Here is a 57377-nt window from a genome sequence, read left to right as displayed (position 1 = left end):
TTGCCGGCCGCGTTGAGCTCCGAGAACCAGTCGATGCCCGGCTGGAAGTCGTCGAGCGTGCCGTCCGACTGCACGGTCGCGAGGCCGACGGCCGCGAACGCGGCACCGGCCTGCGTCGGGTCGCCGTTGATGGCGACCGAGCCCTTGTAGGCCTCGCCGAGCAGGTCGTCGAGCGACTCGGGAGCGTCGAAGCGCGCCGAGTCGTACCCGACCGACATGTATCCGCCGTAGTCGCCGACGAACAGGCCGGTCGACTCCTTGAGCGCCTCGGGGATGTCGTCCCAGGTCTCGACCTGGTACGGAGCGAACCAGTCGGTGTTCTGCAGCGCGACGGTGAGGCCGAGGTCGAAGACGTCGGGCGCCGTGTCGAGGCCTTCGTTCGTCTCGGCGGCCTGGATCTCCTCGGCGGACGACACGTCGGGCGACTGCTCGTTGATCGTGATCTCGGGGTAGCGCTCGGCGAAGAGGTCGAGGATCTCGCCGTAGTTCGCCCAGTCGCGCGGGAGCGCGATGACGTTCAGCTGGCCTTCGGCCTTGGCGGCCTCCTCGAGGTCCGAGAACGTGCCGAAGTCGGTCAGGCTCGTGGCGGTCGAGGCGTCGACGCCGGAGTAGGACGAGCCGTTCGACGAGGCGTCGGCCGAGCCGGCGCAGCCGGCGAGGGCGAGCGCCGCGATCGTGAGTGCCGCCGTGGTCGCCCCCAGGCGACGCGGGGTGGGACGGGACATGTGTGTTCCTCTCGGGTGTTTCCGTGCACGCCGAAGCGTGTTCGGGATTCGGGGACGAGAGGACGATATGGGGGCGCAGTGACGCGGCGAGGCGTCCCGGATGAACGTCCGGTGAGCGTCCGGTTGCGACCGTGGCGGGCGGACGGATGCGGCAACACGAAGCGGTCAGGCACGCCGAAGCATGCCTGACCGCTGAAGCCGTGAAAGGGTGCGCTCAGGGCGCGAGGCGCGTCGGCCCGCGGAACAGGTAGGTGACCTCGCGGATCGAGTCCTGCCCCAGCAGCAGCATGAGCACGCGCGCGAGGCCCATGCCGAACCCGCCGTGGGGCGGGGCGCCGTAGCGGAAGAAGTCGAAGTAGAAGTCGAGGTGCTCGGCCCCGAGACCCTTCTCCTTGGCCTGCTCGATCAGCACGTCGACGCGGTGCTCGCGCTGCGCGCCGGTGGTGATCTCGACGCCCTTGAAGAGGAGGTCGTAGGACTTGGTGAGCCCCGTCTCCTCGTCGCGCATGTGGTAGAACGCGCGGATCTCGGGGTGGTAGTCGGTGATGAACACGAACTGGTGGCCGTAGGTCTCCTCAACGTAGGCCGAGATCTGGCGCTCGCCCTCGGGGTCGAGGTCGCCGTCGGTGCGGGGGATCTCGTAACCGCGGCTCTTCACGATCTCGCGGGCCTCGGCCAGCGGGATGCGGGGGAACGGGATCGCGGGCACCTGCACCTCGAGGCCGAACAGCTCCTCGATCTCGGCGCCGTGCTTGTCCTTCACGGCCTGGAACGCGGTCTGCAGGAGCTCCTCCTGCATGCGCGCGACGTCCTCGTGGGAGTCGATCCAGCTGATCTCGGCGTCGACCGAGGTGAACTCGGTCGCGTGGCGCGACGTGAACGAGGGGTCGGCGCGGAAGGCGGGAGCGATCTCGAAGATCTTGCCGAAGCCGGCGACCTGCGCCATCTGCTTGAAGAACTGCGGCGACTGCGCGAGGTACGCGGTCTTGTCCTCGAAGTACGGCACCTCGAACAGCTCGGCGTTGGACTCGGATGCCGAGGCCATGAGCTTGGGGGAGTGCACCTCGATGTAGTCGCGCTCGATCCAGTACGAGCGGAAGGCGTGCTCGAGGGTGGTCTGCACGCGGAAGACGAGGTTGTTGCGGCGCTGGCGCAGGTCGAGGAAGCGCCAGTCCATGCGCTTGTCGAGACCCGAGTCCGCCGCGATGGGCGTCTCGGGGAGAGCGGCCGCCGCGATGTCGAGCCCACCGATCTTGATCTCGACGCCGCCGAGCTTCACGCGCTCGTCGTGCTTGAGCTCGCCGGTCACGGTCAGGAAGGTGCCCGTGGCGAGGTTCGAGATGAGGTCCGTGAGGGCCAGGGCCGCAGCATCCTGTTCCGTGCCGTCCTCTGCCGGGCGCGTCGCCGGGTTCACCAGCTGCACGGCGCCGGACTCATCGCGGAGGATGACGAACTGCACCTTCTTCTGATCGCGGACGGTCTCGACCCATCCGGAGACGGAGACGGGGCCGTCGGCGAGACCCTGCAGCTGCTTGACGAGGACGCGTTCACTCACGAGCGACAAGTCTAGGTGACGCGCCGCACTCGCCTTCTCGCCGAAATCCGCACCCACCGCTACCATGCGGGCATGACCACGCCGGAACCCGAGCAGCCCGCGCCGGCCTGGATCGCGGCGGCTCCGCCTCCCTATCCGGGCAGCGCCGCCTACACGCCGTCCACCGAGGGCGCAGCGCCGGCGAAGCCGCCGGTGAAGGTCCTCGACCTCGTGATCACGATCGTGCTGCTCGTCGCCGACGCGGTCCTCGCGACGCTGGCGTCGTTCATGGGGATCTTCCTCGTCATGGCGTCGGACTCGTGCGGCGCACGCGACTGCAACGTCGACCTCATCACCCTCGGATGGCTGATGGGCATGATCCTGCCGTGGGTGATGCTCGTCGCAACCGTCGTGGTGGCGATCGTGCTGATGGTCAAGCGACGCCTCGCCTTCTGGGTGCCGCTCGTGGGAGCCGCCTTGATCGTGCTGTCGCTGGTCGCTGCGTTCATGGTGGCGTCGGCCGCGGTTCCCGGCTCGACGCTCTGATCCCCGCCGGATCCAGCGAGGATCGCCTTCCGGGGGTCTGCACCCGGGTTTCGTTCATCATCGCCCCGTAGCGTGGACGACGTCGCGTCGAACAGTCGCGGCCGCCGCCACGAAAATGCCACCGACGGACGGGATCCGACGAATGACGACTGCGACGACGACCGACGGCTCCTGGCTCACCGCCCTCGCGGACTGGGCCGTCTCTCTGATGGACGTGATCGGACCCGCCGGGGCGGGCATCGCGATCGCGATGGAGAACCTGTTCCCGCCGCTGCCGAGCGAGGTGATCCTGCCGATGGCGGGCCTCGCGGCGAGCCGCGGGTCGTTCTCGCTCGTCGAGGCCCTGGTGTGGACCACCGTCGGATCGGTCGTCGGCGCCCTCCTCCTCTACGGGCTCGGCGCGTGGCTCGGGATCGCGCGGCTGCGCGCGATCGCGACCAAGGTGCCGCTGCTGCACCCGGAGGACATCGACCGCACGGTCGCGTGGTTCGGACGCCACGGCGGCAAGGCCGTGTTCTTCGGACGCATGATCCCGATCTTCCGGAGCCTCATCTCCATCCCCGCGGGCATCACCCGCATGCCGGTCTGGCGGTTCACGCTGCTCACCGCGGCCGGAAGCCTGGTGTGGAACTCGATCTTCGTGTTCTCGGGCTTCTTCCTCGGGGAGTCGTGGCACATCGTCGAGCGCTACGCCGACATCCTCCAGTACGTCGTCATCGCGGCCGCCGTGATCGGGGTCGCCTGGTTCCTCTATGTGCGGGTCCGCGCCCTCCTCGAGTCCCGCGGCGCCTCCGGCGGCCCCGAGCCCGAACTCGACTGACGCCAGCCCGCCGAAGCTGGGAGAACGCTCAGCCGGTCCACAGAAGACCCCCACGTAGACTGGGCCGGTGCCCGCCGCTCGCCTTCATCTCGTGCGCCACGGGGAGGTCCACAACCCTGCCCGCGTGCTCTACGGGCGACTCCCCGGATACGGGCTGAGCGCCGACGGCCGTCACATGGCCCGGCAGGCCGCCGAGTACATCAAGTCGCTCGAGCGTCCCGTCTCGGCGCTCGTGTGCTCGCCGCTGCAGCGCACCCAGGAGTCGGCCGAGCCGTTCACCGAGCTCTTCGGCCTCGCCCCGGTCATCGACGAGCGGGTCATCGAGCCGACCAACGTCTTCGAGGGCAAGCGCATGGCGCGGGCGCTCGTGAATCCCTGGAACTGGCGGCACCTCCGCAAGCCGGCGCTGCCGAGCTGGGGCGAGCCGTATGCCGACGTCGTGGGTCGCATGAACTCGGCCATGACGCACGCGTGGGATGCTGCGGACTCGGGCGATGTCGTCATCGTGTCGCATCAGCTCCCGATCTGGATCACCCACCTCGCGGTCGCCGGGCTCCCGCTCCGGCACGACCCCCGCGCGCGACGCTGCGCGCTGTCGAGCGTGACGAGCTTCGAGATGGTCGACGGCAAGTGGACCGAGACCGCCTACGCCGAGCCGGCGTCGACGGCCGGCGCGGTGGATGTGGGGGCGGTATGACTGAGCGGTTCCGGAAGGCGCGGGCGGCAGCATCCGCTCTCCTCGTCGTCGGGCTGATCGCCGGTCTCGCCGCCTGCACGAGCGACCCCCTCGCCGAGCAGTACCGCTCGGGCGACAACAAGGGCTTCGTCGCGGCCGACGGCTTCCGCGTGGTCGAGATCCCGGCCGCCGATCGCACCGAACCCGTGGACTTCGAGGGCGTGCTCGACACCGGCGGCACGACCTCGAGCGCGGACTATGCGGGCGACGTGCTCGTCGTGAACTTCTGGTACGCCGGCTGCGCGCCGTGCCGCGTCGAGGCTCCTGAGCTGGCCGCGGTCGACGCGGAGTTCGCGGACCAGGGCGTCTCGTTCCTCGGGGTGAACCTGTACGACGGCGCCGCGGCATCGCAGGCGTTCGCCGAGAAGTACGGGGTGGAGTACCCCAGCGCCCTGGCGACCGAGGACGGCTCGATCAAGCTCGCCTTCGCGGGGGAGACCCCGCTCAACGCCGTGCCGGTCACGATCGTGCTCGACAAGCAGGGCCGCGTGGCAGCCCGCCTGGTCGGCCAGATCGAGTCGGCATCGATCCTCGAGACGATCGTGCGCGACGCCCTGGAGGAGTCGTGAACCTCGGCGCCCTCGTCGCCGACGGGTCGCTCCTGATCGCCATCCCCATCGCGATCCTCGCCGGCGCCATCTCGTTCCTCTCGCCGTGCGTGCTGCCGCTCGTTCCGGGGTACCTCGGGTTCATCGGCGGCGCGGTCTCGCCGCGGCCGGCGGCTGTTGCGGTCGGCACTTCCACCCGGTCGTTGAGCGAGCGAGGAACGAGCGAGACGAAACGCGCCGAACCGACGACGGACCCCGCGGACGGGCCGGCGCGCGGGCGCCTGGTGCTGGGAGTGCTCCTCTTCATCGCGGGGTTCACCGTCGTGTTCGTCAGCATGGCGATGCTCGGCGGCACCCTCGGCCGCTTCCTGCTCGAGTACCAGGACCTCATCACGCGCATCCTCGGCGTCGTCATCATCGCGATGGGGCTCGTCTTCATCGGTTGGTTCGGCATGGCGCAGCGCATCGCGCGGCCGCAGGTGAGGGGCAACCTCGGACTGATCGGCGCACCGCTCCTGGGCATCGCGCTCGGCATCGGCTGGGCGCCGTGCATCGGCCCGACCCTCGCCGTGATCCTCACGATGGCATTCGACTCGGGCTCGGCCGCGCGCGCCGCGCTCCTGGGCGTGGCCTACTCGCTGGGGCTCGGCATCCCGTTCCTCCTCCTCACACTCGGATTCGGCTGGGCGACGCGCTCGGTGTCGTTCCTGCGCCGCCACATCCGCGTCGTCAACCTGATCGGCGGCGCCGTGCTCATCGTGCTCGGCCTCCTCATGGTGACCGGCGTCTGGACCGCCGTGATGGCCCAGCTCCAGGGGGTGTTCGCCAGTGTCCCGGCCCCGCTCTGACGCTCCGGAAGGTTCTGTGACCGACGACGTGACCGACCCGCTCCGGCCCTCCGACCACGCGGACTCCGCGGCATCCGACATCACCCAGCCCGCTCTCGGCGTCGTCGGGTGGCTGCGCTGGGGGTGGCGCCAGCTCACGTCGATGCGCACCGCGCTCTTGCTCCTGCTGCTGCTCGCGATCGCCGCCGTGCCCGGCTCGCTCGTTCCGCAGCGCAGCGCCGACCCCAACGGCGTGCGCCAGTACTTCGTCGACAACGCCGACCTCGCACCCGTGCTCGACAAGCTGAGCCTGTTCGACGTGTACACGTCGCCGTGGTTCTCGGCGATCTACATCCTGCTCTTCGTCTCGCTCGTCGGCTGCGTCATCCCGCGCACCAAGCACCACTACAAGGCCATGCGCGCGCAGCCGCCGCGCACGCCCGCGCGACTGGCTCGCCTGGACGCGCACCGCTCCGAGATCCTCGAGTACCAGGACGACACGGATGCCGCCACCGCCGCGACGACCGCCATCGAGGCCGCCCAGCAGCAGCTGAAGAAGGCGGGGTACCGCGTCGCCCGCTACGACGGCGCGAAGTCGCTGTCGGTGTCGGCGGAGCGCGGGTACCTGCGCGAGACGGGCAACCTCGTGTTCCACGCCGCGCTGGTCGGGGTGCTGCTCGCGGTCGGCATCGGCGGCGGGTTCACCTACACCGGGCAGACCGTCATCATCGAGGGCCGCACGTGGGTCAACACGATGCTCGACTACACGTCGTTCAACCCCGGCCGGTTCGTCGACGAGGACGCCCTCCAGCCCTACGCGCTCACGCTCGACGAGTTCTCGCTCTCCTACGTCGCCCCCGGCGCGCAGGGCGCGGGGCAGGCCGGCGACTTCGTCGCGCACCTGACGACGCAGTTCCCGAACGCCGATGCCGAAACAGGCGAGGTGCGCGTCAACCACCCGCTGCAGATCGCGGGCGACAAGGTGTACCTGATGGGCAACGGCTACGCGCCGACCATCACGATCCGAAACGGCGACGGCGACGTGGTCTTCTCGGAGTCCGTCCCGTTCCTGCCGCAGGACAACAACATGACCTCGCAGGGGGTCGTGAAGGTTCCCGACGGCCTTCGTGAGCAAGTGGGCCTGGTCGGCTTCTTCTATCCGACCGCGCAGGAGCTGACCAACGGCGCGTACACCTCGGTGTACGGCGACCTCGAGTACCCGATGCTCACCTTCTGGGTCTACGCCGGCGACCTCGGCATCGACGGGGGTGTGCCGAAGTCGGTGTACACGCTCGACCCGAGCGAGATGACCCAGCTCGCCGGCGGCGATTCGGGCACCGAATCGCTCGAGCTCAAGCCCGGCGACACCGTCGACCTTCCGGACGGCCTCGGCACGATCACGTTCGAGAACGAGACACCGGACGCCGCCGGCTTCCAGGACTCGGTCAAGCGGTACGTGTCGCTCTCGATCCATCGCGACGCCGCCGCGACGTGGGTGCTGGTGTTCGCCGTGCTCGCGCTGGCGGGCCTGATCTCCGCGCTCTTCGTGCCGCGCCGTCGCATGTGGGTCAAGGCGACGTGCCAGGGCCACACCGTGCACCTCGAATACGCCGGCCTCGCGCGCGGCGAGGACCCCGCGCTCGACGGCGCGGTCGAGCAGTTCGCCCAGCGCCACCTCGCGTCGCTCGCCGACCCCGCTGCCGCGGGCGAACGTCCCACCAAGCCCGAATCCACCCCCGACGTAGACTGAGAGCCATGCCCGACGCCTCCCCCCTCACCCTCGACGACGTCTCGGTGCTGCTGGTCTGGACGGCCATCGCGATCTACGCCCTCGCGTTCATCGCGTACGCGGTTGACCTGGCCCGTCGCGGCGCGGTCGCCGTGGACGCGAAGGATGCCGCGGCCAAGACCGCGCGAGAGCGCGAACTCGTCGCCGCCGGTGGCGCCGGCGGAGGCTCGCGCGGCGGCATCGTCGAGCAGATGCGCGCGCAGGAGACGGCGTCGGAGGAGGCGCTCAACGCCCCCGTCGGCAAGCGCGCGCGGCTCGTGTGGGCCCGCATCGGCACGTCGCTGACGGTGCTCGGCTTCCTCTTCCACCTCGGCGGCGACGTCACCCGCGGCATCGCCGCGGGACGCGTGCCGTGGTCGAACATGTACGAGTTCGCCCTCACCGGGACACTGCTCATCGTCGCGGTGTACCTCGGCGTGCTTTTCCGCTACGACCTGCGATTCCTCGGCACCTTCATCACGGGCCTCGTGGTGGTGCTGCTCGGCGGGACGGCCATCTGGTTCTACACCGACATCGTGCCCCTCATGGACCCGCTGAAGTCGGTATGGCTCGTCATCCACGTCTTCGTCGCCTCGCTCGCGACGGCGCTGTTCGCCCTCGCGTTCGGACTCTCTGTGCTGCAGCTCATGCAGGCCCGGCGCGAGGCGAAGATCGCGGCTCTCGCGAAGGCCGAGGCCGCGGCATCCGGTCCCGCGAAGACCGGACCGGGCTTCCTGAAGACCCTCCCGAGCGCCGAGGCGCTCGAGTCGCTGGCCTACCGCTTCGCGATCCTCGGCTTCATCTTCTGGACCTTCACGCTCATCGCCGGATCCATCTGGGCCAACGACGCGTGGGGCCGCTACTGGGGCTTCGACACCAAGGAAGTCTGGACCTTCGTGATCTGGGTCCTCTACGCCGGCTACATCCACGCACGGGCCACGCGCGGCTGGCGCGGATCGCGCTCGGCGTGGCTGTCGATCATCGGCTTCACCGCGGTGATCTTCAACTTCACGATCGTCAACATGTTCTTCAAGGGCCTCCACGCCTACTCCGGACTGAACTGACCTTTGGCGCGGATTCCGGATCAGCCGGCCGGGGCGAGCACCACGACCGGGGTCTCGCGGCTGCGCAGTGCCGCGTACGCGTCGAGGTCGGCGTCGCCTTCGAGGGTGCGCCACACGGCCCAGAGCCGCTCGCGCTCGGGCCCCGTCGCCTCGTGGGCGAGCACCTCGCGCGTGCCGTCGGGGAGGTCGACGGATGCCGCGGGGCGGGCCTGGAGGTTCAGCCACCACGCCGGAGGCGGATCGCCCCACCCGTTCATCGCGAGGGTGACGAGGTCGGGGCCGTCCTCGAAGTATCCGAGGATCGCGACGCGCGGCTCGCCCGAGCGGCGGCCGACCGTGTGCAGGCGCATCATCCCGTAGACCGTGGGGGACGGATGCCGCAGCCCCACGCGTCCGCCGGTCACCCGGTACAGCGCACGATGCACGACCCACGCGGTGCGGATGAACCAGCGCGGGGGGATCCGGGCGGCGTCGCGGCGCGCCTCGGCCGGATGCGGGGAGGGGTCGGGGACGTTCATGGCTCCGATCCTGACGCGGCGCCGCCGCGCGGGCAATCGGCCGATCGGCCAGGATCTCCCGCCGATCGGCCGAGGTCCGCAAAGGGACGGAGCCCCGGCCGCGAGGCGGCCGGGGCTCCGAGGACGAGCGGATCAGGCGGTGGCGGGCGCCGACTTGAGCAGCGCTCGCGCCGAGGTGCTGCGCCGGCGTGCGACCGCGAGGATCGTCGCGCCGAGGCCGAGCAGCGTCCACACCACGAGGCCGGCGATCGCCGCGCCGATGCCCGACGCCGAGGTGAGGGCGGCGAGCATGCCGTTGTAGGCGGGACCGGTGGGCAGCAGCGCGGCGACGCTCGAGAGCACCCCGGGCACCGTCGAGACGACGCCGGTCGCGACGGCGAACACGCCGATCAGTGCGGCGATCCATCGGCCGGCGCCGCCGAACACGGCGATCAGGGCCTGGTTCACCGCGGCGAACGCGATGCCCGCGACGACCGAGACCAGGGCGAACACCCACCAGTCCGCCCACGCGTACGACGCGGCGAGCTGCACGACGCCGGCGACCAGCATGCCCTGCACGGCGCCGAGCGCCGCCGCCGGGGCGAACGAGCGCAGCGCGAGCAGCGCCGAGGGCTGGCGGGACGTGAGCGCACGACGCGACACCGCCTGGAGCGCGACGAAGGTGCCGAGTCCGCCGAACCACAGTGCGAGGGTCGCCAGCAGCGGAATCGCGGAGGCGCCGAACAGCGACGTGCCCACGCCCTCCGCCGCCACGGGGTTCGCCACCACGGTGGCGAGGTCGGTGGCCTCGTCGTCGGTGTACGACGGAAGGGAATCGGATGCTGTGGCCAGCCCGGTCGCGAGCTCGCCGGTGCCGTCGGCGAGCTGGGCCACGCCGTCGGCGAGGCTCGTGGCGCCGTCCGCGGCCTGGGTCGCGCCGGACGCGAGCTGGGAGGCGCCGTCGGAGAGTCCGTCCGCGCCGCTCTCGATGCCGGTCACACCGGTCGCCAGCTGCCCCGCGCCCGCCGCCGACTGATCGATGCCGCCGGCCAGCTGCGTGAGGCCGCCGGCGAGCGTGCCGACGCCGCTGCCGATGGTGCGGAACTGCTTCGCGAACTCCGCAGTGGCGCCGGTGTCGAACTCCGTGAGGCCGGCCTGAAGGCCCGCAGTCGCCTGTTCGGCACCCTGTGCGTATCCCTGGGCAGTCGCAGCCTGGGTGACGAGTTCCTGGCAATAGGTCTGATCGGTGCCGTTGGTGAAGCACTTCTGTGCCAGTGCCAGCATCGCGTCGGCCTGTGCGGTGGATTCCGCAGCGACTTTGTTGGTCGCGTCCGCGCCGTCGTACACCTCGTCGGGGACGAGCCCGGTCTGCTCGAGCTGCGCCGCGCCCGCGTTCACGCCGTCGGCGATCTGCTGCGCGCCGGCAGAGGCTTCGCGCGTCTTGCCGGCGATCGTGGAGAGCCCCGACTGCAGCGACGTCGCGCCGCCCGCGATCTGACCTGCGCCGTTCGCGAGCTGCGAGGCCCCGCTCGCCAGCTGCTCGTTGCCGTCGGCGAGTTGCGAGATGCCGCCCGGCAGCTGCGCTGCCCCGTCGGCGGCCTGGGTCGCGCCGTCGGCGAGCTGCTGCGCGCCGTCGGCGGCGGTGCCGAGTTGGTCGCCCAGCGTCGTGAAGCCGAGGAACACGTTCTCGAGGTACACGGTCGACAGCTGCGTGCCCATGGTCGAGGCCGCCGCGTTGGCGACCTGAGCCGTGATGGCATCGTCGACGATGAGGCTGTCGGGCGATGTCGTGACCTCGATCGTCGCCTGCTCCGGCGTCTCGCCGGGGCGGGTCGACAGCGCCGCGGCCGTGAAGTTCTCCGGGATCGTGATGACCGCGTCGTAGGTGCCGTCGGCGAGGCCGGCGGCGGCGTCATCCGCGTTCGAGAGCGTCCAGGTGAGGTTGCTGTCGAGGTCGTCGGAGCCCTCGACGAGTCCGGCGGTGAGCTGTCGCCCGAGGGGCACCAGCTGCGCGTCGACGGTGACCGGTTCGTCTTCGTTCACGACGGCGGCGGTCAGGTTGTCGAGCCGCTCCACGGGGTTGTACAGCGCGGCCACCAGGATGCCGCCGATGACGACGGGCAGCAGCAGCACGCCGATCAGCGTCAGCCACGTGACGGGCCGGGTCGAGCGCGCGCGCTCGACGGCCGTGGTGATCCAGTTCGGGGTCATGCGTTCACCTCTGCGGTGGGGGTGGTCTGAGCGGTGGCGGAGCGCAGCGTGATCGAGGTCACGTCGGGGCGGTGCGCGTCCGCGAGGAGGGCGAGAGCCGCGCTCTCGGTGCGGCCGGTCACGACGAGCGTCAGACGCTCGTCGCCGGCCGCGAGCGCCGCGGCGGCGTCGCGCAGCAGCGCGGCGGCCTGGTCGCGCTCCGCGTGATCGAGCGCGTCGACGCCTTCGATCACGACGAGGCTCGCCTTTCCGGCGAGGGCGCGGCGCAGCGCCGGCACGCGGTCGTCGGCGTCGGCGAGGAGCGCGAGCCCGACGTGCGCACGCACCCAGGCCCCGCGCTCGGGGAGCAGATGGCCGGCGACGCGCAGGCGTCCGTCGGTCGGGGCCAGCCGCGCCGCGATCGTGAGCGCGAAGGCCCGCGCCGCGCGGGGGTCGCCGGTCGCGATGAGCGTGCCGCCGGGCTCCGCGCGGAAGGCTGCGTCCTCGAAGAGCACGACCTCGCCGGCCGAGCCGCCCGCGTCCGCGCGCACGGCGACGCCGTCGCCGACGACCACGGCCGTCGTGTCGGGCTCGGGCCACTCGGCGAGCGAGAGCTCGCGCTCGACGGCCTCGCCCTCGATGTCGAAGTGGGGGAGGACCCGCTCGAGCCAGCGCGGCATCCACCACGCCTTGTCGCCGAGCAGGGTCATGACCGCGGGCACGAGAGTCATGCGCACGAGGAACGCGTCGACGGCGATGCCGACGGCGAGGCCCAGCGCGATCGGCTTGATCGACGAATCGCCTTCGGGCACGAAGGCCGCGAACACCGCGAACATGATGACCGCGGCGGCGGTGACCACGCGCGCCGAGGCCGTGAAGCCCGAGCGCACGGCGCCGACCGCGATGTCGCGGCTGCCGCGCGTCGCGTGGCCGCCCGCAGCGCGGCGGGCGTGCACGTAGTCCTCGCGCATGCGGCTGACGAGGAAGACCTCGTAGTCCATGGCCAGGCCGAACAGCACGCCCATCAGGATGATCGGCATGAAGCTGATCACCGGGCCCGTACGGTCCACGTGCAGGAGCTCGGCGCCCCAGCCCCACTCGAAGACCGCGGCGACGACGCCGAATGCGGCCATCACCGACAGCAGGTAGCCGAGGGCGGCTTTGATGGGCACCCAGATCGAGCGGAACACGATCATGAGGAGTACGAGCGACAGGCCGACGACGAACACGCCGAACGGCAGCAGGGCGGCGCCCAGGCGGTCCGAGATGTCGATGCCGACGGCGGTGAATCCCGTCACCTTGAGGTCGACGCCGTACTCGTCCTCGAGTTCCGGGGCGAGCGCACGAAGGTCGCGGACGAGCTGTGCGGTCGCCGGGTCGTCGGGCGCGGTCTCGGGCACGATCTGGATGAGCCCGGTGTCGGCGGTCTCGTTCGGCGTCGCGAGTGCGACCTCCTTCACACCCGGCACCTTCTCGATCTCGGCCTTGAGGTCGGCCATGAGTCCGAGCGGATCCGTCGACGTGACGATCGTGCCGGTCATGATGAGCGGGCCGTTCGATCCGGGCCCGAAGTGCTCGGCCGTGAGGTCGTACGCCTGACGCGCCTGGCTCGACTCCGGCTGCTGGCCGGCGTTCGGCAGGGCGAGCGCGAGGCTCGCCGCCGGGATCGCCATGACGCCGAGGGTGAGCACGACGGCGATGGTGGTGACGATCGGGTGCTTGGTGACGAGCATGACCCAGCGATTGGTCTTCTTCGGCGTCGTCTGCGGGGCCGCGTGGGTCGCGTCGGTGGTTGCGACGTGATTCGGCTCGCGCGTCTCCGCCGCCTCGGTGGCCGCTCGCGCGCGCCTCGAGGTCTCTTCCGGCCGAACTCCGTCCAGGGGGTGTGGGGTTTCCGCATCGTCCCCCGCCGCCGTTTCGTCGGCGTCGGTGGAACGGCGCGCGCCGGGCAGCGGCATCCCGCGCCGCTTCCTGCCGTGGCCCCAGCCGGCGACGCGGTGCTTCGCGAAGCCGAGGAGTGCGGGCGTGAGGGTGATCGCGACGACGACGGCGATGGCGACGGCGACAGCCGCGGCGATGCCCATCGTCGTGAGGAAGGGGATGCCGGCGAAGCCGAGGCCGATGAGGGCGATGAGGACCGTGATGCCGGCGAAGACGACCGCGGAACCGGCCGTGCCCGTCGCGCGGGCGGCGGATTCCTCGGGTTCGACCCCGGCGCGGACCTGATCCTGATGTCGCGCGACGATGAAGAGGGCGTAGTCGATGCCGACCGCGAGTCCCAGCATGATTGCGAGCATCGGGGTCGTCGACGACACCGAGACGAACGCGGTGGCCACGAAGATGAGCGCGATCGCGAGGCCCACGCCGATGAGTGCGGAGACGAGCGGGAACCACGCCACCGCGAACGAGCGGAACGTCACGATGAGCACGAACAGCGCGATGAGCACGCCGACCGCCTCGATGAGGGACAGCGCGGGCACCGAGGTCGAGAAGAGGTCGCCGCCCATGGCGACCTGCGAGCCCTCGGGAAGCGTCTCGCGCAGATCGTCGGCGACCTGTTCGAGGCCCTCCTTCGTCTCGTCGGACACGTCGGTCGACTGGCCGTCGAACTGGAGGCGGATGATCGCGGCGGACTCGTCGTCCGCCACCATGCCCGTCACCATCTCGTTGAAGGGGTCGGTCACGGCGATGACCCCGTCGAGGTCTTCGAGGTGCGCGACCGTGTCGCCGATGGCGCCGGAGTACGGCTCCTCATCGATCCGGTCGCCGTCGGCCGTCACGATGACGAGCTGCGCGCTCGTCCCGCTCGCCTGCGGGAAGCTGCGATCGAGCAGCTGGATGCCCTCCTGGGCCTCCGTCCCGGGGATCGAGAAGGAGTTGTCCGTCCCGCCCAGGTGCGGGATCGCGAAGCCGAGGGCGATGCCCAGCAGCATCAGCCACGAGACCAGCACCCGCCACGGGTGACGGTAGGTCCAGCGACCGAGCGCATACAGAAGAGTCGACAACAGCGCCTCCGGTTACGGGTGGAGAGTTCGGGAACCGTCGATACAGCGCTGTATCGGATACATGAGTGTATCGTAGGGCGGGTTGCCCGCCCCAACCTGAGTAGTGCGTGTGAGACTGGACGAGATGGAGGACCGATGACCGACACCCCCGTGGCCGAAGCGACCGGCACCTCTCGTCGCCGCGAGGCGACCCGGCAGAAGCTGCTGGACGCCGCCGCCCTGGTCTTCGCGGAAGTCGGCCTGGACGCAGCATCCGTCGAAGCGATCTGCGAGCGCGCAGGATTCACGCGCGGTGCGTTCTACTCGAACTTCGAGACCAAGGACGAGCTCATGCTCGCCCTCACCGAGCGGGTCGCCGGCGAGAAGATCGACGAGGTCGCCGAGCGCGTCGCCCAGCTGCAGGAGCGCGGCGAGGACCTCGAGCCCGGGACCCTCGTGCGCCAGCTGCTCGACGTGGCGTTCGACAAGAAGCAGGGCATCCTGCTGACGAGCGAGATCCGCACCCGCGCGATGCGCGACCAGCGGCTCGCCGAGACCTACCTCGCGTGGCAGACGGGCATGGTCGAGCGCGTCGGCTCGTTCATCGAGGAGCTCGCGCTCGCATACCGCTTCCGTCTGCGGGTGCCGCCGCAGGAGTTCGCCGGCGTCATCCTGCAGACCTGGGAAGACACGTCGGCCTACGCCATCATGTCGGGCCTCAGCACCCCCGAGATGCACGCCCTCGTGAACGAGCGCACCGCCCTCCTGGCGACCGCTCTCGTCGACCCCCTCTGACGCTCCCAGCGCTCCGGGCCTCAGGCCTCCGGGAGTGAATCCGCGTTCACTTCTGCGCTAGAGTGCGCTCATGACCGCAGGCGATGACGTCGACGGTGCCGCAGCGGCGACGAAGCAGGACAGGCGCCGGCATCTGGACGCGACCGAGAACGACGCGCTGCGCCAGGCAGCGAACTGGTTCATCCTCGCCGCGGGCACAGCGAACGTGATCATGCAGCTGTCCCGTCCGGCGGTCGCCTACGGCGTGATGGAGAGCAAGGTCGACGAGGGCAGCCTGTTCAAGAACCCGAAGCGGCGTGCCCGCACGACGACGGCCTACATCGCGGTGACGATGCTCGGCGGCGCCGACGAGCGCGCCGCGATGCGGCGGGCGACGAACGCCTCGCACGCCCGGGTGCGCTCCGAGCCCGGGCACCCCGTCGGTTACAACGCCTTCGATCCGGCGCTGCAGAAGTGGGTGGCGGCGTGCCTCTATCTCGGCGCGGAGCAGGCCTGCGAACGGGTGCACGGACCGCTGGGCGGTGCGTTCGCCGAGCGGTTCTACCAGCAGGGCAGCGTGTTCGGGACGACACTCCAGCTGCCGCCGGACGCGTGGCCGCGCTCGCGCGACGCATTCGAGGAGTACTGGCGCGACAGCCTGGCCGACCTCACGATCGACCCGACCACGCGGCAGTACTTGATGCGCATCGTGCGCCGGGAGTACCTCGGACGCCGCGTGCCGGCGCGCCTGCTCCGCCTGCGGCAGCGCCTCGTGGCGAGCTACCTCGGCCCCGACTTCCGTGCGCTGATGCAGCTGCCCTGGACCGACGCGGATGCGCGGTCGTTCGACTCCTTCAACAGGCGGCTCGGGCGCCTCATGCGGCTCGTGCCGGTCGCTGTGCGCGAGGCGCCCCTGCGCCGCAGTCTGCGCGACGTCCAGCGCAGGCTGGAGGAGGGCCGCCCGCTGTTCTGACGCGGCCGTCCGGCCAGCCTCGATGAGGCGTCAGGAAGCGGCGAGAACGGTGTAGCAGCGGGTGAGCCGGTCGAGCCACCATTCGCGGCGGTCGGTGGATGCTGCGTGCTCGGCCAGCAGCGCCGGGTCGGGGATCACCCGGCCCACGGCGAGCGCACCGGCGCGTGGCGTGAGCGGCGGGTCGACGACGTCCGCCGTGAACAGCGACGCGGTGCCCAGGCCGCAGTCGTAGTCGAGCTCGGGGAGGGCGGCGGCCAGCGCGACGCCCATCGACAGCCCCACCGAGGTGTCGAGGGCGCTCGACACGATCGCGGGCAGCCCGGCCTCCGCGACGATCTCGAGAGCGCGCCGCACACCGCCGAGCGGCTGCGCCTTGATCACCAGCAGATCGGCGGCTCCGGCTCGCGCGACCGCGAGGGGATCGGCGGCCTTGCGCACGCTCTCGTCGGCCGCGATCGGGATGCCCATGTACTTCACGCGCCGGCGCAGCTCGGCCAGCTCCTCGACGCTCGCGCACGGCTGCTCGACGTACTCGAGGTCGAACTCCGCGAGCGCGTGCACCGCGTGCTCCGCTTCGTCGACGTTCCAGGCGCCGTTCGCGTCGACGCGAACGCGGCCTTCGGGACCCATGGCCTCGCGCACCGCACGCACGCGCGCGACGTCGTCCGCGAGCACCTGACCGGGCTCCGCCACCTTGACCTTCGCCGTCCGGCAGCCGTCGAACCTCGCGAGCACGGACGGGACGGATGCTGCTGCCACCGCCGGCACGGTGGCGTTGACGCCGATGAGGTCGCGGCGAGCGGCGGGTCGCGGCATCCGTGAATCCTCGATGGCGGCAGCCAGCCACGTCGAGGCTTCCGCGTCGTCGTAGTCGGCGAAGGGTGAGAACTCGGCCCAGCCCTCGGGACCCTCGAAGAGCAGCGCTTCGCGGACGTCGATGCCGCGGAACCGTGTCGCAAGCGGCAGCGCCACCACGTGAGCGGTGTCGAGGATCTCGGCCAGCGGGGGGAGCGGAGCGGCGGTGGTCACATACTCAGTCTGCCCCGATGCGGACTCAGAATCCGCCGGCGTGGAACCGCGCGTCGCGTGTCTCGTAGTGCCCGACCACGCGGGCATCGCGGTATGAGGAGGACTGCGCGTTGCGGTACTCCTCGTGGGTCACGGGCTTTCCGAAGAGGGCCCACTTCAGGCGCATCCAACGACTCGGCTTCTCGGACATCGGGGCTCCCGTCTCGCGGTGCCCTCAGCATCCCAGTTCTGATCGGAACTATAAAGTGCCGTTGACGATAGTGTGTGACACACAGTATGGTGTGAGACATGAGCGAATCCGAGATCCTCGAGACGCACCTGCAGGAGCTGCGGCGCGGCACGGTCGTGCTCGCGTGCCTGCGGCTGCTCGAGACGCCGGGGTACGGGTACGGACTGCTCGAGGAGTTGGGCAAGCGCGGCTTCCCGACCGACGCGAACACGCTGTACCCGCTGCTGCGGCGCCTCGAGAAGCAGGGCTATCTCACGAGCGAGTGGAACACCGACGAGTCCCGTCCCCGCAAGTTCTACCGCACCAGCGACGCCGGCCTCCGCCTCGCCGGCGCCCTCACCGACGACTTCCGCGCGATCGCCGTCGCGATCGACGCCCTCCCCGAGGAGAACTGACATGACCATCACCGCCACCCTCACCGACCGCTACATCGACGCGGCGATGCGGACCGTCCCCGAGGCGCAGCGCGCCGACCTCGCCGCCGAGTTGCGCGCGTCGATCGACGACCAGGTCGAGGCCCGCGTCGAGCAGGGCGAGCCGCGCGAGACGGCAGAGCGTGCCGTGCTCACCGAGCTCGGCGACCCCGACAAGCTCGCCGCCGGCTACACGGACCGCCCGCTGTGGCTCGTCGGCCCGCGCTACTTCCTCGACTGGTGGCGGCTGCTGAAGCTGCTGCTGTACATCGTGCCCGCGTGCGCCGCGTTCGGCGTCTCGCTCGCGATGGTGCTCGACGGCGCCACGTTCGGCGAGATCATCGGCGCACTCGTGCCGCTGCTGCTCTCGGTGGTCGTGCACCTCGCGTTCTGGACGACGCTGGTCTTCGTCATCCTCGAGCGCACCGGCCACGAGACGATGACCGGCCAGCCCTGGACGCCCGACCAGCTCCCCGAGCCGCGCCAGAAGGGCGTCGGCCTCGGCGACATGATCACGTCGCTGGCGTTCCTCGGGATCATGGTCGGGGTCGTGCTGTGGGACCTGTTCATCGGCTTCGTGCCCACCGAGCCCGGGCTGTCGTTCCTTGACCCGGGGCTCTGGCCCTGGTGGATCCTGGCGCTGTTCGCCGTGATGGCCCTCGAAGCCGTGCTCGCGATCGTCGTCTACGCGATCGGACGCTGGACCGTCGGCCTCGCGGTGGCCAACGGCATCCTGAATCTCGTCATCGCGGTTCCCGCGCTGTGGCTGCTGTTCGAGGGACGCCTCATCAACCCGGCGTATTTCCCGACGATCATCCCCGACGACGGCGCCGAGGTCGGCCAGATCATCACGATCATCGTCGGCTTCGTGATCGCGGGCGTCGCGATCTGGGACACGGTGGATGCCGCGCTCAAGGCCGCGCGTGCGCGCCGGGGCTCATCACGCGTCCTCAGCTGAGGATCTGACCCGAGATGCGGACCGAACCCCCTGGGGCGGTCCGCATCTCGGCGCATTCCCTCGAACGAGGACCGCCCCCTCCCGCCGGCCGTACGCTTTCCCCATGCCCCTCCTCGATACTCCCGTGCGCCTCGGCGTGCAGCTGCAGCCCCAGCACGCGCCCTACTCCGCCTTCCGCGACGCGGTGCTCCGCCTCGAGGAGATGGGCGTCGACATCCTCTTCAACTGGGATCATTTCTTCCCGCTGAACGGCGACCCGGACGGCCCGCACTTCGAGTCGTGGACGATGCTCGCCGCGTGGGCGGAGCAGACCGAGCGGGTCGAATTCGGCGCCCTCGTCAACTGCAACAGCTACCGCAACCCCGACCTGCAGGCCGACATGGCCCGCACGATCGACCACATCTCGGCGAAGGACGGCGTCGGCCGCTTCATCTTCGCGACCGGATCCGGCTGGTTCGCCCGCGACTACGAGGAGTACGGCTACGACTTCGGCACCGCCGGCTCGCGCCTCGACGACCTCGCCGCCGGCCTCGAGCGCATCGAGGCGCGCTGGCAGAAGCTCAACCCGGCCCCCACGCGCGACATCCCGGTCATGATCGGCGGCGCAGGCGAGCAGAAGACGCTGCGCCTGGTCGCCCGGCACGCCGACATCTGGCACAGCTACGTGCGTGCCAGCGATCTGCCCCACAAGCTCGACGTCATCGAGCGATGGGCCGAGCGCGAGCAGCGCGACACGTCCAACCTCGTGATCTCGAACGAGCTGCACCAGCGCGACGAGGCCCACGCCGACGGCCTCCACGACGCCGGCGTGCGCCTCTTCACCATCGGCTTCCAGGGCCCCGACTGGGACTTCGACCTCATCCGCAGCTGGCTCGCCTGGCGCGACGCCAAGAACGCCTGACGTTCGGACCCGTGGATGCTGCACCCCGGCGCACCGCGCCGGGCGGCAGCATCCATCGTCCCAGCCTCGCCCGAACCGCGAGAGTGCAGCGGGTCGCCGAGAGTGCGGTTGGTTCCCTACCTCTCGGCAACCAGCTGTACTCTCGCGGGCCTGGGCCTCCCGGACCAGCGTCCACATCGGACGCGGACCGCGGTGTCCGTCATGGAAGGGGACGCCGAAGAGCCCGGCGACTAAAATCGCCGAGGTGACCGCAGCACCGCCCGCACCCCGGTTCGCCCTCGACATCGACGGGGTTCCCAGGCCTGAGCGCTCGCAGCAGCTGCTCGACGGCGTGCGCGAGCGGGTGGTCATCGCCGACGGCGCGATGGGCACGATGCTGCAGCGGTACGACCTGTCGATCGACGGCGACTTCCAGGGCCTCGAGGGGTGCAACGAGATCCTCAACGTCTCGCGCCCCGACGTGGTCGGCGAGATCCACGACGCGTACCTCGCGGTGGGCGTCGACGCAGTCGAGACGAACACGTTCGGCGCGAACTGGTCGAACCTCGACGACTACGGCATCGTCGACCGCATCGCCGAGCTCGCCGAGAAGGGTGCCCGCATCGCCCGCGACCGCGTCGAGGCCGCCGAGGCCGCGGACGGCCGCATGCGGTGGGTGCTCGGCTCGATGGGCCCGGGCACGAAGCTCCCGAGCCTCGGTCACACCACCTACGACAACCTCAAGCAGACCTTCGCACTTCAGGCCGAGGGGCTCATCGACGGCGGCGCCGACGCCTTCCTCGTCGAGACCTCGCAGGATCTGCTGCAGACAAAGGCCGCGATCAACGGGTGCCGGCAGGCGATCGTGAGCCGCGGCATCCGTCTGCCGATCTTCGTCGAGGTGACCGTCGAGACCACCGGCACCATGCTGATGGGCTCCGAGATCGGCGCCGCGCTCACGGCCATCGAGCCGCTCGGCGTCGACGCGATCGGGCTCAACTGCGCCACCGGCCCGACCGAGATGAGCGAGCACCTCCGGCACCTGTCGAAGCACGCGACGGTGCCGATCGCGTGCATGCCCAACGCGGGCCTTCCCGTGCTCGGCGCGAACGGCGCGCACTACCCGCTCACGCCCGTCGAGCTCGCGACCGCGCACGAGCAGTTCGTGCGCGAGTTCGGTCTGGGACTGGTCGGCGGATGCTGCGGCACCACGCCCGAGCACCTCGCCGCCGTCGTCGAGCGCCTGCGTCCGGTCGGCGGCGCCGCGGCGCGTCGCCCGGAGCTGGACGCAGGGGTCGCGTCGCTGTACCAGCACGTGTCGTTCCAGCAGGACGCCTCGTACCTCGCGATCGGCGAGCGCACCAACGCGAACGGCTCGAAGGCGTTCCGCGAGGCGATGCTCGAGGAGCGGTGGGACGACTGCGTCGAGATCGCCCGCGACCAGATCCGGGTCGGCGCGCACCTGCTCGACGTCTGCATCGACTACGTCGGCCGCGACGGCGTCGCCGACATCCGCGAGGTCGTCTCGCGCTTCGCGAGCGCCTCGACCCTGCCGCTCGTCGTCGACTCGACCGAGCCCGCGGTCATCGCCGCCGGGCTCGAGCTCATCGGCGGCCGGCCCGTCGTGAACTCCGTGAACTACGAGGACGGCGACGGCCCGACCTCGCGCTTCGGCCGCATCATGCCGCTCGTGAAGGAGCACGGCACCGCGGTCGTCGCGCTGACGATCGACGAGCACGGCCAAGCCCGCACGGCCGAGGGCAAGGTGCAGATCGCGTCGCGCCTCGTCGACGAGCTCGTCGGCGAGTGGGGGATGCGGGTCAACGACATCATCGTCGACTGCCTGACCTTCCCGATCGCGACCGGCCAGGAGGAGACCCGCCGCGACGCCATCGAGACGATCGAGGCGATCCGGCAGATCACGGCGAAGTACCCCGGCATCAACACGACCCTCGGCGTCTCGAACGTCTCATTCGGCCTCAACCCGGCCGCCCGCAGCGTGCTGAACTCCGCGTTCATGCACGAAGCGGTCGAGGCCGGTCTCACCTCGGGGATCATCGACGCCGCGAAGATCGTGCCGCTCGCCTCGATCTCGGAGGAGCAGCGCAAGGTCGCGCTCGACCTGGTGTGGGACCGTCGCGAGTACGACGCCGACGGCAACGTCACCTACGACCCGCTGGCACGGATGCTGGACCTCTTCGCGGGCGTCGACACCGCGGCCCTGCGCAACCAGCGCGCGGCCGAGCTCGCGGCGCTGCCGGTGGGGGAGCGGCTCGAACGCCGCATCATCGACGGCGAGGGGAAGGGCCTCGAAGCCGACCTCGACCTCGCTCGCGCGGGCGGGCTGGCGCCGCTGCAGATCATCAACGACCACCTGCTCGAGGGCATGAAGATCGTCGGCGAGCGGTTCGGCGCCGGCGAGATGCAGCTGCCGTTCGTGCTGCAGTCGGCCGAGGTGATGAAGAGCGCCGTCGCCCTCCTCGAACCGCACATGGAGAAGTCGGATGCCTCGGGCAAGGGCCGCATCATCCTGGCGACCGTCCGCGGCGACGTGCACGACATCGGCAAGAACCTCGTCGACATCATCCTGACCAACAACGGGTACGACGTGATCAACCTCGGCATCAAGCAGCCGATCGCCGACATCATCGCGGCGGCCGAGGAGCACGACGCCGACGTGATCGGCATGTCGGGTCTGCTCGTGAAGTCGACGGTCGTGATGAAGGAGAACCTCGAGGAGCTCACGTCGCGCGGCCTCGGCAGGAAGTGGCCGGTGATCCTCGGCGGTGCGGCGCTCACGCGCGCGTACGTCGAGGACGACCTCGCCTCGCTGTTCGACGGCGAGGTGCGCTACGCCCGCGACGCGTTCGAGGGGCTCGCGCTCATGGATCCGCTCGTGAAGATCGCGCGCGGCGCCGATCCCGCGTCCGTCGGGCTGCCCGCGCTGAAGAAGCGGCGGCACGCGGCCGGCTCCAAGCTCACGCTCACCGAGCCCGAGGCCATGCCGGCACGCTCGGACGTGGCATCCGACAATCCCGTCCCCGCCCCGCCGTTCTGGGGAACGCGCATCGTCCGCGGCCTCGCGCTGCACGACTACGCGGCATTCCTCGACGAGCGCGCGACGTTCATGGGCCAGTGGGGCCTCAAGCCCGGCCGCGGTGAGGACGGCGTCACCTACGAGCAGCTCGTCGAGGCCGAGGGCCGCCCGCGGCTGCGGTACTGGCTCGACCGCATCCTCGGCGAGGGGATGCTCGACGCGTCCGTCGCGTACGGCTTCTTCCCGGTCGTGTCGGAGGGCAACGACGTCGTCGTGCTGCACCACGGCGACGACCCCGCGGGAGTGCTCGGCGCAGCCGGCCTCCTCGCCCCCGACGGCGGGTCGGGCGGCACGCTCGGCACCGACCGCCTGCGCTTCCACTTCCCGCGTCAGCGCCGCGACCGCCACCTGTGCCTCGCCGACTTCGTGCGCTCGCGCGAGTCGGGCCAGGTCGACGTGATGCCGGTGCAGCTCGTGACGGCGGGCGCGAACATCGACTCGGTCACCGCGAAGCTCTTCGCCGAGGACAAGTACCGCGACTACTACGAGCTCAACGGGCTCGTGATGCAGCTGACCGAGGCGCTCGCCGAGTACTGGCACGCCCGCATCCGCTCGGAGCTCGGGTTCTCGCACGAGGACCCGACCGACACCGCAGGCCTCTTCAAGCTGGAGTACCGCGGCGCCCGCTTCTCCCTCGGCTACCCCGCGTGCCCCGACATGGAGGACCGCCGCAAGGTCGTCGAGCTCCTCCGCCCCGAGCGCATGGGCGTCGAGCTCAGCGAGGAGCTGCAGCTCCACCCGGAGCAGTCGACCGACGCCTTCGTCTTCCACCACCCCGAGGCGAAGTACTTCTCCGTCTGAGGGATGCCGCGGCCCGCGGGTTGAGGTCGGCGGAGGGCGGTCGGGCGAGTGGGTGGACGGATGCCGCGGCCCGCAGGATCCATCACGGTGATCGCTGTGGTCGCGACCCGATGTGCAGAGCGGCGACTCCCGCCACGGTCACGTCGGCCGCGCGCGGAGGCTCAGCCCGGCGTGATCCGGAAATCGACGTTGGCGGGCACGCCGCCGTCGAGCCACGACTCGGGCGAGGCCGTCATGAACCACATCGCGCCGAGCACGGAGGCCAGGAGCGGGACCACCCACAGGGCGGTCGCGGCGATCCGGAGGATCCGGGTGATCTGGGCGGTCGTGGTGGCCTTCGCGGCGCGGCTCAGGGCGACCACGAAGACGAACGCCATCACGAGCCACGTCAGGGGCGAGGGACGCAGCGTCGCGGTGTAGCAGATCTGGTCGCCGCCCGACGCGGGGTCGAGGCATCCGCCGCTCGAGGCGAGGGTGAGCACGCCGTACAGAACCGCCCACAGGAGACCGCGCTTGGCGAGCGAGATGATCTCGGGGACGTACGCACCGATGAGGTTCGTCGGCGGCGCTGCGGTCGCAGTGGTCACGTGGGCTCCTCCCGGCACGTGACCCTCACGATAGGGCAGAAGCGCGCTCCCGCGGGGCGGGCACGGGCTGCGTCCGCGTCGCCAGCGGCTTTGTGCGGCGGAGGGCCGCGAGGATCGGGCGACCGACGACGACCAGCCCGATGACGGTGGTGATCGCGCGGAGGGTGTCCCAGCTGAGGGTCGAGGTGACCAGCGAGTACAGCAGGAAGCTCGAGAGGTTCACGTCGAGCGGCGCGCTGCCGTCGTACGAGATGCCGGTGCCGTAGCCGACGGCGAACGGCCAGAACCACAGGTTCATCAGCAGGCCGAACGCGTACGAGGCGACGACCCCGTAGACGCTGAGCATCGCGATCTCGGCCCCGCGGGAGATCCGCCGGGGGAGGAGCCCCGCGATCGCGCCGACCCACGCGCACGCGAACATCTGGAACGGCGTCCACGGGCCGAAGGTGCCCGTGATGAGGGTGGACAGGGCGATCGTCGCCATGCCGAGCAGCATTCCGAACCGCGCGCCATAGGCACGCCCCGCGAGGATCAGCAGGATGAACACCGCCTCGACACCGCCGACGCCCGTGCCCGCGATGCGCACGGCCGCGCCGATCGCGGCGAGCGTGCCGAGGAGCGCGAGCATGTGCGCCGACCGCACGCTCCCGTCGAGGGTGGCCACGACGACGAGCGCCGCAAGGGGCACGAGCGCGAGCGCCGCGATCGGCACCGCCGCATAGGCCTGCTCCGGCACCGCCGTCGCGACGAGCGGCCAGCAGAACGCCCCGAGCGCGACGAGGTTCGCGGCCGCCAGAGCCAGGACCGGCAGACGGCCGCTGACCCGACGTGGGGCTGCGTGGGCTGCGCCGTCCAACGGGCTCCCCGCTGCGCCGTCTGCAGGACCAGTGCCCCGGACTCCGGCATCGGCCGCGGCATTCCGGGCGGCGAACCCGTCGACCCGGGGTTCGTCCTGCAATCGGTCGGGGGCGTCGGGGGTGGGGACGGGGGAGAGCGCGAGAGGGAGGGGGATGGATGCTGCGGACAGCACGCCCGCCCGCATCAGCAGCGCCGCGTCGGCCCGGGCGGCGAACTCGGGCTCGTGCGTGGCCACCAGCACCGCCGTGCCCGTGGCGGCGAGCGAGTCCAGCGCGGCCCAGACCATGTCGCGGGCCGCGGGGTCGAGGCCGCGGGTCGGCTCGTCCACCAGGAGCACGCGCGGCGCGACCGCGAGCTGGATCGCCAGCGCGAGGCAGCGCCGCTCACCCGCGGAGAGGTCGCGCGGGTGCCGCGCCAGCCGCGCCACGAACGCCGGACCGTCCGGGTCGAGACCCAGGAACCCGGCGAACCGGATCGCAGCCGCAGGCTCCGCACCACGTCCCGCCCGGCGGTCGGCGCGGCGGCACTCGGCCGCGACCGAGTCGGAGACGAAAAGGTCGTCCGAGGCATCCGGAACCAGCGCCACGCGACCGGCGGACTCGATCTCCATCCCGCGCGCAGGAAGGGCGAGCGCCGCGAGCAGGCTCGATTTGCCGGCGCCGTTGGGTCCGACGAGCGCGACGACCTCGCCGGCGCGCAGCTCGACGTCGGCACCGGCCACGGCTACCGCACCCCGGTGCCGCACCGTGATGCCGCGGGCTCGCAGTACGACGTCCGACGACCCCGTCGATTCGGGGCGCGCGCTGCGCGTTCCGGGCGCCGACCGTGCGCCCGGAACGTCGGTGGTGCGCCCCAAATCAGAGATGGGCTCGACGGAAACGACCGCACCGCCGTCGATCCGCAGCACCGTGTCTGCGATCCCGGCGAGTGCGTCGACGCGATGCTCCGCCACCACGACGCACATCCCCGCCTCGTGCGCCAGGGAATCCAGGAGCCCGGCGATCCGCACCCGCGCGTCGGCGTCGAGGTCGGCGAGCGGCTCGTCGACCAGCAGCAGGATGGGGTGCTCCACGATCGCGGCGGCGATCGCCACCAGCGTCGCCTCGCCCGCCGAGAGCCCGCGCGTGGGGCGGTCGAGCAGCGCCGTCGCGCCGACCCGGCCGGCGATCTCGGCCACGCGCGCGGTCGCGAGAACGGGGGCGACGCCGCGCAGCTCGAGCGAGAGTCCGATCTCGTCGCGTACGCGCTCGGTGGCGAACGCGTCACGCGGATGCTGCAGCACCACGCCCACGCGCTCTGCGAGGTCGCGCGGCGGCACGGTCGCGCGTTCGTGGCCGACGACCTGCAGCGACCCGGCGATCCAGCCGCCGTCCGTATGCGTGTGGAGGCCCGCGACCGCCCGCAGCAGCGTCGACTTGCCCGACCCGGTCGGCCCCGCGACGAGGGTGAGCGTCCCCGCCGGGAGCGCGAGCGAGGACGGAAGACGGATGCCTCGTCTCGCTCCGCCATCGCCGAACCCGATCTCCGCGCCTTCGGCCTGGACCGGGGCGAGGCAGTCCCCGTCCAGTCCGCGTCCTGCGAAGCCCCGAAGCTCGAGGGCGGCGGCCACGGCCCCCGCGCGTTCGAGCGTTCGCTCCAGCAGGGGAAGCAGCATCCGTGCCCCGCCGCGCTCGCCGCGGAGGCGCTGCGCGAACCGCACCGCGCGGGCGCCGTCGGCGAGCGAGGGGAGGGTGGCCGCGGCGATCGCGAGCGCCCGCGCGACGCCTCGCAGCGGGCCGCGCCGGGAGGCCCGCGCGAAGACGCGGTGCAGGTCGACGAGGGCGTTCACCACCCCGAACGCGAGGATCGCGAGGGCGATCGGCAGGGCGCTGGCGGCGGCATCCCACAGTCCATCGACCGTGACCGGACCCAGCAGCACCACATGCGCGAACGGCGACGGCAGTCGCACCGCCGGAAGGTTCAGCAGGACGAAGCCGTCGCCGTCGGCGCCGTGGAAGAGGATGCGGTAGACGACCCGGGCCGCCACGAACCCTGCGGCGAGGATCGCCGCGGCTCGCAGGGGACCGGGTCGGAACGTCATGTCAGGATGTCGGCGCTGCCGGCTCTCCGTTCAGCGTGAAGAGCAGCTCGACGCCCTCACCGGGCTCGAGCTTCTGGGTCGAGGCACCCTCCTGCGCGTAGTCCCACTCGCCGCCCGCGGGCTTGACCCACAGCGACCAGTAGGCGTACTCCGGAGCCATCGTCTTGCAGGTCTCGAAGTACTCCGAGCCGTCGGGTGCGGTGATCGCCTGGTCCTCGGCGGGCACGCCGTTCACGCGGCAGACCACCTGGTCGCCGTACTGCTCCGTGCCCTCGGTCGTGACATTCACGAGCGTGAACGCATCGGCGGCGACGAGGGCCTCATCGGTCGCGATGCACCACTCCTTGCCGTCTTCGCCGAGAGCGGAGGCGTCGACGACCACGGTGATGCCGGCGTCGTCGGCGCACGCCTCGTCGCTGACCTGCACGGTCTGCGTGTCGGAGGCCGTCGGGGCCGCCTCGGGGGCGCCGGACGAGCAGGCGGCGAGGGCGAAGAGCAGGGCAGCGGATGCCGCGGCGGCCGCCACGGCGCGAAGAGTCGAAGTCACCGATCCAGGCTAGGCCCCGGCCGCCGGTGTCCGGTTGCACATGACGCCCGCGCGGAGCCCACCGTAGGCTGGCCGGGTGAGCGTTTCGGATCTCTTCGACGACAGCGAGTGGCAGCAGGCGCCCGGCCGGCCCGAGGGCGGCTACACCGACATCACGGCCCATGTCTCGAAGGACGGCCGCATCGCGCGCATCGCGTTCGACCGGCCGGAGGTGCGCAACGCCTTCCGCCCGCACACCGTCGACGAGCTCTACCGCGCGCTCGACGTCGCCCGCCAGGACCCCCGCGTGGGCGTCGTGCTGCTCACCGGCAACGGGCCGAGCCCGAAGGACGGCGGCTGGGCGTTCTGCTCGGGCGGCGACCAGCGCATCCGCGGGCGCGACGGCTACAAGTACTCCGAGGACGAGTCCGCGGTCCCCGCAGACGCGCAGGCCCGTGCCGGGCGACTCCACATCCTCGAGGTGCAGCGGCTGATCCGGTTCATGCCCAAGGTCGTGATCGCGGTGATCCCCGGGTGGGCCGCCGGCGGCGGGCACTCGCTGCATGTCGTGTGCGACCTGTCGATCGCCTCGGCCGAGCACGGCCGGTTCAAGCAGACGGACGCCGACGTGGGCTCGTTCGACGCCGGGTACGGCTCGGCGTACTTCGCGCGGCAGATCGGGCAGAAGTTCGCACGCGAGGTCTTCTTCCTCGCCGAGGAGTACTCCGCGCAGCGCGCCTACGAGATGGGCGCGGTCAACCGGGTCGTGCCGCATGCCGACCTCGAGCGCGAGGCCGTGGCGATGGCCCGCACCATCCTCACCAAGTCGCCGACCGCGATCCGCATGCTGAAGTTCGCGTTCAACGCGGTCGACGACGGGATGGTGGGCCAGCAGGTGTTCGCGGGGGAGGCCACGCGTCTCGCCTACGGCACCGACGAGGCCGTCGAGGGTCGGGACTCGTTCCTCGAGAAGCGCGACCCCGACTGGTCGCCCTACCCCTGGCACTTCTGATCCGGCGCCCGCGATGAAGCTCGTCCCCGTCATCGGCGATGACCCCCGCGAGATCCTGCGGGGCCTCCGCGGTGCGCTGCACGGTGCAGGACCGGCGCTCGGCCTCGGCCTCGTCAGCGGCCTCCCCGCGGACGTCCGGGCGGGCACCGCGGTGGTCGTGACGACATCCGGGTCCACCGGCATCCCGAAGAGCGTGGTCCTCAGCCGCGACGCGCTCACCGCGAGCGCCCTGTCGACCGCCGACCGCATCGGCGACGGCGCGTGGCTGCTGGCGCTGCCGGCGAGCTACGTCGCGGGTCTGCAGGTGCTCGTGCGCTCCCTCGTCGCCGATCGCGAGCCCGCGATCCTCGCGGGGGCCTTCACTCCGCAGGCGTTCTCGGCGGGCGCGCTCATGATGGTGTCGACCGACCGCGGCGAGCGGGTGCCGAGCTACACCTCGCTGGTGCCCGCGCAGCTGTCGAAGCTGCTCGACGCGGCCGAGCACGACCCCTCGGTCCTCGCGGCGCTGCGGTCGTTCGAGACGATCCTCGTCGGAGGCCAGGCGCTCCCCGCGGCGACCCTCGAGCGCGCCGAGGCCGCGGGCGCGCGCATCGTGCGCACCTACGGCTCCACCGAGACCAGCGGCGGCTGCGTGTACGACGGCGTGGCCCTGGGCAACGTGCGCCTGCGCATCGAGCGCGGCGAGGTGCAGGTCTCCGGTCCGACACTGGCCGACGGCTACCTCGGCAACGACGAGCTGACGGATGCTGCGTTCCTCCGCGACCGCGACGGATCCCGGTGGTACCGCACCGGCGACGCGGGACTCCTCGAGGACGGGGTCCTGCGCGTGCGCGGCCGCATCGACAACGTCATCGTCTCGGGCGGCATCAACGTGTCGCTCGACCGCGTCGAGCGGATCGTGCGGGGGATCCCCGGCCTCGCTCTCGCCGTGGTCGTGGGGATTCCCGACGAGCGGTGGGGCGAGGCATCCGTCGTCGTCGCCTCCCGGGGCGAGGCGCTGCGGCGCAGCGAAGCGGTGCAGCTCGAGGAGGCGCGCGCCGCCGTCCAGGCCGAGATCGGCGCACACGCCCGCCCGTCACGGCTCGTGCTGGTCGACGAGCTCGCGACGCTGCCCTCGGGAAAACCCGACCGCGAGGCGATCCGCCGCGCGGTGATGGCCCTGCACTGAGGCGCGCTTCGACAAGCTCAGCGAACGGGGTCTAGCCCGGCGGGTACGGGCCGGTGTCGACGACGCAGAAGCGGTTGCCCTCGGTGTCTTCGAGGACGACCCAGTCGGCGTCGTCGGGGTAGTCGTGCCAGTCGACCTCGCGGGCACCGAGCCCGATCAGGCGCTGCACCTCGGCCGCCTGGTCTTCGGCGTACAGGTCGAGGTGGATGCGCGGCGGGTAGTGCTGCGGGTACCCGGTGACCGAGAGCGCGAGACTCGCCCCGGGCGCCGACCAATCGGCCTTGCCCGGCGGATCGAGGATGACCCAGTCGTCGCCCGGCTCGTTGCGGTTCACGTAGCCGAGGGCCGCGCGCCAGAAGTCACCGGCGCGTGAGATGTCCTCGACGGTGAGGACGATGGATCCGATACTCAGCATGGGCTTCATCCTCGCCCCGGGCGCCGACATCCGTCAGGGGGGTTGACGGATGCGGGTGCCACATCGACTCGGCGCCTAAGATGTGCATTCGTGGCAGGAACCCCGAGCAAGAAGCGCACCACCGCCGGACGCAAGAAGCAGCCGCCCCGCGGAAACCCGCAGAAGGCGCACGTCTCGCGCGACCCCGCACACGTCGAGAAGCCCACGGCGCGCGACTGGATCGGCGCGGCGCGCCTGCGGACGCTGCCCCTGGCGATCACGCCCATCCTCGTCGGCACGGGCGCCGCGATCCTCGTGGTGGACGTCTTCCATTGGGTGATCGCGCTCTTCTGCCTCATCGTGTCGGTGGCGCTGCAGATCGGCGTCAACTACGCCAACGACTACAGCGACGGCATCCGGGGCACCGACGACTTCCGGGTCGGCCCCGCCCGTCTCACGGCCGGCCGCAAGGTGAAGCCGCGCACCGTGCTCATCGTCGCGCTCGCGTTCTTCGCGATCGCGGCGCTCGCCGGACTCGCGATCACGATCCGCACCCAGCAGTGGTGGCTGATCGCCGCCGGCGCCGTGTGCATCCTCGCCGCGTGGTTCTACACCGGCGGCAAGCGCCCGTACGGCTACTACGGCCTCGGCGAGCTCTTCGTCTTCGTGTTCTTCGGTCTCGTCGCGACGCTCGGCACGACCTGGGTGCAGGCCTTCGCGCTCCCGCAGGAGGCGTGGTTCGGCGCCGTCGGCGTCGGCCTCATCGCCTGCGCCGTGCTGCTGGCCAACAACCTGCGCGACATCGACCAGGACCGTGCCGCGCACAAGCGGACGCTCACCGTGCTCATCGGCCGCACCGCGACGCGCTGGCTGTTCACCGTGTTCCTGCTGGTGGCGTTCGCCATCGCCGCGTTCCTGGCGTGGATCGGCTACCCGATCGCGTGGCTCACGCTGCTGGCGCTCCTGGCCGGTGCGCCCGCGATCCTCATCGTGTGGACCTACCGCGACCCGCGCGAACTCGTCGTCGCCCTCGGCCTCACATCGCTGACGTCCGTCGCCTACGGCGCCTTCCTGATGTGGGCCTTCATCGGCTGACGGATGCTGCGCCCCGGCGTCAGGCGCGGGACTCGGGCGCTTCGGTGTCGGGCGTGGAGGGGGCGGCAGCGTCGGCCGCGGCATCCTCCGCCTCTTCGTCGCTGGCGGCAGTGCGCGCCTGGGCGCGGCGCTCGGCGAGGCCCGAGGTGACGTCGTCGAGGGGCTTGCGGAGGAAGAGCACCGAGAGGCTCAGGCCGATGAGGGCGGCGAAGATGGCGGCGAGCCAGTAGTACTCGCGCATGATCGGGAACAGCATCAGGATGCCGAACGGCACGAGGAACGCCAGCAGCCGCAGCACCGAGTAGACGATGGCAGAGCGCGCTTTCACCCATCCATCCTACGTTCCGCCGCGGAGGCCGCTTCTGCGACGGTTGCGTCACGGAGCGCCCGCGAACGCCCACTCGGGGCCCCGCCCGCCTAGGATGGGAAGATGCCTCGGGTGCTGTTGATTCTGGCCCTGGTGGCGACCGCGTTCTGGGTCTTCACCATCGTCGATTGCGCCGTCCAGCCCCCGACCCGCCACCGCGGCGTGAGCAAGCCGATCTGGATCCTCATCGTCGTGCTGCTGCCCGTGCTGGGTGGCATCCTCTGGCTCATCGTCGGCCGCGGGCGCGCGTCGTCCGTCGCCGCACGCAGGGCCCCGGATGACGACCCCGAGTTCCTCGGGCGCATCGGCACGATCTCCGACCAGGACGAGCGCATCCGCCGCCTCGAGGAGGAGCTCGCGCAGCTCGACGCCGAGGGCGACGATCCCCGCTTCAACCCGCCGGGCGGTCCTGCGGCGTCCGACGACACCGCCGTACCCGGCAGTGCGGCAGCCGCGGGAGGCACCGCGACGCCGGGCACCCCGCCGCAGCCGAAGCCGCCGATCCGTCCCGCTGACGGCGACGACGACGCCCGCGGTCAGCGCGGGGCCCTCGGCTGACGTGACCGACTCCGACAGCGCCGGGGGCGCGCTCGATTCCGCGCCCGCGACCGATGCCGCCGCCGCGCTGCTGTGCCGGCTCGTCGAGCTCGGTGTGCGCCACGTCGTGCTGAGCCCGGGCTCGCGCTCGCAGGCGCTCGCCCTGGTCGCGGCAGAGCTCGAGCGGCGCGGCGCCCTCCGCCTCCACGTCCGCATCGACGAGCGCGTCGCGGGCTTCACGGCGCTCGGCATTGGACGCGAGACGCGGGTGCCGGCGGCCGTGGTCTGCACGTCGGGCACCGCGGTCGCGAACCTGCTGCCCGCCGCGCTCGAGGCCCATCACGCCGGCGTGCCGCTGCTGCTGCTCACCGCCGACCGGCCCCCGGAGCTGCGCGGGGTCGGAGCGAACCAGACGACGCGCCAGCCGGGGATGTTCGCGCCCACCGTGCGGCTCGAGGCCGATGTGCCGGTGCCCGAGGCGCTCGATCCCGACGGCACCCACGAGCAGAGCGCCATGCTCCGTCTTCTCGCCGAGGACGCCGTCGCCGCGGCGCTGGGCGCGGGCACGCGCTCGCCGGGCCCCGTGCACCTGAACCTGCCGTACCGCGAGCCGCTGTCGGGCGCCCTCCCCGCGTGGATGGGCGTGCCCGCCGCCGAGCTCGAGACCGCCGTCGTCGACGACCCCGACGGACCCCCGGTGGCGGTCGACGCCGAGGACGAGGCATCCGGTGCCCTGTACCAGGGCGGTGGCGGCATCGGCGAGGCCGACCTGCCGACCGAGCCGGAGGATGCGCCGCTCGTGCTCGAGCGCGGTCCCCGCACCATCGTGCTCGCGGGATCCGACGCCGGCCCCGACGCGGAGGAGCTCGCCCACGTCGGCGCGTGGCCGCTCGTCGCCGAGATCGTGAGCGGTGCGCGCTTCGGTCGTCAGCTCGTCCACGGCTACCGCGCGCTGCTGCGCGACCCGCAGCTCGGCGGCCGCATCGAGCGCGTCGTCGTGCTGGGTCACCCGACCCTCAGCCGGGAGGCGGCCGCGCTGCTCTCCGACCCCGAGATCGAGGTCGTCGCGGTGCGGGGTCCGGGCGAGCCGCTCAACCTCAACGGCGCTACCCTGGCCGCCGACCGCATCGCGGTCGCGACGGGCGACCCCGATCGCGAATGGCTCGGGGAGTGGATGCACGCGTCGCGCGCAGCATCCGTCGATCTCACCCCGCCGGCTCCCGATGCCGACGGTCTCTCGTCGGCGGTGCCGGGGGAGAGGCTCGGAGCGATCGCGGCGGAGCTCGGCGTGATCCGCGCGCCCGTCGACCGTGCTGCGCTCGTGGACGCCGTCTGGCGGGCGACGTGGCCCCATGACCGCCTCGTGTTCGGCTCGTCGCGCCTGGTGCGCGTCGCCGACCAGGTGCTCGCGGGCAAGAAGGTGACGGTGCACGCCAATCGCGGGCTGGCCGGCATCGACGGAACGATCGCCACGGCGACCGGCATCGCCCTCGCGAGCCAGGCGACGGGCGGAGCCGGGGTCACTCGCGTGATCCTCGGCGACCTCGCGCTGCTGCACGACGCCGGCGCGATGCTCCTGCCTCCCCAGGAGGACGAGCCGCGGCTCCAGCTCATCGTCGGCAACGACGGCGGCGGCACGATCTTCGACGGGCTCGAGGTGGCCTCCGTCGCGGGCGCCGATGTGATGGACCGCGTGCTCCTCACGCCGCACACCGTGCGCCTCGAGCAGCTCGCGCTCGCGTACGGCTGGGAGTACCGCCGGGTCACCACGCGGGCGGCCCTCGACCAGGTGCTCACATCGCCGGTCGGCGGTCGTCAGCTCATCGAGGTTCCGCTCGAGCGCTGAGCCCGCGGCATCCGCCATGATGGCTCCATGATCGCCTCGAGTCAGAAGCACTGGAGCGGCGACGTCGCCGATCTCCTCCGTGTCCGCGAGGGTTTCGTCCTCGCCGACGTCGACACCCGCTCGACCCCGGGATACGAGAAGGACAAGGCTCACGCGGCGGACGACCTCCAGTCCGGTGCGGCCGAGCTCGACGAGTACCAGGAGCGTCTGTACGCGCGCAGCCGCGTCGACGAGACGAACGCCTCCGTGCTGCTCGTGTTGCAGGCGATGGACTCCGCCGGCAAGGGCGGCATCATCCGTCACGTCGTGGGCTCCGTCGACCCGCAGGGCATCGTGCTCGCGGCGTTCAAGAAGCCCACCGACGAGGAGCTGAAGCACGACTTCCTGTGGCGGATCAAGCAGCGGCTTCCCGACTCGGGCATGATCGGCGTCTTCGACCGCTCGCACTACGAGGACGTGCTCATCGGCCGGGTCAGGCGCCTCGCCCCCGAGCAGGAGATCGAGCGTCGCTACGCGGCGATCAACGACTTCGAGCGTCAGCTCACCGACTCCGGCACGAGGGTCGTCAAGGTGATGCTCCACATCTCGCCGGATGAGCAGAAGAAGCGCCTCATGCGGCGCCTCAACCGTCTCGACAAGCACTGGAAGTACAACCCGACCGACGTGGACGAGCGTGAGCTGTGGCCGCAGTACATGGCGGCGTACCAGACGGTGTTCGAGCGCACGTCGACCGAGCATGCGCCCTGGTTCGTCGTGCCCGCAGACCACAAGTGGTACGGGCGGCTCGCCGTCCAGAACCTGCTGCTGGAGGCGCTCGAGGACATCGACCCGCAGTGGCCGAAGGCGACGTTCGACGTCGAAGCCGAGAAGCTGCGCCTCGCGGCCACCTGACCCGCCCTCGCACCGAACGCCTCCCCGCCGATCGCCGGCGGGGAGGCGTTCGTCGTGGAGAGGGCGGGTATTCGAGCTCGCAAAGTAGTTGATGCTCATGAGTACTTGACGTGATACAGTACTTGACATGACACAAGACGACGCGTTCGCGGCCGACCTGCTGCGCGGCCACACCGACACGATCGTGCTCGGTGTGCTGCGGCGCGGCGACGCGTACGGCTTCGAGATCTACAAGGCGATCCGCGATGCGACCGGCGGCGATCACGAGATCAAAGAGGCGACGCTGTACGCCACGTACCGCCGCCTCGAGAAGGACGGACTCGTCGAGTCGTACTGGGGCGACGAGTCCCAGGGCGGCCGCCGCAAGTACTACCGCATCACCGACGCCGGCCGCGCGGTCTTCCGCGGCAACGTCGCGGCCTGGACCGCGACCCGGCGCATCATCGACTCACTGCTCGACGTGAAGGAGAGCCAGCAATGAACACCGACATCCATCGCCTCCTCGACGAGGCGTTCCAGGGCATCGAGATGACGCCCGACGCCCAGGACCTGAAGGAGGAGGTGCGCGCGAACCTCGTCGCCCGTACCGAGGAACTCGAGGCGGCGGGTGTGCCGCCGACCGAGGCGGCGCGGCGCGCGATCGCCGAGCTCGGCGACGTCCGCGCCCTTCTCGACGAGACGGCGGATGCTGCGCCCCGCCCGCACGCGGACGGCTATGCCGCCCTGCAGCAGCGTCATCGCGTGCGTCCGAAGCCGGGCTTCGTGGTCCGCGCCGTGGTGTGGTCCATCGCCGCGGTGATCGGCATCACGCTCGGCATCCTCGGGGCGGCAGGCGTGTGGCCGATCCCGCTCGGCGCGCAGATCGGCGCCTTCGGCCTCGCGGCCACCGCTCTCGGCCTCCTCGTCGGCGACTCGCTCTCGCAGGAGACGACGACCAACCACCCGATGCCGCAGAACCGCGCTGCCGGGTACTTCCTCGCCACGCTGCTCGGCGCCTATGGGCTCGGCTTCGTCGCGCTCGTCGCCTTCGGTTCGATGCCGGTGTGGGGCGTCGTGTTCGCCGCGCTCGGCATCATCGCCTCGATCATCCTGTTCGCGTTCCTCGGAGCGAGCCAGACGAACCGCCACAAGGCCTGGACACGTCAGGCGCACACGAGCGAACCGCCGAACCGGTTCGAGCGCGAACCCGAGACCGCCGCACGTTTCGGCATCTACAGCGCCGTCATCTGGCTGGTGACCTTCGCCGTCATCGCGGTGCTCGTCTTCACCGTCGGCTGGTGGTGGGCGCCGGTCGCCTTCGTCGGCGGGTTCGCGGTCATGATGCTCGTCCTCGCACGGATGCTCTTCGGCCCCGAGAAGACCTCCGGTCGTTGAGCGAGCGAAGCGAGACGAAACGCGCCTGACTCTTCGTACGTCTCAAGGCGTTTCGTCTCGCTCGTTCCTCGCTCGCTCAACGACCGGGGCACACAAATCCATCTCGCAGGAAGGGATGCTTCGCCATGCCCGAAAACTCCATCGCCGACGATCGCGCGATCGTCGCCACCGACCTCGTCAAGGTCTACCCGGGTCGCGGCCGGAAGCCAGGGGTCCGAGCCCTCGACGGCCTCGGCTTCTCGGTCCCCGCCGGCCGCGTGTTCGGCCTCCTCGGCCCGAACGGCGCCGGCAAGTCCACGACGACCAAGATCCTCACGACGCTGTCCCGCCCGACGAGCGGCACCGCCGTCGTCGCGGGGCACGACGTCACCACCGACCCGGCGTCGGTCCGCGCCGCCATCGGCTATGTGTCCCAAGGGGCGAGCACGGATCCGCTCCTCACTGCCCGCGAGAATCTCGAGATCGCCGCACGGCTCCGCGGCGTCGCACCGGGTGAGGCCCGGGGCCGCGCGGCGCGTCTGCTCGACGAGTTCGGGCTGGCCGAGGCATCCCGTCGTCCGGTCGGAACCTTCTCCGGCGGAATGCGCCGGCGTCTCGACGTCGCCGCGGCGCTCGTGCACCGGCCGCGCGTGCTGTTCCTGGACGAGCCCACCACGGGACTCGACCCCGAGGCGCGCGCCACGATGTGGGCGGAGATCCGCCGGCTGTCCGGCGAGGAGGCACTCACCGTGGTGCTGACGACCCACTACATGGAGGAGGCCGACCGCCTCGCCGACGAGCTCCTCCTCGTCAACCGGGGTCGTGCGGTCGTGCAGGGCACGCCCGACGAGCTCAAGGCGGCGCTGCACGGCGACTCGCTGCGTGTGTCGCTCGTGGAGCCCGACCCGGCCGCCGTGCGGGCGGCGATCGGCCGCGTGCCGGGCCTGCGCGACGTCGTGATCGAGGCCTCCGGTGTCGACGGCGTCCTCGCGGCGCGCACCGACGACGCCTCGGCGGCGGTCGGGGCCGTCATCGGAGCATTGGATGCTGCGGGCATCCGCTTCGGCCAGGTCGCGGCCTCCCATCCCACCCTCGACGACGTGTACCTGCACTTCGTCGGCCACACCTTCGGCCCTTCGACCGGCTCAGGGGCCGGGTCGGACGCCCTCACGGAAGGAGTCGCAGCATGACGACTCTCGTTCTCACCGGCGCCGCGCCTCGCGCGGGTTGGTTCACGCAGGCCGGCCAGGTGCTGCGCCGCTGGCTGATCGCGACCCTCCGCCAGGTGTGGGGACCGGTCATGTCGCTGATCCAGCCGGTCATCTGGATCGTGCTGTTCGGCCAGGTCTTCCAGTCGCTCGGCGCGCTGCCGCAGTTCGGCGGCGCCGGCTACATCGACTACCTCGTGCCCGGCATCCTCATGATGACGGTCCTCTACTCGGGGGCGTGGGCCGGCACCGGCTACATCGACGACATCAATTCGGGTGTCATGGACCAGTACCTGACCTCGCCGGTGTCGCGGTCCGCGATCATCACCGGGCAGCTGACGCAGCAGTTGATCATCAACCTCGCGCAGTCGCTCGTCGTGCTCGGGATCGGCTGGCTCGCCGGTGCGCGCTACCCCGGCGGGGTGGGCGGCATGCTCGTCGCCCTCGGCATCGCGACGGTGCTCGCGACGATCTTCTGCTGCGCCTCGACGGCGGTCGCGCTCATCTCGCGGAGCCAGATCGCGCTGATCAGCCTGTCGCAGCTCATCGTGCTGCCGGCGACGTTCCTGTCGACCACGATGATGCCGGCCGATCTGATGCCCGAGTGGGTGCAGGACGTCTCGCGCTGGAACCCCATGACGTGGGCCGTCGAGCTCGGCCGCGGCGGCCTCAGCGGCGACTACCCCGCGAACGGCTGGTGGCAGCTCGGCGGCCTCGCGGTGCTCGCGGCACTGGCCTTCGTCTGGGCCGTGCGGTCGATCCGCGCCTACCAGCGCTCGGTGTGAGCGTGTCCGATCGTCGGCGCGTCGCTCAGGCGAGCGCGTCGACGATCGGGCGGAACTTGACCCGGGTCTCGAGCAGCTCCTTGTCGGGGTCGCTCTGGGCGACGATCCCGGCGCCCGCGTGGGCGACGACCGGGATCGTCGCGCGGTACTCGGCGACGTTGCGGGGCGGCTCCCCGCCGATCTGCGCGCAGCGCAGGGCGATGGCCCACTCGCCGTTGCCGTCGCCGTCGATCCAGCCGACCGGCCCGGCGTAGCGGCCGCGATCGAACGGCTCGAGCCGGCGGATCAGCTCGAGCGCGGCGTCGGTCGGTGTGCCGGCCACTGCCGCTGTGGGGTGGAGTTCCGCGACCAGGTCGAGGGCCGAGGCGTGATCGGCCAGGTCGCCCGCGACGTCGGTCGCGAGGTGCCAGAGGTTCGGCAGCTTGAGGGTGAACGGCTCAGGATCCGCGCGCAGATGACGCACGTGCGGCGCCAGCTTCGCGAGCACGCTCTGCACGGCGTAGCGGTGCTCGTCGAGGTCCTTCGTGCTGTGCGCGAGGGAAGCGGATGCCTCGGCGTCATCGTGCGCGTCGGTGCCGCGCGGGATCGTCCCGGCGAGCACGCGTGCGGTCACGACGCCGCGCGAGGCGGTGACGAGGGTCTCGGGGCTCGCGCCGATGAGACCGTCGACGGCGAAGGTCCAGGTGTCGGGGTAGTCGTCGGCGAGGGCGCGCACCAGGCGGCGCACGTCGGCACCGGCGGGGATCGTGCCGACGAGATCACGCGCGAGCACGACCTTCTCGAGCTCTCCGCGGACGATCGCATCGACGGCCTCGCGCACCGCGGCCTGGTAGCCCGCGGGGTTGAGCGTGCCGGGGCCGAGCGTGGCCGACCAGTACGGGCCGTACGGCGTGGGCTCCACGACGGCGTCGTTCATGTCCGCCGCGAGGCGTCGGATGCGCGTCACCCACGAGCGTCCGCGGTGGCGACCGATGACGGCCCGCGGGATGATGAGGCGGCTCGTGGCCGACGACCTCTCGTCGAACACGAGCGTGCCGAACGCGACCAGCCCGGTGCCGGGGAGGCCCACGGGATCATCGATCTCCGCGGTCACCGCGATCTGACGCCACGTCTCGGCCGGCGAAGGAAGCGTGGCCGGATCGATCCCGTCCAGCCGGCGGGGGTCGCGCAGATAGCCGCCGACGGAGCCGATGCCGACGATGCCGTCGCCGCGTCGCAGCCAGGCGAGAGGCTCGTCGGGAGAGGCGTAGGCGAGGAGGTCGTCGACGTGCTCGATCTCGCGGGTCTCGACCACCAGCTCAGGCGGGCGGTGCGAAGGTGTCACGACTCCAGCCTAGACTCGCCGATCCGGGGTCGACGCCGGTCGCCGCCGCCCTTGTGTGCGCCGCAGTGCGGGGTGAGGATGGCCGCGTGAGCGTGCGCTATCTGATCACCGTCGAGCCCGATGCCGACCAGGGCATGGTCGAGGCGGGCCTTCGCGACGCCGGCGCCGAGTCGGTCTCGCCGCCCGCGCCGGAGCTGCCCGATGTGTTCATCGCCACGGTCGACGAGTCGGTCGCCGACTATGCCGATCGCGCGCAGACGGTGACCGGGGTGCGGATCGCCGAGCCCGACGCGTGGGTCGGCTTCGGGGGAGAAGGCGGCGCCGAGACGCGCGACATCGGCCTCATGACCGTCGAAGAGCCGCTCGAGGAGCCGCCCGCAGACGACGGGCGCTGAGTCACCGCAGCCGCAGCGGCGGGTGCGCGACGCTCGCCATCGGGCCCGCGCAGCGCAGGAGCGTCAGCACGACGCCCGCAGTGCCGTCGAGGACCGCCGGCGACCGGCCGCCCCGCACGCCGTGGCTCCATGTCGTGCTCCCGTCGGCATCGATCCCGGCGGCGATGACGGATGCCTCGTACCGTGCCGCGCGCAGGTGCTCCTCGCGGGACGACCCATCGGTGGACCACGCGGCTTCGGCGCCGGCCAGGTGCAGCTCGACGATTCCGGAGCGGCCGTGGCACAGGGTGGCGTCGTCGCCCTCATCGTCGGGGAACTCGCGCCGCGCGCGCTCGATCGAGCGGAGCGCGCGCAGGTAGGTCGCTTCGCTCTCGAGGGCATCGTCCCGGTCGATGCGCGAGCGGAGAGCCGCCGTGATGCCGATCCCCGGAGCTCCGTGGCACCACGCCAGCGCGATCGCCGGCTCATCGACGCGCAGGTCGTACCAGCCGCCGTCCTCGGCGCCGTAGCCCGCGTCCTCCCACGTCCACGCGGCATCGGCGAGCGCTCGGTCGGCGCCGACGACGCCGGCGGCATGCGCCACGAGCAGCGCCAGCCCGATGCCCGACGAGCCGTGCGCCAGGCCGGTGACCGCGCGGTCGCCGTCGGCCATCGGCCAGCGTGCGCCGCAGATGTCGACGACGGCGCGAGCGCGCAGGTCGCGCACGAGGCGTTCGGCGGCCGCAGCCCGGTGCCGCTCGGCGCGCGCCGGCAGTGCGGCCGCGAGCACGGCGAGCAGATGGCCCGCTGAGCCGTCGAGAAGGTCGGCGTACCCCGGCAGCCGCGAGTCATCCGCGGTCGCGAGTGCCGCGACCGCGTCGGCGGCGAGCCGGCGGCCCGCGTTCGCGAGGTCGGGCCGGCCGAGCAGGTCCGCGATCCGCTCCGCGGCGATCGCGATCCCCAGGTCTCCGCTCTGCCAGCCGAGCTGTCCGCGCTGCGCGGTCCCTCGGGAGTCGACGACGTCGGCGATCGTCGCGTGCGCCAGCAGCGCCAGTGACGCGTCGCGCGCGTGCCGTGCGGCCGCGGCGAGGGCGAGGGCGATGCCCGCCCGCCCCGTGAGGTAGCCGTCGTCGACCGGCCCGGTCTTCAGGACCGATCCGTCCGTGCTCGCGGCGAGGTCGATCTCGTCGCCGATCCACCGCGGCGCCCCGCGGTCGTCGACGACGACGTCGGCGGCGAGGCGGCGAGCCAGCGTGATCGCCGCGACGCCGAGTTCGGCGGCAGACCGCACCGCCGTCGGCCCGGTCGAGGCCAGGTCGACCGCAGTCATGATCGTGCCTTCCAGGGTCGAGTCACGTCGAGGCCGACCGCGTCGGCGGCCTCGCGCAGACGGTGGGGCGCAGCATCCGTGTGCGCGGTCATCGCCGCGATCGCGGCGACCTGGGCGGTCCGCAGCTGACCGAAGCTGGTGCCGTCGGCGGGATCCTCCGACATCCCGATGCCCCGGGCGATGCGTCGCGTCGTCGGCGGGATCGACGCATCGACGTGCGGCGCGAGGTCCGTGGCACGGCGCCGAAGCGCCGCGGCCACCCGCGCCCGGACGACCCGAGGCGTGTAGACGACGAGCGCGTCGGGGCGGCCGTAGCCGGCGGGTGCGGGCAGGCACTTGAGCGAGAAGGCGCTCCCGGCGTCCGCGAACGCGCCCATCAGCGGAGGCAGCAGGGCCGCGGAGTCCTCCGGCGAGCGGGAGTGCGTGTACCAGCGGTCGAGGGGCCCGTCGGGGACGCCCTCACCGGAGTGCGCCCACCACCACCCCGACGCGCGGTCCCACCCCGACGCCCCGCGGGCGATGGTCACCAGGTCGCCCGGCGCCGGGCGGGAGCCGGGCCGCGAGGAAGAGACGATGCGGTCGGTCGCGATGCGGACGTGGCCCGGTGGAGCGGAGGAGGGAGGACGGGATGGCACGACCGTGACGGTGCCGTCACCCACGGCGAGCACGATCCACGCGTCGGACGTGCCCGCCGCACGGCGGCGCATCGCCTCGAACAGGCCCACGCGGGGGAACACGGGCGGGGGGACGAGGGCGCGCTCCGGTGTGATGGCACCGCCGGACTCGCCGGTCCACCAGTTCGCGTACAGCCACTCCGCGAGCGGGCTCTCGATCTCGACCCCGGTCGGGGCGTCCGTGCACAGTTCGCGTGCATCGTCCGAGCCCTCGACGAGCGCGAGTGCCCGGCTCAGTTCGCGCAGGGTCGCCTCGGCGGCGCGCGCGCCGCGGGCGTCGGCCGCCTCGGGCGCGGTTGCGGAGGTCATCGTGCGAGGCATGAGCGCAGCTCCTCCGTGAGGACGGCGAGGTGATCCTGGCGTGCGATCGCGAGGGCCGCGAGCCCGCGGGCCTGCTCCTCGTCGCCGTGCTCGCTCCGCTCGGCGACCTCGAGGGCGAACTGCGCGAGGCGCAGCACCGCGGCCAGAGCGACGCGCTCGGCGAAGAGTCCCGTGGCTCGCGACGAGATCCGCGCGGCTTCGCCGTAGCCGCGCACGAGCTCGCGGCCCGGCGACGGCAGCCCGACCGCCGCCGACCTGTCGCCCAGCAGATGCTCGGCGACGAGGCATCCGAGGTCCCATGCCGGGTCGCCCGCCCCCGCGAGCTCCCAGTCGACGATGACGGGGGAGGGGCCGGGCGCGACGGCGATGTTGTCCCACTTGAGGTCGTGGTGCACGAGCGCGCGCCCGGCGGGCGTGCGCAGACGCGCGGCTGCGGCCATCAGGGCCGGCCGCGCGCGAAGGAAGTCGATGAGGTCGCGCGTCGTCGCGGCGAGGCCGAGCGCGTCGGCGTGTTCGCCCGCGCGCAGCACGTGGAGCACGAGCGGCGGGCGCGCCGGCGGCAGCGGCAGTCCCGCGGTGGCGCGATGCACGGCGCCCACGCGGGCACCGAGGAGACGGAAGAAGGCGCCCTCGTCGCCCATCGTGCCGGAGACGAGGGCGAGCGACGCCGGGCGCCCCGCACCGAGGTCCGCCACCACGAGGATGCCGTGCTCCTCGTCGACCGCCGCGGGCGACGGGATCGCGTCCTGCAGGGGGAGGCACCAGCGCGCCATGCGCTGCACGAACAGCTCCGCGCCGAGTCCTTCCTGGGCGGAGCCGGTCGATCCGTCGGCGGGCGGCGTGAACGCACCCGACTTGACGACCACGCGGCGCTCGTCCGGCAGGTGCACGGCCCACACCCCGTGGGCGCGGGAGAGGTCGACGGGATCGGCGCGCAACTGTTCGGTGGGCCCGAGCAGCCCCACCGCGCGCAGAGCGGTGACGGACGGATGCGGGGTGGTGCCCGCATCCGTCCGCACCATGGTCGTGTCGGCGATCACTCGTCGAACAGCCCCTCGCCGTAGGCGTCGCCGCCGCCGGACTGGAGCTCCTCGATCGCTGCGGCATAGCCGGCGGCGAAGCCGGCCTCGTAGTCGCCCTCGATGCCGAACGGGTCGGCGCCGCCGGGCTGGGGTCCGGGTCCCGGGCCCGTCACGGTCGTCGGGACCTTGGTCACCGTCGTCGTCACGGGGCACGCGATGTGGATCGACCTGATCTTCTTGCACTGCAGCGGAAGGACGGTCTTGATCGTCCCGCACTCCGGGAGGGTGATCGTCCGGGGGACGCACGCCACGACCGGCGTCCGCAGCTTGACCGTGATCGTCGGCTTGATGACGATCGGGCCGCGCGCCTTCAGCACCGCCGCACTGGCGTCGAGGAGTCCCCAGCCGTACCGGTCGTTCGGCACGGGATCGCTCGCGACGTCGCGGAGCGGCTTCGCCGTCGAGCGGAGGATGTCGCCGATCTCGGATGCCGTCAGGCTCGGCTTGACCGCCTTCACGAGTGCCGCGACACCCGCGACATGCGGCGAGGCCATCGACGTGCCGGCCATCGTGGCGAGGCCGCCGGCGAGGTACGTCGACAGGATGCCGACACCCGGCGCCGAGATGTCGATGTGCGGTCCGGTCTGCGAGAACGCCGCGCGCGACTCGTTCGACTGGATCGCGGCGACCGCGATCACGTCAGGGTAGGCGGCGGGGAAGCTCGGCGAAGAGCTGCCGTCGTTGCCCATCGCGGCCACGACGACGACGCCCTTGCTCACCGCGTACGCCACCGCGCTCGCCTCGACCGAGGTCGCGGACGGGCTGCCGAGGCTCATGTTGATGACGTGGGCGCCGTTGTCGGCCGCGTACCGGATGGCCGCGGCGACGTCGGCCGACGAGCCCGTGCCGCTCACGCGACCGTCGCTGATGCGCACGACCCTGGTGAGCGCCTTGACGGGCATGATCCGTGTCTGCCACCCGATGCCCGCGACGCCGACGGCGTTGTTGGACACGGCGGCGATGGTGCCCGCGACGTGCGTGCCGTGGCCAACCTCGTCCTCGGGGATCGCGTCGCGTCCCGCGAAGTCGCCCTCGAAGCGCCACCCCGGGTTCGGCGTCGGGTTCGGACCCAGATCGACCATGTCGAACCCGGGAACCAGCAGCGGCGCCAGTTCGGGGTGGTCGAGGTCGACGCCCGAGTCGATGACCGCCACGACGACGCTCGCGGATCCCTTGGTGACGTCCCACGCGTCCGGGGCGTTGATCTTCGTCAGCCCCCACTGCGCACCGAACTGCGGGTCGTCGGGGATGACGCTGGCCTCGCGCCACCGGTTCGGCTCGGCGACCTCGACCTCGTCGAGGGCGTCGAGCTCGGCCGCCGCCTTGTCGGGGGCGACCTTCGTGTCGATGCGGACGCGGAACGAGCGACCGAGGATCGATTCCTCGGGCTCGGGCACGCCGTCCAGGGCCATCACGGAGCGCGCGATGCCCTGCGACGGTGGGGCGAGACGGGTGATGTCGTAGGCGCCGAGGCGCGCGAGCACGGCGTCGACGCCCGACACGCCGAGCGAATCGGCCATCGAGACGCCGCGACCGCCGGGGTGGATGGGCACGGACGCCGTCATGGCATCGGCGGCGTCGGCCTTGAGCGTGACGATGACCTCGCCGGGAATGACGTCGTCGCCGTCGATGTAGAGCGGAGCGGAGGCACCCAGTTCCGCCCGAGGAGCGGACGTGCGCTTTCGCGACGAGCCGCCGGATGTTGCAGCCATTTTCGGACTTCTCTCCTCAAGGGCCGCGAGGTTGCGGCCACCGTGGAGGAGGGATGGCGGGAAGAGGCTGATACAGCCCTACACTGGGGCGGGTGCCGACCCCGATGCACCTCTCAGGCCACCCGGATTCCGACCGCCCCGAGCCCGGAGCCCCGCTCCAGTTCCGCTGGCGCAAGTGGGACGGCGGCCCTCACTGGGTCAACGACTGCATCTACCTGGGCAGGGACCGGTGGGGCGACTGGGTCGGTCAGCCCTCGGGCTGGCGGAACGTCCGTCCCGGGCTCGAGTTCCTCGCCGACGGGCCCAACGTCACCCTCATCCCGCCGAGCGGTGACTACGCGATGACCGTGCACGGGGCGCCACGGCGCGTGCGCATCTACATCGACGTCGCGTGGGACATCCGCTGGGAGGGCCACGAACCCCAGGGGATCGACATGGACCTCGACGTCGTGAAGGCGATCGACGGGCGCGGGCTGTTCATCGACGACCGCGACGAGTGGGACGAGCACCGCGTCGCGTACGGCTATCCGCTCGACCTCGTCGACAAGCTCGAGGCGCTCGCCGTGGACCTCGAGGGCCGCGTCGCCGCGGCGCAGGCGCCGTTCGATGATGCGACGCCCGATGCCTGGCTCGCCCGTCTCTCGTCCTACGACGCGGTCGCCCCGCCCGCGCCCGTCTTCTTCACCACCGCGGGCGAGGGCGGCCCCGGCGCAGGCGGAACCGCCGCCTAGACTCGAAGCCGTGGCATCCCACCCCTCCGATCACGAGCCGAACCGCGCCGACCTCCACAAGGACCCGTCGCGTGTGAGCGGCATGTTCGACCAGGTCGCGGCCGGCTACGACCGCACCAACACCGTGCTGAGCATGGGCAACGACCGGTTCTGGCGCGCCGCGACGACGAGCGCGGTGAACCCGCGCGCCGGGGAGCGCATCCTCGACCTCGCCGCGGGCACCGGCGCCTCGAGCGTCGCGCTCGCCGGCCGCGGCGCCACCGTGGTCGCGGCGGACTTCTCGCCCGGCATGATCGCCGAGGGGCGCCGCCGGCACAGCGGCATCCGGGATCTCTCCTTCGTGCAGGCCGACGCGACCGACCTGCCCTTCGGCGACGACGAGTTCGACGCGGTCACCATGTCGTTCGGCCTGCGCAACGTGAACGAGCCGAAGAAGGCGCTGAGCGAGCTGCTGCGCGTCACCAAGCCCGGCGGGCGCCTCGTCGTCTGCGAGTTCTCGCACCCGCCGTCGAAGGCGTTCAACGGCCTGTACCGCTTCTACAACGACCGTGTGCTGCCGGTCGTCGCGAAGACCGTCAGCTCGAACGCCGAGGCGTACGACTACCTGAACGAGTCGATCCGCGACTGGCCCGACCAGCGCAGGCTGTCGGCGTGGATCCGCCAGGCCGGATGGACCGACGTCGCGCACCGCAACCTCTCGATGGGCATCGTCGCGCTGCACCGCGCGACGAAACCTCAGGTCTAGCAGCGGCCATCGCTCGGCGGACCGCGACGAAACGCGCCCCCGGTAGGCTGGGCATGTGACACCGACAGCGCCGGGCTCGCATATCGCGGGCAAGCTGGGCCTCACCGACCGCATCTTCGCGGGCACGCGATCGCGCGGCCTGCTCAAGACCGTCGAGGCGGGGCTCAAGCGCGTCGACAGCGCCCTCGAGCGCGAGCTGCGCGTGGCCGACACGCTCGCCGACGCGACGAGCCGGTACCTCTACGACGCCGGCGGCAAGCGCATCCGTCCCATGCTGGCGCTGTTGACCGCCCAGCTCGGCGACGGTGCCACCGACGAGGTGATCGACGCCGCGACCGCTCTCGAGATGACGCATCTCGGATCCCTGTACCACGACGACGTGATGGATGCTGCCGACAAGCGTCGCGGTGTCCCCAGCGCGCACGCCGTGTGGGGCAACAACGTCGCGATCCTCACCGGCGACCTGCTGTTCTCGCGCGCGAGCCAGATCATGGCGCGCCACGGCGAGGACGCCATCCGTCTGCAGGCCGACACGTTCGAGCGGCTCGTGCTCGGGCAGATGCACGAGACGGTCGGCCCGTCCGACGAGGACGACCGCGTCGCGTTCTACCTCCAGGTGCTCTCCGACAAGACCGGCTCGCTCATCGCGGCCGCGGCCCAGTCCGGCGTGATCTTCTCGAACGGCCCGAAGGAGTTCGAGCAGCCGATGGTGACGTTCGGCGAGAAGGCCGGCGTCGCGTTCCAGCTGCTCGACGACGTCATCGACCTGTCGGCCGACCCCGACGAGACCGGCAAGGTGCCCGGCACCGACCTGCGGGCCGGCGTGCCGACCATGCCGTACCTCGTGCTCGGACAGCGGACCGATGCCGCCTCCGTCGACCTGCGCGCGCGCATCGACGAGGGCGTGGCGCGCATCGCCGACGGCGCCGACCCCGCGATCCTCGACGAGCCGCTCGCGCAGCTGCGCGACCACGATGCCACCCAGGCGACTCTCGACCTCGCCAACGCGTGGTCGACCGAGGCGATCGAGGCGCTCGCGCCGCTGCCCGACGGCGCGGTGCGCGAGGCCCTGACCCGGTTCGCCCAGGCCGTCGCCGACCGCTCCAGTTAGACGTACCCGCTCCCTGAGCTTGTCGAAGGGCTGGGGCTCCGAGCCCTTCGACAAGCTCAGGGACCAGCCCCGCGCGGGGCGCGCTCCCCGAAAGGACCACCATGACCAAGCTCCGACTGGCGATCGTCGGCGCAGGACCGGCGGGCATCTACGCCGCCGACATCCTGCTGAAGGCCGAGCGCAAGTTCGACGTGTCGATCGACCTGTTCGAGCAGCTGCCCGCGCCGTACGGGCTGGTCCGCTACGGCGTCGCCCCCGACCACCCCCGCATCAAGGGCATCATCACGGCCCTGCGCGAGGTGCTCGACCGCGGCGACATCCGCATCTTCGGCAACGTCCGCTTCGGCGAGGACATCACCCTCGACGACCTCAAGCACCACTACAACGCCGTCATCTTCGCCACCGGCGCCATCCGCGACACCGACCTCGACATCCCGGGCATCGACGCGACCGCATCCTACGGCGCCGCCGACTTCGTGAGCTGGTTCGACGGGCACCCGGATGTGCCGCGCGAGTGGCCCCTGGATGCGGCATCCGTCGCGGTGCTCGGCAACGGCAACGTCGCGCTCGACGTCGCGCGCATGCTCGCCAAGCACGCCGAGGACCTGCTGCCGACCGAGATCCCCGACAACGTGCACCAGGGCCTCGTCGCCTCGAACGTCACCGATGTGCACGTTTTCGGCCGGCGCGGTCCGGCGAACGTGAAGTTCACGCCGCTCGAGCTCCGCGAGCTCGGCGAGCTGCGTGACGTCGACATGGTCGTCTACGACGAGGACTTCGACTACGACGACGCGGCCCGCGCCGCCATCGCGAGCAACAAGCAGGTCATGGTCATCGACCGTGTGCTGCAGTCGTGGCGCAAGCGCGACTCGGTCAACAACGCCGGCGGCACGGCGTCGCGGCGACTGCACCTGCACTTCTACGCCAAGCCGATCGAAGTGAAGACGGATGCCGAGGGCCGCGTGTCCGCCCTCGTCTACGAGCGCACCCGTCCCGACGGGGAAGGCGGCGTCGTCGGCACCGGCGAGCTGCGCGAGGTGTCGATCCAGGCGCTGTACCGCGCCGTCGGGTACTTCGGATCGCCGCTGCCCGGCGTGCCCTTCGACAAGCGCCACGGCGTCATCCCGAACCGCGAGGGCCAGGTGCTGAGCAAGGACTCGAACCAGCGCGTCAACGGCGTGTACGCGACCGGCTGGATCAAGCGCGGCCCCGTGGGCCTCATCGGGCACACCAAGTCCGATGCGATGGAGACGGTCCGTCACCTCATCAACGACCAGGGCACGTGGTGGCAGCCCGCCGACCCGTCGGAGGCGGCCATCCCGGCGCTCCTCGCCGAGCGCGGCGTGGCCTGGACCGACCTCGACGGCTGGCACCGCCTCGACGAGCACGAGATGGCGCTCGGCGCACCCCACGAGCGGGCGCGCATCAAGGTCGTGCCCCGCGACGAGATGGTGGCGATCTCCCGGGCCGAGTGACCGCTCGCCTCTAGGCTGAGGGGCATGGCCGGGCCATCCCTCACGTGGGTTCCCGACATCCTCGGGAAGCCGTTCGAGCAGCTGACGCTGCCGCTCGGCGTGGACGGCGCGCATGGGCCGCTGGTCGCGACGCTGGTGCGCAGCATCCCGAATCCGTTCCTGACGCTGTTCGCCCCGCTGCGCGACGTCGACGTGCTCTACGTGCACGGCTGGTCGGACTACTTCTTCCAGCGCGACCTCGCCCGTTTCTGGACGGCACGCGGTGCGCGCTTCTACGCGCTCGACCTGCGCCGCTACGGGCGGAGCCTCCGGGACGGGCAGACGCCCGGGTACGTCGACTCGCTCGAGGACTACGACGTCGACATCGCGGCCGCGCTGCACGCGATGGGACACGCCGCGGGCGCAGCCGGACAAGCATCGCCGACCGAACCGGACAGGCACGGCCGAGGCCGCAAGCTCGTCCTGATGGGGCACTCGACCGGCGGCCTGACACTCACGCTGTGGGCTGCTCGGCATCCCGGCCGCGCGCACGCGGTCGTGCTCAACAGCCCGTGGCTCGAGCTCCAGCTGGGCACTCTCGGTCGTCAGGCGCTGGCACCCCTGGTGGACATGCGGGCGAGGCTCGACCCGCGCGGGACGCAGCCCGCGGTCGACTTCGGGTTCTACACCCGCGCGCAGGACGAGATCGGCACGCTGCCGCACGACGAGCACCGCGCCGTCTGGCGGCCCGACCGGGGATTCCCGACGGCGCCGGGGTGGCTGTCGGCCGTGATGGAGGGACATCGCCGCATCGCAGCCGGCGTCGACGTCGCCTGCCCGGCGATGGTGCTGCTGTCGGTCGGCTCGACGACGCCGCTGTCGTGGAAGGAGTCGATGACGTCGACGGACTCCGTGCTCGTGGTCGACGACATCGCCCGCGCCGCGACCCGCATCGGCGGGCTCGTCACGATCGCCCGCGTCGAGGGTGCGATCCACGACGTCTTCCTCTCGCGTCCCGCTCCTCGCGCGATCGCGTACGATGCTCTCGACCGCTGGGCTCGCGCGTACGTCGTACCGGACGAAAATGTCCCCCGAAGAGGGGACAGCGCTCTTGTAGACAGCCGGGTTAAGCTGTAGGGGAGATGTCCCCAGCATCTCAGGGAAGGCCCTCCCCAAGAATCCTTCCCATCCGTCGTCACGCGCCGCTAACCGGGGGGTTGGTTGTGCGAGAGCAGACGACGACAGGCCCCGGGTGTCCCCAGCACCCGGGGCCTTTATCGTTCCCGGCGCCGGTCGGTCACTCCGCGCGGCGGGCGAGCACGCGCACCAGGAGCACGTAGGTCGTCAGCGAGAGCACGTAGCCGAGCAGGTACACGACGAGCTCCTGTGCGAGGAAGCGGCTGTAATCGAGCGTTCCATCGGTGACGGCCGGCGAGTTCTGGCTCATCAGGTACGCCGCGGTCTGGCCCGCGGCCAGGATGGCCAGCAGCGCCAGCACGGCGAGGAGCGCAAGCCAGATGCGGCTGCGCCACACCCGGCCGGCCGCGGCCATCGCGGTCGACGACGTCCAGTCCGGCACCTCGGGGTCGAGCCACCCGTTCACCCGCGGGATCAGGATGACCGCGGCGATGAACGCGGCGTTGAGGACCGCGGTGCCGACACCGGCGGCTGAGCCCCCGTCGATGTCGCTGCGGACGAGCGAGGGGATGAGGAGGACGACCAGCACCGGCAGCGTCGCGACGACGGCCGACAACACGGCCCGGAGGAAGCGCATGGCCCGAGTGTAGGGTCAGTTTCCATCGCGATTGAGGAGCAACGACCATGCCCGTCACCCCCACGTCGGCCGACGCCATGACGACTCTCCGTCGACGCACGAGCGAGAAGTGGGGCGTCTACTCCGACGACGTGCTGCCGATGTTCGTCGCCGAGATGGACTTCCCGCTGGCGCCGGCGATCAGGAAGGCGCTGCACGAGGCGATCGACCTGGGCGACACCGGCTACGTGAATCCCCTGGATCCCGGCGCCCGACAGGCGTTCCGCGACTACGCCGCGGCCGCGTGGGGATGGGAGCCGGACATCGAGCGGATGGGCATCACCACCGACGTGAGCGTCGTGATCGTGGAGTCGCTGCGCCGGCTGATCGAACCCGGCGACGGCGTCGTGATCACGCCCCCGATCTATCCGCCGTTCTACGACCTCGTCCCCGAGGCTGGCGGAGCTGTCGTCGAGGTGCCGCTGAGCGACGACGGATCCTCGTACGCTCTGGACCTCGAGGGGATCGATCGTGCGCTGGCTGCGGGGGCGAAGGGCGTGCTGCTGTGCAGCCCGCACAACCCGGTCGGGCTGGTCCACGACCGGGCGACCCTCGAAGAGCTCTCCCGGATCGTCGCCCGCCACGACGGATTCGTCGTCTCGGACGAGATCCACGCACCGCTCACCCACCACGGGGTGGAGTTCACGCCGTACCTCACCGTCTCGGAGGAGGCGCGGGCCCACGGCATCGCCGCCGAGTCGGGGAGCAAGGCCTTCAACCTCGCCGGGCTCAAGACCGCGCTGTTCGTGTCCGCGTCGGACCGTATGACCGACCTCATCCGGTCGCTGCCGGAGGAGGTCACCTTCCGGGCGGGGCAGTTCGGGCTGATCGCCACACGGGAAGGGTTCGCCCGCAGCCGCGAGTGGCTCGACGGCACGATCGCCGCGGTGCAGGGCAACGCCGACCTCCTGCAAGCCGAACTCGATGCGCATCTGCCCGCGGTACGGCTTCGTCGTCCCTCGGCGAGTTACCTGGCGTGGCTGGACATGTCGGCCCTCGGCTGGGGAGACGACCCCGCCGTCATCGCCGAGCAGCACGCCCGGGTGGCGCTGTCGAGCGGACCGCGGTTCGGCCGGCAGGGCGCGGGGTACGCGCGCATGAACCTCGCCTGCGCGCCCGACACGATCACCGAGGCCGTTCGGCGGCTCGCCGCCGTGGCCGTCTGAAACGGAGCCCCGGCCTGGTCAGGGACTTGCGTCAGCGGTAGTTGACGAACTGGAGGTCGACCTCGAGGTCGGCGGCCTTGAGCAGGCGCTGGACCTCCTGCAGGTCGTCGCGGGACTTTGACTGCACGCGCAGCTCGTCGCCCTGGATCTGCGACTTGACGCCCTTGGGGCCCTCGTCGCGGATGATCTTCGAGATCTTCTTCGCGTTCTCGGACGAGATGCCGTCCTTGATCGTCGAGACGATGCGGTACTCCTTGCCGCTGGCGAAGGGCTCGCCCGACTCGAGGCTCTTCAGCGAGATGCCTCGCTTGATGAGCTTCGACTGGAAGACGTCGAGGACGGCCTTCGCGCGATCCTCGGTGCTGGCCTTGATGAGCACGGACTCGCCGCTCCACTCGACGGAGGCCCCGGTGCCCTTGAAGTCGTAGCGCTGCTCGATCTCTTTGCGGGCCTGGTTGAGGGCGTTCTCCGCCTCCTGGTGGTCGACCTTGCTGACGATGTCGAACGAAGAATCTGCCATGGCGGGCAGTCTATCGGCGGCCGCCGTGCGGCGCGGGAGAACGGATGCTGCTGCAAGCGGTTCCAGCCGGCGCCACATGTGCAAGCGATTCCATGCAGGCGCTGAAAGTCACGGCGAGATATCGATCCGATCCCGATGTTGCCATATGGCGTCTGCTGAGTTACAAATGTAAGCGCTTGCATTTCCGCAGGCGAGAGTCGAACCCGCACCGTCGCGACCGACAGTGCGGCCGGACTCACTCAGCACTCCAGAGAGGCACTGCACCGATGAAGGTGAACAAGAAGAGCTGGCTCGCGCTCGGCGGTCTCGCCGTCGCGTCGATCATCCTCGCGGGTTGCGCGGGCAGCGGTGACGACACCGGTTCGACCGATGAGGGCGACGCCACGTCGACGCTGACCGTCTGGGTCGACTCCGAGCGCGTCGACGCGCTGAAGGGCGCCGCCGACGCGTACAGCGAGAAGACCGGTGTCAAGGTCGACCTCGTCGGCAAGGACGTCGGCAAGATCAAGGACGACTTCATCCAGCAGGCGCCGACGGGCAAGGGCCCCGACGTGGTCATGGGCGCGCACGACTGGCTGGGCGAGCTCTCGACCAACGGCGTCGTGGCGCCGATCGAGCTCGGCGACACCGCCGGCGACTACCTCCCGGTCGCGCTCCAGGCCTCGAACTACGACGGCACCACCTACATGCTCCCGTACGCGGTCGAGAACATCGCGATCCTCCGCAACGCCGACATCATCCCCGAGCCGGCCACGAGCTTCGACGACATGATCGCCAAGGGCCAGGCCGCCGGCCTCACCACGCCCTTCGTGGTCGAGCAGGGCGTCGAGGGCAACCCGTACCACCTGTACCCGTTCCAGACGGCGTTCGGCGCTCCGGTGTTCGGCACCGACGCCGAGGGCAACTACGACCCGACCGACCTGCAGATGGGCAGCGAGGGCGGCTTCCAGTTCGCCAGCTGGCTCGGCGCCCAGGGTGCCGCGGGCAACTTCAACACCGACATCGACGGTGACATCGCCAAGACCAAGTTCCTCGAGGGCGAGTCGGCCTTCTGGCTCACCGGCCCGTGGAACGTCGGCACGGCCACCGACGCCGGCATCAACGTCGCGATCGACCCGATCCCGAGCCCGACCGACGCCCCGGCCCAGCCGTTCGCCGGTGTGAAGGGCTTCTTCGTGAGCTCGGAGTCCGACAACAAGGTCGCCGCGAACGACTTCCTCGTCAACTACATCGGCACCGAGGACGTCCAGCTCGAGCTGTTCAAGGCCGGCAACATCCTGCCCGCCCTCACCGCCGCTGCCGACACGGCTGCGTCCGACCCGATCATCGCCGGCTTCCAGGCCGTCGGCGCCGACGCGGTGCCGATGCCCGCGATCCCGGCCATGGGTTCGGTCTGGCAGTACTGGGGCATCGCCGAGGCCGCCATCATCAACGGTGCCGACCCGACGACGACGTGGCAGAAGCTCGTCGACGACGTGAGCGCCGCCATCAAGTAACACCCTGCGGTCGCAAGACCGCGACAGGCGACCGGGACGGATGCCGCGGCATCCGTCCCGGTCCCGATCTTGAGGACGATCGATGACCGACACTGTTCAGGCCGACACGGCCGAGAAGACGCCGACGCCGACGCCGCGTCAGCGCAGCGCCGCGCGGATCGCCGATGCCGCCGGCGGCAAGCTCCGCTGGGTGGCGCTGAAGATCGCGCTGCTCGCCATCGTCGACGCCCTCGCGCTCTACGCCGTCTTCGTGCTGTTCCTCCACAACGAGTGGCTGGTGCTGACCCTCGTCACGGCCGTGACGATCCTCGTCAACTGGATCTACTTCTCGCGCCGCACCATTCCCGCCAAGTACCTGACGCCGGGCATCATCCTGCTCGTCGTCTTCCAGATCTTCACGCTGGTCTACACCGGCTACATCGGCTTCACGAACTACGGCACCGGTCACAACGGCTCGAAGGACCAGGCGGTCGCCTCGCTCATGCGGTCCTCGCTGGTCCGCGTCGAGGATTCGCCGACCTACGACGTCACCGTCGTCGAGCGTGTCGGCGAGCTCGGCCTGCTGGTCACCGATCCGACCGACGGCGAGGCATCCCTCGGCACCAACCAGAAGCCGCTCGAACCGGTCGACGCCACGATGGAGGGCGGCAAGGCCGTCGCCGTGGACGGCTGGACGACCCTCACCTTCGCCGATGTGCTTGCGCGCAGCAACGACGTTGAGCAGCTCGCCGTTCCCTTCAGCACCGATCCCAACGACGGCGCGATCCGTACGCAGGACGGCCAGAAGGGCTACCTCTACACGTCGACGCTCGTCTACGACGCCGATGCCGACACGATGACCGACACCGCCACCGGCACGGTGTACTCCGACACGGGGGAGGGCGCGTTCACCTCCGAGTCGGGCGAACAGCTGATGCCCGGCTGGCAGGTCTTCGTCGGCTTCGACAACTTCGTGCGGGCGATCACCGACGCGTCCATCCGCGGGCCGCTCATCTCGGTCACCCTGTGGACGTTCGTGTTCGCCATCGTCTCGGTCGCCTCGACGTTCTTCCTCGGGCTGCTGCTGGCCATGCTGTTCCAGAACAAGCGCATGCGCTTCAAGAACGGGTACCGGATCATGCTGATCCTGCCGTACGCGTTCCCGGCGTTCCTCGGAGCGCTGGTGTGGGCGGGCATGATGAACAAGAGCTTCGGCTTCATCAACCAGGTGCTGCTGGGCGGCGCCGAGATCCCGTGGCTCACCGATCCGGTGATGGCGAAGGTCTCGGTGCTCCTGGTCAACCTCTGGCTGGGCTTCCCGTACATGTTCCTCGTGTGCATGGGAGCGCTGCAGGGCATCCCCGAAGAGGTCAACGAGGCGGGGGTCATGGACGGTGCCAGCCCCTGGCAGATCTTCCGCCGCATCAAGCTCCCGCTGCTGCTGGTGACGGTCGCGCCGATCCTCATCGCGTCGTTCGCGTTCAACTTCAACAACTTCAACCTCATCTACATGCTCACCGGCGGCGGGCCGAGATTCGAAGACGCGACGATACCCGTGGGCCATACCGACCTGCTGATCTCGATGGTCTACAAGGTCGCCTTCACCGGGCAGAACCGCGACTACGGGCTCGCCTCGGCGTTCACGATCCTCATCTTCATCGTCGTGGCCGTCATCGCGATCATCAGTTTCCGCAAGACCAAGGCCCTCGAGGAGCTGAACTGACATGTCTGAGTCCCAGGACCGTCTCGCTCACCCCGACAAGACCGTCGCCCAGAACGCGTCCCTCGCCGTCTTCGCCGGCGGCACCGCCGAGCAGTTCGAGACCTCTGTCGGCGGCATGGCGCCGTCGCCGAAGGCTGTGAAGCCCGCTCGCCGTCGCCCCTTCGGCAAGTGGTTCCGCGACACCGGCTGGCGCCACGTCGTCGCGATCATCGGCTCGATCTTCGCGATCTTCCCGCTCGTGTACGTGCTGTCGTCGTCGCTGAACGGCAACGGAACGCTGACGGGAAGCAACCAGCTGTTCTCGTCGATCAGCCTCGACGCCTACGTCCGCATCCTCACGAACCCGCAGGTGCCGTACGGCCAGTGGTTCGTGAACACGATGATCGTGGCGCTCGTCACCGGCTTCTCGATGGTGTTCATCGGCGCGCTCGCCGCCTACGCGTTCTCGCGCATGCGCTTCAGCGGGCGCCGTGTCGGGCTCATCACGATCGTCGTGGTGCAGATGTTCCCGCAGATGCTCGCCGTGGTCGCGATCTTCCTCATGTTCAGCGCGATCAGCGACTGGTTCCCCGCGATCGGTCTCAACACGCTGAGCGGTCTGATCCTCATCTATCTCGGCGGCGCGCTGGGCGTGAACACGTATCTCATGTATGGGTTCTTCAACACGATCCCGCGGGAACTCGACGAGGCGGCGAAGATCGACGGTGCGGGCCACGCGCGCATCTTCTTCACGATCATCCTGCGCCTGGTCGCGCCGATCCTCGCCGTCGTCGGCCTGCTGTCGTTCATCGGCCTCATCAACGAGTACATGATCGCGAGCGTGCTGCTCATCGATCCCGACAAGCAGACGCTCATCGTGGGACTGACGAAGCTCGTCTCCAACCCGCGCTACGCGGACTGGTCGGCGTTCGCGGCCGGTGCCGTGATGGCCGCGATCCCGGTCGTCATCGTCTTCCTGCTGCTGCAGAAGTACATCGTCGGCGGCCTCACCGCCGGCGCCACGAAGGGCTGATCGCACACAGCTGATCCGAGAGCGGATGCTGCGCCGGCTGCGTGCTGTCGCAGCATCCGCTCTGCGATGATCGAGGCGAGCACCGCCACCGCCCGCCTGACGAAAGGCCGAGCCATGACGACCCTCCTCCCTCACCACGACGGCTCGCCCCTGTACGTGTCCGACCTCGCGCCGCAGCTCGGCGACGTGGTCACCGTGCGGCTGCGCGTGCCGGCGGGCTACGGCCCTCTCGCGGCGGTGCGCACGCGCTCGAACCCCGATCACGAGCCGGAATGGACGGATGCTGCGTCCCTCGGCTCCGCCGACGGCTGGGAGTGGTGGGAGGCCCCGGTCACCGTGCGCAACCCGCGTCACGGGTACCGCTGGGTGCTCGTGCACGAGGACGGGCGCGTCGAGTGGCTGAACCAGACCGGGCTGCACGCCATCGAGACGCTCGACGCCGAGGACTTCGCGCTCGTCGCGTACCCGGCGCCGCCCGCGTGGCTCACCGACTCCGTGATGTACCAGGTGTTCCCCGACCGCTTCGCGCGGTCGGCGCAGGCCGACACGCATCCGACGCCGGACTGGGCGATCCCGGCGACCTGGGGCGACCCCGTCGACCCTGTCGTGCCGGCGCGCTCGCAGCAGTTCTACGGCGGCGACCTCGAGGGGGTCATCGACAAGCTCGACCACCTGGTGTCCCTGGGCGTCAACCTGCTCTACCTCACGCC

General features: G+C 71.1%; 53 protein-coding genes (2 of these 53 only partly in view). 34 read left to right on the top strand and 19 right to left on the bottom strand.

The window, feature by feature from the left end; all coding sequences use genetic code 11:
• Both ACFVSU_RS05990 and aspS read right to left on the bottom strand, forming a co-directional pair.
• On the bottom strand, positions 1-725 hold the 5' portion of the coding sequence (locus ACFVSU_RS05990) for an ABC transporter substrate-binding protein (RefSeq protein WP_387139469.1). It extends 418 nt beyond the left edge of the window; the window shows 725 of its 1143 coding nt (coding positions 1-725); it begins with the start codon at positions 723-725; its stop codon lies off the left edge, out of view.
• 214 nt (positions 726-939) lie between these two features.
• Positions 940-2280: an aspartate--tRNA(Asn) ligase gene (gene aspS / locus ACFVSU_RS05985; RefSeq protein ID WP_387139466.1), complete on the bottom strand. Its 1341-nt coding sequence runs from the start codon at positions 2278-2280 to the stop codon at positions 940-942.
• 72 nt (positions 2281-2352) lie between these two features.
• Between aspS and ACFVSU_RS05980 the strand changes: the two genes are divergently transcribed.
• From ACFVSU_RS05980 to ccsB, 7 genes are all read left to right on the top strand, one after another.
• A complete protein-coding gene (locus ACFVSU_RS05980; RefSeq protein ID WP_387139463.1) occupies positions 2353-2805 on the top strand; it encodes a DUF6264 family protein in 453 nt (150 codons plus the stop codon).
• 142 nt (positions 2806-2947) lie between these two features.
• Positions 2948-3625: a DedA family protein gene (locus ACFVSU_RS05975; RefSeq protein WP_387139460.1), complete on the top strand. Its 678-nt coding sequence runs from the start codon at positions 2948-2950 to the stop codon at positions 3623-3625.
• Between the two features lie 67 nt (positions 3626-3692).
• Positions 3693-4322 (top strand): histidine phosphatase family protein, encoded by a 630-nt coding sequence (locus tag ACFVSU_RS05970; protein ID WP_387139457.1) that lies wholly within the window; start codon positions 3693-3695, stop codon positions 4320-4322.
• Positions 4319-4930, top strand: coding sequence for a TlpA family protein disulfide reductase (locus tag ACFVSU_RS05965; protein WP_387139454.1), 612 nt, complete (start codon positions 4319-4321; stop codon positions 4928-4930). The genes ACFVSU_RS05970 and ACFVSU_RS05965 overlap by 4 nt, the downstream gene beginning before the upstream one ends.
• A complete protein-coding gene (locus tag ACFVSU_RS05960) occupies positions 4927-5757 on the top strand; it encodes a cytochrome c biogenesis CcdA family protein (RefSeq protein ID WP_387139451.1) in 831 nt (276 codons plus the stop codon). Before ACFVSU_RS05965 ends, ACFVSU_RS05960 begins: the two co-directional genes overlap by 4 nt.
• A gap of 16 nt (positions 5758-5773) precedes the next feature.
• Complete coding sequence (locus ACFVSU_RS05955) at positions 5774-7486, top strand: cytochrome c biogenesis protein ResB (RefSeq protein ID WP_387139448.1); 1713 nt, start codon at positions 5774-5776, stop codon at positions 7484-7486.
• 5 nt (positions 7487-7491) lie between these two features.
• Positions 7492-8568 carry a c-type cytochrome biogenesis protein CcsB gene (gene ccsB / locus ACFVSU_RS05950; protein WP_387139445.1) on the top strand — a complete coding sequence of 359 codons (1077 nt, stop codon included), beginning with the start codon at positions 7492-7494 and terminating at the stop codon, positions 8566-8568.
• Between the two features lie 20 nt (positions 8569-8588).
• Here the strand turns inward: ccsB and ACFVSU_RS05945 are convergent, their stop codons facing one another.
• The 3 genes from ACFVSU_RS05945 to ACFVSU_RS05935 all read right to left on the bottom strand — a co-directional run bounded on the left by ACFVSU_RS05945 (position 8589) and on the right by ACFVSU_RS05935 (position 14260).
• A complete protein-coding gene (locus tag ACFVSU_RS05945) occupies positions 8589-9086 on the bottom strand; it encodes a nitroreductase/quinone reductase family protein (protein ID WP_387139442.1) in 498 nt (165 codons plus the stop codon).
• 132 nt (positions 9087-9218) lie between these two features.
• Positions 9219-11276 (bottom strand): YhgE/Pip family protein, encoded by a 2058-nt coding sequence (locus tag ACFVSU_RS05940; protein ID WP_387139439.1) that lies wholly within the window; start codon positions 11274-11276, stop codon positions 9219-9221.
• A complete protein-coding gene (locus ACFVSU_RS05935) occupies positions 11273-14260 on the bottom strand; it encodes an MMPL family transporter (protein WP_387139436.1) in 2988 nt (995 codons plus the stop codon). Before ACFVSU_RS05935 ends, ACFVSU_RS05940 begins: the two co-directional genes overlap by 4 nt.
• 135 nt (positions 14261-14395) lie before the next feature.
• On the opposite strand from ACFVSU_RS05935, the gene ACFVSU_RS05930 reads away from it, so the two are divergent.
• Entirely contained in the window at positions 14396-15034 is a 639-nt protein-coding gene (locus tag ACFVSU_RS05930; protein WP_387139433.1) for a TetR/AcrR family transcriptional regulator, read from the top strand.
• A gap of 70 nt (positions 15035-15104) precedes the next feature.
• Positions 15105-15986 (top strand): oxygenase MpaB family protein, encoded by an 882-nt coding sequence (locus tag ACFVSU_RS05925; RefSeq protein ID WP_387139430.1) that lies wholly within the window; start codon positions 15105-15107, stop codon positions 15984-15986.
• Between the two features lie 30 nt (positions 15987-16016).
• Here ACFVSU_RS05925 and ACFVSU_RS05920 read toward each other — a convergent pair whose 3' ends face one another.
• On the bottom strand, positions 16017-17015 hold the full coding sequence (locus tag ACFVSU_RS05920) for an o-succinylbenzoate synthase (protein ID WP_387139427.1): 999 nt from the start codon (positions 17013-17015) through the stop codon (positions 16017-16019).
• A 25-nt stretch (positions 17016-17040) separates the two neighbouring features.
• Positions 17041-17205 carry a hypothetical protein gene (locus ACFVSU_RS05915; RefSeq protein ID WP_387139424.1) on the bottom strand — a complete coding sequence of 55 codons (165 nt, stop codon included), beginning with the start codon at positions 17203-17205 and terminating at the stop codon, positions 17041-17043.
• Between the two features lie 98 nt (positions 17206-17303).
• Here ACFVSU_RS05915 and ACFVSU_RS05910 point away from each other — a divergent pair, with 98 nt between their 5' ends.
• The 4 genes from ACFVSU_RS05910 to metH all read left to right on the top strand — a co-directional run bounded on the left by ACFVSU_RS05910 (position 17304) and on the right by metH (position 23393).
• Positions 17304-17639 (top strand): PadR family transcriptional regulator, encoded by a 336-nt coding sequence (locus ACFVSU_RS05910; RefSeq protein WP_387139421.1) that lies wholly within the window; start codon positions 17304-17306, stop codon positions 17637-17639.
• Position 17640: 1 nt separating this feature from the next.
• Positions 17641-18615, top strand: a complete 975-nt coding sequence (locus ACFVSU_RS05905) for a permease prefix domain 1-containing protein (RefSeq protein ID WP_387139418.1) — start codon at positions 17641-17643, stop codon at positions 18613-18615.
• 103 nt (positions 18616-18718) lie between these two features.
• Positions 18719-19516, top strand: a complete 798-nt coding sequence (locus ACFVSU_RS05900; protein WP_387139415.1) for an LLM class F420-dependent oxidoreductase — start codon at positions 18719-18721, stop codon at positions 19514-19516.
• Between the two features lie 244 nt (positions 19517-19760).
• Complete coding sequence (metH, locus tag ACFVSU_RS05895) at positions 19761-23393, top strand: methionine synthase (protein ID WP_387139412.1); 3633 nt, start codon at positions 19761-19763, stop codon at positions 23391-23393.
• A 161-nt stretch (positions 23394-23554) separates the two neighbouring features.
• On the opposite strand, the gene ACFVSU_RS05890 is transcribed toward metH, so the two are convergent.
• From ACFVSU_RS05890 to ACFVSU_RS05880, 3 genes are read right to left on the bottom strand one after another with little or no spacing between them, the layout of a single operon-like run.
• Entirely contained in the window at positions 23555-23980 is a 426-nt protein-coding gene (locus ACFVSU_RS05890) for a hypothetical protein (protein ID WP_387139409.1), read from the bottom strand.
• Positions 23981-24005: 25 nt separating this feature from the next.
• Positions 24006-26918, bottom strand: a complete 2913-nt coding sequence (locus ACFVSU_RS05885; RefSeq protein WP_387139407.1) for an ATP-binding cassette domain-containing protein — start codon at positions 26916-26918, stop codon at positions 24006-24008.
• 1 nt (position 26919) lies between these two features.
• On the bottom strand, positions 26920-27465 hold the full coding sequence (locus ACFVSU_RS05880) for a hypothetical protein (protein ID WP_387139404.1): 546 nt from the start codon (positions 27463-27465) through the stop codon (positions 26920-26922).
• Positions 27466-27541: 76 nt separating this feature from the next.
• Here ACFVSU_RS05880 and ACFVSU_RS05875 point away from each other — a divergent pair, with 76 nt between their 5' ends.
• Complete coding sequence (locus ACFVSU_RS05875) at positions 27542-28456, top strand: 1,4-dihydroxy-2-naphthoyl-CoA synthase (RefSeq protein ID WP_387139401.1); 915 nt, start codon at positions 27542-27544, stop codon at positions 28454-28456.
• A gap of 13 nt (positions 28457-28469) precedes the next feature.
• Positions 28470-29624, top strand: coding sequence for an AMP-binding protein (locus tag ACFVSU_RS05870; RefSeq protein WP_387139398.1), 1155 nt, complete (start codon positions 28470-28472; stop codon positions 29622-29624).
• A gap of 31 nt (positions 29625-29655) precedes the next feature.
• Here ACFVSU_RS05870 and ACFVSU_RS05865 read toward each other — a convergent pair whose 3' ends face one another.
• Positions 29656-30039: a VOC family protein gene (locus ACFVSU_RS05865; RefSeq protein WP_387139395.1), complete on the bottom strand. Its 384-nt coding sequence runs from the start codon at positions 30037-30039 to the stop codon at positions 29656-29658.
• Positions 30040-30129: 90 nt separating this feature from the next.
• Here ACFVSU_RS05865 and ACFVSU_RS05860 point away from each other — a divergent pair, with 90 nt between their 5' ends.
• A complete protein-coding gene (locus ACFVSU_RS05860; RefSeq protein ID WP_387139392.1) occupies positions 30130-31113 on the top strand; it encodes a 1,4-dihydroxy-2-naphthoate polyprenyltransferase in 984 nt (327 codons plus the stop codon).
• A 19-nt stretch (positions 31114-31132) separates the two neighbouring features.
• On the opposite strand, the gene ACFVSU_RS05855 is transcribed toward ACFVSU_RS05860, so the two are convergent.
• Positions 31133-31441, bottom strand: coding sequence for a DUF4229 domain-containing protein (locus tag ACFVSU_RS05855; RefSeq protein ID WP_387139389.1), 309 nt, complete (start codon positions 31439-31441; stop codon positions 31133-31135).
• A gap of 102 nt (positions 31442-31543) precedes the next feature.
• On the opposite strand from ACFVSU_RS05855, the gene ACFVSU_RS05850 reads away from it, so the two are divergent.
• From ACFVSU_RS05850 to ACFVSU_RS05820, 7 genes are all read left to right on the top strand, one after another.
• On the top strand, positions 31544-32038 hold the full coding sequence (locus ACFVSU_RS05850; RefSeq protein WP_387139385.1) for a PLD nuclease N-terminal domain-containing protein: 495 nt from the start codon (positions 31544-31546) through the stop codon (positions 32036-32038).
• 1 nt (position 32039) lies between these two features.
• Positions 32040-33863 (top strand): 2-succinyl-5-enolpyruvyl-6-hydroxy-3-cyclohexene-1-carboxylic-acid synthase, encoded by a 1824-nt coding sequence (gene menD, locus ACFVSU_RS05845; RefSeq protein WP_387139382.1) that lies wholly within the window; start codon positions 32040-32042, stop codon positions 33861-33863.
• 27 nt (positions 33864-33890) lie between these two features.
• Positions 33891-34754, top strand: coding sequence for a polyphosphate kinase 2 family protein (locus ACFVSU_RS05840; RefSeq protein WP_387139379.1), 864 nt, complete (start codon positions 33891-33893; stop codon positions 34752-34754).
• Between the two features lie 127 nt (positions 34755-34881).
• The gene (locus ACFVSU_RS05835; RefSeq protein WP_056368906.1) at positions 34882-35235 is read left to right on the top strand and encodes a PadR family transcriptional regulator; all 354 of its coding nucleotides are present in this window, start codon (positions 34882-34884) and stop codon (positions 35233-35235) included.
• Entirely contained in the window at positions 35232-36128 is an 897-nt protein-coding gene (locus ACFVSU_RS05830) for a permease prefix domain 1-containing protein (RefSeq protein ID WP_387139376.1), read from the top strand. The genes ACFVSU_RS05835 and ACFVSU_RS05830 overlap by 4 nt, the downstream gene beginning before the upstream one ends.
• Positions 36129-36253: 125 nt before the next feature.
• On the top strand, positions 36254-37297 hold the full coding sequence (locus ACFVSU_RS05825) for an ATP-binding cassette domain-containing protein (protein WP_387139372.1): 1044 nt from the start codon (positions 36254-36256) through the stop codon (positions 37295-37297).
• Entirely contained in the window at positions 37294-38100 is an 807-nt protein-coding gene (locus ACFVSU_RS05820) for an ABC transporter permease (RefSeq protein ID WP_387139369.1), read from the top strand. Before ACFVSU_RS05825 ends, ACFVSU_RS05820 begins: the two co-directional genes overlap by 4 nt.
• A gap of 25 nt (positions 38101-38125) precedes the next feature.
• On the opposite strand, the gene ACFVSU_RS05815 is transcribed toward ACFVSU_RS05820, so the two are convergent.
• Positions 38126-39424, bottom strand: coding sequence for an isochorismate synthase MenF (locus ACFVSU_RS05815; RefSeq protein ID WP_387139366.1), 1299 nt, complete (start codon positions 39422-39424; stop codon positions 38126-38128).
• 86 nt (positions 39425-39510) lie between these two features.
• Here ACFVSU_RS05815 and ACFVSU_RS05810 point away from each other — a divergent pair, with 86 nt between their 5' ends.
• Positions 39511-39819 (top strand): hypothetical protein, encoded by a 309-nt coding sequence (locus ACFVSU_RS05810; RefSeq protein WP_387139363.1) that lies wholly within the window; start codon positions 39511-39513, stop codon positions 39817-39819.
• Between the two features lies 1 nt (position 39820).
• Here ACFVSU_RS05810 and ACFVSU_RS05805 read toward each other — a convergent pair whose 3' ends face one another.
• The 4 genes from ACFVSU_RS05805 to ACFVSU_RS05790 are packed head-to-tail and all read right to left on the bottom strand — an operon-like array spanning position 39821 to position 44917.
• Positions 39821-41128 carry a lanthionine synthetase LanC family protein gene (locus tag ACFVSU_RS05805; RefSeq protein WP_387139360.1) on the bottom strand — a complete coding sequence of 436 codons (1308 nt, stop codon included), beginning with the start codon at positions 41126-41128 and terminating at the stop codon, positions 39821-39823.
• Positions 41125-42111: a T3SS effector HopA1 family protein gene (locus tag ACFVSU_RS05800; RefSeq protein WP_387139357.1), complete on the bottom strand. Its 987-nt coding sequence runs from the start codon at positions 42109-42111 to the stop codon at positions 41125-41127. Before ACFVSU_RS05800 ends, ACFVSU_RS05805 begins: the two co-directional genes overlap by 4 nt.
• Complete coding sequence (locus ACFVSU_RS05795; protein ID WP_387139354.1) at positions 42108-43163, bottom strand: phosphotransferase; 1056 nt, start codon at positions 43161-43163, stop codon at positions 42108-42110. Before ACFVSU_RS05795 ends, ACFVSU_RS05800 begins: the two co-directional genes overlap by 4 nt.
• Positions 43160-44917, bottom strand: a complete 1758-nt coding sequence (locus ACFVSU_RS05790; protein WP_387139351.1) for a S8 family serine peptidase — start codon at positions 44915-44917, stop codon at positions 43160-43162. Before ACFVSU_RS05790 ends, ACFVSU_RS05795 begins: the two co-directional genes overlap by 4 nt.
• A 92-nt stretch (positions 44918-45009) precedes the next feature.
• Between ACFVSU_RS05790 and ACFVSU_RS05785 the strand changes: the two genes are divergently transcribed.
• The 5 genes from ACFVSU_RS05785 to ACFVSU_RS05765 all read left to right on the top strand — a co-directional run bounded on the left by ACFVSU_RS05785 (position 45010) and on the right by ACFVSU_RS05765 (position 50095).
• Positions 45010-45648, top strand: a complete 639-nt coding sequence (locus tag ACFVSU_RS05785) for a DUF402 domain-containing protein (protein ID WP_387139347.1) — start codon at positions 45010-45012, stop codon at positions 45646-45648.
• Between the two features lie 10 nt (positions 45649-45658).
• Positions 45659-46393 (top strand): demethylmenaquinone methyltransferase, encoded by a 735-nt coding sequence (locus ACFVSU_RS05780; protein WP_387139344.1) that lies wholly within the window; start codon positions 45659-45661, stop codon positions 46391-46393.
• 55 nt (positions 46394-46448) lie between these two features.
• Positions 46449-47504, top strand: a complete 1056-nt coding sequence (locus ACFVSU_RS05775; protein WP_387139341.1) for a polyprenyl synthetase family protein — start codon at positions 46449-46451, stop codon at positions 47502-47504.
• A 101-nt stretch (positions 47505-47605) separates the two neighbouring features.
• Positions 47606-48979 (top strand): FAD-dependent oxidoreductase, encoded by a 1374-nt coding sequence (locus tag ACFVSU_RS05770; protein ID WP_387139338.1) that lies wholly within the window; start codon positions 47606-47608, stop codon positions 48977-48979.
• A 24-nt stretch (positions 48980-49003) separates the two neighbouring features.
• Complete coding sequence (locus ACFVSU_RS05765; RefSeq protein WP_387139335.1) at positions 49004-50095, top strand: alpha/beta hydrolase; 1092 nt, start codon at positions 49004-49006, stop codon at positions 50093-50095.
• Positions 50096-50255: 160 nt separating this feature from the next.
• On the opposite strand, the gene ACFVSU_RS05760 is transcribed toward ACFVSU_RS05765, so the two are convergent.
• A complete protein-coding gene (locus ACFVSU_RS05760) occupies positions 50256-50732 on the bottom strand; it encodes a hypothetical protein (RefSeq protein WP_387139332.1) in 477 nt (158 codons plus the stop codon).
• 47 nt (positions 50733-50779) lie between these two features.
• Between ACFVSU_RS05760 and ACFVSU_RS05755 the strand changes: the two genes are divergently transcribed.
• Positions 50780-51937, top strand: coding sequence for a MalY/PatB family protein (locus tag ACFVSU_RS05755; RefSeq protein ID WP_387139329.1), 1158 nt, complete (start codon positions 50780-50782; stop codon positions 51935-51937).
• Between the two features lie 31 nt (positions 51938-51968).
• Here ACFVSU_RS05755 and ACFVSU_RS05750 read toward each other — a convergent pair whose 3' ends face one another.
• Positions 51969-52457 (bottom strand): YajQ family cyclic di-GMP-binding protein, encoded by a 489-nt coding sequence (locus ACFVSU_RS05750; protein ID WP_310285226.1) that lies wholly within the window; start codon positions 52455-52457, stop codon positions 51969-51971.
• A gap of 266 nt (positions 52458-52723) precedes the next feature.
• Between ACFVSU_RS05750 and ACFVSU_RS05745 the strand changes: the two genes are divergently transcribed.
• The 4 genes from ACFVSU_RS05745 to ACFVSU_RS05730 form a co-directional block, all read left to right on the top strand.
• Positions 52724-53953 (top strand): extracellular solute-binding protein, encoded by a 1230-nt coding sequence (locus tag ACFVSU_RS05745; protein WP_387139325.1) that lies wholly within the window; start codon positions 52724-52726, stop codon positions 53951-53953.
• Positions 53954-54035: 82 nt separating this feature from the next.
• On the top strand, positions 54036-55655 hold the full coding sequence (locus tag ACFVSU_RS05740) for an ABC transporter permease subunit (protein ID WP_387139322.1): 1620 nt from the start codon (positions 54036-54038) through the stop codon (positions 55653-55655).
• Positions 55656-55770: 115 nt separating this feature from the next.
• On the top strand, positions 55771-56667 hold the full coding sequence (locus ACFVSU_RS05735; protein ID WP_387141255.1) for a sugar ABC transporter permease: 897 nt from the start codon (positions 55771-55773) through the stop codon (positions 56665-56667).
• 114 nt (positions 56668-56781) lie between these two features.
• Positions 56782-57377: the 5' portion of a glycoside hydrolase family 13 protein gene (locus ACFVSU_RS05730; RefSeq protein ID WP_387139319.1), read on the top strand. The gene runs 1381 nt beyond the window's last position; the window shows 596 of its 1977 coding nt (coding positions 1-596); the start codon lies at positions 56782-56784; its stop codon lies off the right edge, out of view.

The organism is Microbacterium sp. NPDC058062, assembly GCF_042885375.1.
Classification (GTDB): domain Bacteria; phylum Actinomycetota; class Actinomycetes; order Actinomycetales; family Microbacteriaceae; genus Microbacterium; species Microbacterium trichothecenolyticum_C.
The sequence above is the reverse complement of the archived record's forward strand: the minus strand, read 5'-3'. Positions and strand labels throughout refer to the sequence as shown.

What these genes read in the sequence shown, in the direction of transcription:
- ACFVSU_RS05800 (WP_387139357.1), bottom strand. Translation starts at nt 42,111, where the DNA reads ATGACCTCCGCAACCGCGCCCGAGGCGGCCGACGCCCGCGGCGCGCGC.
- ACFVSU_RS05805 (WP_387139360.1), bottom strand. Translation starts at nt 41,128, where the DNA reads ATGACTGCGGTCGACCTGGCCTCGACCGGGCCGACGGCGGTGCGGTCT.
- ACFVSU_RS05770 (WP_387139338.1), top strand. Translation starts at nt 47,606, where the DNA reads ATGACCAAGCTCCGACTGGCGATCGTCGGCGCAGGACCGGCGGGCATC.
- ACFVSU_RS05840 (WP_387139379.1), top strand. Translation starts at nt 33,891, where the DNA reads ATGATCGCCTCGAGTCAGAAGCACTGGAGCGGCGACGTCGCCGATCTC.
- ACFVSU_RS05760 (WP_387139332.1), bottom strand. Translation starts at nt 50,732, where the DNA reads ATGCGCTTCCTCCGGGCCGTGTTGTCGGCCGTCGTCGCGACGCTGCCG.
- ACFVSU_RS05765 (WP_387139335.1), top strand. Translation starts at nt 49,004, where the DNA reads ATGGCCGGGCCATCCCTCACGTGGGTTCCCGACATCCTCGGGAAGCCG.
- ACFVSU_RS05910 (WP_387139421.1), top strand. Translation starts at nt 17,304, where the DNA reads ATGAGCGAATCCGAGATCCTCGAGACGCACCTGCAGGAGCTGCGGCGC.
- ACFVSU_RS05735 (WP_387141255.1), top strand. Translation starts at nt 55,771, where the DNA reads ATGGCGCCGTCGCCGAAGGCTGTGAAGCCCGCTCGCCGTCGCCCCTTC.
- ACFVSU_RS05850 (WP_387139385.1), top strand. Translation starts at nt 31,544, where the DNA reads ATGCCTCGGGTGCTGTTGATTCTGGCCCTGGTGGCGACCGCGTTCTGG.
- ACFVSU_RS05905 (WP_387139418.1), top strand. Translation starts at nt 17,641, where the DNA reads ATGACCATCACCGCCACCCTCACCGACCGCTACATCGACGCGGCGATG.
- ACFVSU_RS05820 (WP_387139369.1), top strand. Translation starts at nt 37,294, where the DNA reads ATGACGACTCTCGTTCTCACCGGCGCCGCGCCTCGCGCGGGTTGGTTC.
- ACFVSU_RS05965 (WP_387139454.1), top strand. Translation starts at nt 4,319, where the DNA reads ATGACTGAGCGGTTCCGGAAGGCGCGGGCGGCAGCATCCGCTCTCCTC.
- ACFVSU_RS05900 (WP_387139415.1), top strand. Translation starts at nt 18,719, where the DNA reads ATGCCCCTCCTCGATACTCCCGTGCGCCTCGGCGTGCAGCTGCAGCCC.
- ACFVSU_RS05870 (WP_387139398.1), top strand. Translation starts at nt 28,470, where the DNA reads ATGAAGCTCGTCCCCGTCATCGGCGATGACCCCCGCGAGATCCTGCGG.
- ACFVSU_RS05825 (WP_387139372.1), top strand. Translation starts at nt 36,254, where the DNA reads ATGCCCGAAAACTCCATCGCCGACGATCGCGCGATCGTCGCCACCGAC.
- ACFVSU_RS05925 (WP_387139430.1), top strand. Translation starts at nt 15,105, where the DNA reads ATGACCGCAGGCGATGACGTCGACGGTGCCGCAGCGGCGACGAAGCAG.
- ACFVSU_RS05830 (WP_387139376.1), top strand. Translation starts at nt 35,232, where the DNA reads ATGAACACCGACATCCATCGCCTCCTCGACGAGGCGTTCCAGGGCATC.
- ACFVSU_RS05865 (WP_387139395.1), bottom strand. Translation starts at nt 30,039, where the DNA reads ATGCTGAGTATCGGATCCATCGTCCTCACCGTCGAGGACATCTCACGC.
- ACFVSU_RS05930 (WP_387139433.1), top strand. Translation starts at nt 14,396, where the DNA reads ATGACCGACACCCCCGTGGCCGAAGCGACCGGCACCTCTCGTCGCCGC.
- ccsB (WP_387139445.1), top strand. Translation starts at nt 7,492, where the DNA reads ATGCCCGACGCCTCCCCCCTCACCCTCGACGACGTCTCGGTGCTGCTG.
- ACFVSU_RS05980 (WP_387139463.1), top strand. Translation starts at nt 2,353, where the DNA reads ATGACCACGCCGGAACCCGAGCAGCCCGCGCCGGCCTGGATCGCGGCG.
- ACFVSU_RS05790 (WP_387139351.1), bottom strand. Translation starts at nt 44,917, where the DNA reads ATGGCTGCAACATCCGGCGGCTCGTCGCGAAAGCGCACGTCCGCTCCT.
- ACFVSU_RS05945 (WP_387139442.1), bottom strand. Translation starts at nt 9,086, where the DNA reads ATGAACGTCCCCGACCCCTCCCCGCATCCGGCCGAGGCGCGCCGCGAC.
- ACFVSU_RS05740 (WP_387139322.1), top strand. Translation starts at nt 54,036, where the DNA reads ATGACCGACACTGTTCAGGCCGACACGGCCGAGAAGACGCCGACGCCG.
- ACFVSU_RS05975 (WP_387139460.1), top strand. Translation starts at nt 2,948, where the DNA reads ATGACGACTGCGACGACGACCGACGGCTCCTGGCTCACCGCCCTCGCG.
- ACFVSU_RS05940 (WP_387139439.1), bottom strand. Translation starts at nt 11,276, where the DNA reads ATGACCCCGAACTGGATCACCACGGCCGTCGAGCGCGCGCGCTCGACC.
- ACFVSU_RS05745 (WP_387139325.1), top strand. Translation starts at nt 52,724, where the DNA reads ATGAAGGTGAACAAGAAGAGCTGGCTCGCGCTCGGCGGTCTCGCCGTC.
- ACFVSU_RS05750 (WP_310285226.1), bottom strand. Translation starts at nt 52,457, where the DNA reads ATGGCAGATTCTTCGTTCGACATCGTCAGCAAGGTCGACCACCAGGAG.
- ACFVSU_RS05885 (WP_387139407.1), bottom strand. Translation starts at nt 26,918, where the DNA reads ATGACGTTCCGACCCGGTCCCCTGCGAGCCGCGGCGATCCTCGCCGCA.
- ACFVSU_RS05915 (WP_387139424.1), bottom strand. Translation starts at nt 17,205, where the DNA reads ATGTCCGAGAAGCCGAGTCGTTGGATGCGCCTGAAGTGGGCCCTCTTC.
- ACFVSU_RS05755 (WP_387139329.1), top strand. Translation starts at nt 50,780, where the DNA reads ATGCCCGTCACCCCCACGTCGGCCGACGCCATGACGACTCTCCGTCGA.
- ACFVSU_RS05835 (WP_056368906.1), top strand. Translation starts at nt 34,882, where the DNA reads ATGACACAAGACGACGCGTTCGCGGCCGACCTGCTGCGCGGCCACACC.